Genomic DNA, 56,585 nt, shown 5'->3' on the forward strand with positions numbered 1-56,585 from the left:
CAGGTTGACTCTTCCGTGGGTGGAAAAACGGCGGTTAATCACCCCCAGGGCAAAAACCTGATTGGCGCTTTTTATCAGCCTAAGTCGGTGGTTATCGACATTGACTGCCTGCAAACGCTCACTGAGCGGGACTACCGCAGCGGTTTAGCCGAAATAGTAAAATACGGCGTTATCTACGACGCCGACTTTTTCCAATGGCTGGAACAACATGCCAAAGAATTAAATCAGCAAGACCCGGCCGCACTAACCTACGCTATTCAACGCAGCTGCGAAATTAAAGCCGAAGTTGTGGCGTTAGACGAGCGCGAAAAAGGCCTGCGGGCACTGCTGAATTTAGGCCACACCTTTGGTCATGCCATTGAAGCCGCCACCGAATACGGCGCATGGACACACGGCGAGGCTGTGGCTGCTGGCATTATAATTGCATCTAAGCTGTCAGAAGTGACACAGCGGCTCAATTCGTCAGATTTTCGACGCATTAAAGATTTACTGCTGGCACTTAGCTTGCCAACAAAGGGTCCGCAAATGCCCTGGCAGGACTGGTTAGACTACATGCAGCGCGATAAGAAAGTAAAAGACGGTCAGCTGCATTTTGTTCTTCCGGTTGCTATTGGTCAGGCTGAAGTTGTCAGTACTGTAGAACACAATACCGTTACTGCTGTGATCACTGAATGTTGCTAACGCCAACGCGTTATCTCTATTCGGCTGACAGACAGGAACAGACAGATGCAAGCACTTGCAAGCCCACAACATATTGTTGCCGCGCCGGTAAAAACCAAACCGAGCCAACAGCAGGTTATTGACCAGCTACACGAGCAATGCCAGCAGAGCGTGTCGCTTATTATGCTGCACGGTAAAGAAGGCAGCGGCAAAACCACCATTGCTGAAGTCTTTCTTGAACAAGCGTCAGAATACGCTGAAGTCGCGTTTATCAGCGCCAACGAGCGCTCTACCAATGACCGCCTCCGCGCACAAATTCTGAACCAACTGTTCGGTACTATCAGCATTAACGACGAGTCGTTAAGTCGTCAGATTCAGCGCCAGCGTCCGCTAAAGCACGCCATTGTTGTTATTGATAACGGCGAACAGCTATCCGAAAGCTTTATGGCCGAATGTATTTCTACCGTTACCCAACTGAGTGCCATTGGTCAGCGCACCAGTATTATCATTACCGGAGATAGTCGCTGGGCTCAACAGCAGCGTCCTGCACCGCACTTGCGGGTGCAGGGGCCAACCATGATAGAAGTCCAGCCACTGAACCACGACGAACAAATACGTTTTGTGCAGGCGTTATTACCAGAAAAACAACGCAGCTTCTGGAACCTGGAACGCATTCAGCAATTTTTAAATTCCATTCATGGGTTTCCCGGAGAAATTCAGCAACGTCTGCAATTTACTCTGACCACTCAGGCTGCCCGTTATCGCGATACCACGACAGACGAGAATGCCGACGGTAAAGACGCCAGCGAGCAGAGCACAGCAAAACATAGCCCGGAACAAAACAACCGTCGGAAAATGCGCCTTTGGCCCATTATTTTAGTTACAGTTGTTATTAGTCTGGCTTTTGCCGGCTTTTTGAATAAAGAACAGTTAACCGCCTATTGGCAGCAAGTGAACCCTGAATCAGCGGCACCGGCAGAAACGACCGCCGAAGAAACCACTAATACCGCCACCGAAGCCGCGCCGGAAGCAACAGAGCAAGCCGCCAGCCTGCCAAGTTTTGAGCCTTTAACCGAGCGTTCTTTAGAACTGGTTCCTGCAGAATTAGCGGCGTCTTACCGCAATGCGTTAGGTACATTAAACACCGTCGCGGCCTCTGAAATTACAGAGGGTGAAATTTCGCTGGGCTTCATTAAGCAACAACAGCCACAGGAAGCCGAGCCTGTCGGACAGTCTAACGAGCAGTCGGCGGCTGAGGCAGGCATTGATACCGTTGTAGCCCAACCGGAACCAGAAGTTAAAGCAGAACAACCTGAGCCACAACCGCAGCGCGCACTTCCATTCCAGACCCAATGGGCACTGGATCAGAACGCTGGCAGCTATACGCTGCAAATCAGCATTATCAGCGACCCGCAGCTACTGCGCGATTTCCGTAACGACTACGGCATAACCGGTAATACCCAAGTTTACCAACGTGCCGACCAACGTTATGTGGTTATTTTTGGCAGCTACCCCAGCATTGAGCAAGCACGTGCAGCCGCCACGCAGTTGCCAGCTGAAGTGCAGCAAATGGAGCCCTGGGCTAAGTCATTTGCCAGTGTACAAAGCGACATTAATAGCCAGTAGCCTGACGAATCACGCAGTCAGCAATTTTCATCCCCCGGCCTTTGGGTTACAATCCGCAAAGGATAAACCAACGGCCGGCGCATGAAGAAGAATCGGGCATTTTTAAAATGGGCAGGCGGTAAGTACTCACTTATCGAGCCGATAACAGCACGCTTGCCGCAAGGTAAAAAGCTCATCGAGCCTTTTGTGGGCGCCGGTTCAGTCTTTCTGAATACCGACTACGACAGCTACCTGCTGAACGACATTAATCAGGACCTCATTACCCTGTATCAGTTTGTGAAGCGCCGTCCGAAAACTTTTATTCAGGACGCCCGCAAACTCTTCGTTGATCGTAACAACCAGGCCGACGCTTATTACGCCCTGCGCGCCGCCTTTAATGCCAGCAGCGACCCTTACTTTCGCTCTCTGCTTTTTTTATATATGAACCGCCACGGCTACAACGGCCTGTGTCGTTATAACAGCAAAGGCATTTTTAACGTGCCCTTTGGTGATTACCGCAAACCTTACTTCCCGGAAAAAGAACTCGAGCACTTTGCCGAGAAAGCGCGCAAGGCCAAGTTTATTTGCCGTCCATTTGAACAGGTTTTTCGACGTGCACGACAAGGCGATGTGATTTACTGCGACCCACCCTATGCACCGCTGGACCAGACCTCTAACTTTACCAGCTACGCCACCGGTGGCTTTGGCCTGACCGATCAGGACGAGTTAGCTCGCCGCGCGGTACAGGTTGCGAAGAAACGCCATATTCCGGTACTGATCAGTAACCACGACACCGACCTCACCCGCGCCTTGTACAAGCACGCCGATATCAGTAGCTTGTCGGTTTCGCGCAGCATCAGTCAAAAAGGCGACGGTCGCAAACCCGTAGCCGAGCTGCTCGCCTTATATGATAGCGAAGTCAATAAAAGTAACGTGGTTTCTCTTAGCAACTCATTGAAGAAAGTAGGCACATGAACTGGAATTTAAAAGCATTTAACGACCTTTCACTGCATGATCTCTACGACTTACTGAAACTTCGGCAGGAAGTTTTTGTGGTAGAGCAAACCTGTCCTTACCTGGACGCTGACGGCGCCGATGAGCAGGCCTTACATTTGTACGCCCGCAACAATGCCGATGAGATGATCGCCTACGCCCGGCTATACCTGGCAACCGCCGATACCGGCTATTCTCGTATTGGCCGGGTAATAACGCACGAAAAAGTGCGAGGTCAGAAGCTGGGTGTTGACGTTATGCAACGCAGCATCGACTATCTTGAAGAGTATGCCCCCAAAGCCCCGATTCGGGTCGGCGCTCAGGTTTATCTGTTAAAGTTCTACCAGAGCTTTGGCTTTGAGGCCATTAGCGAAGAGTATCTGGAAGACGATATTCCGCACATTGATATGCAACGTAAGGCCGCGCAGTGACAACTACGGCTCGGGTTCCCATTCTTGCAGACAGCGATGCTGAAACCGTTGCGGTAAAAGCCATTGCCGAGCGCTGGGGACTGCCGTTTGAAACCACGGATAATGACGTTTTTCAGCTGTGGCTGACCGAAGGGGTATTGGCGCTGCACTGGCTGCAAAGCCCACAGAAAATGTCGCCTTTAGTGGTGGACTTTCATCAGGGTAAAGCCGCCTATCGAGCTCAGAACACACAGTTAAAGAATGAAGCCATCGCCAAAGCGGTCGGCGTAACCGGGCAATTCAAACCCTCGGTTGTCGATGGAACCGCCGGCCTGGGGCGGGACGCTTTTGTACTGGCGGGCTTAGGTTGTAATGTGCAGCTTATTGAACGGCATCCGGTTGTCGCAGCGCTGCTCGATAATGGCCTACACAGAGCCCAGAAGGAACACGACTTTATTGGTGACACCTGCCTGCGTATGCAGTTAATTGGCACCGACAACCTTTTTACCGGTAGTGGTTATACTCAAGAGCCCGACGTGGTCTACTTAGACCCCATGTACCCGAAAACCGGCAAGCAAAAGGCCCAGGTAAAAAAAGACATGCAAATGTTCCAGCAACTGGTGGGCAGTGACGAAGACGCCGATACCCTGCTGGAACCCGCCATCGCCCTGGCCAAATACCGAGTCGTAGTTAAGCGCCCTAACAGCGCACCTTTTCTGGCCGGGCGTGAACCAAACAGTCAAATTAAGAGTAAAAAACATCGCTTTGATGTTTATATAAAACGAGGTTTTCATGAGTCAGCAAATTAAAGAAGGCGATAAAGTTCCATCAGGTTCACTGACCAGCAAAGGTGATCTTGGCATTCAGAACTACGACCCGGCAGAGATATTCGCCAAAGGCACACACGTACTGTTTTCAGTGCCTGGCGCATTTACTCCGACCTGTTCGGAGAAACACCTGCCCGGCTACGTAGAACACGCCGAAGCATTAAAAGAAGCGGGTGTTCTGAGCATTAATTGTGTGGCCGTAAACGACGCCTTTGTTATGAAGGCCTGGGGCGAGTCTTTAGGGATCGGAGAAAAGGTTCGGTTATTGTCTGACGGCAACGGCGCATACAACCAGATAATGGGCCTTAGCATGGATACCGGCAACTTCGGCGGCATACGTTCCAAGCGCTACGCCATGATTATTACCGACGGCCAGGTAAAGGGCCTGTTTGTTGAAGAGGACAAGTCCTTTGAAGTGAGCAAAGCCGAATACATACTGGAGCAGTTGCAGAAATAATGTCGAACTGGGATGTGATTATTATTGGTGCCGGCGCGGCGGGGTTGCACTGCGCCGCTCATGCCGCACAGCGCGGTAAGTCGGTACTGGTATTGGATCACGCCAAGCAGGCAGGCAAAAAGATACTGATTTCCGGCGGCGGCCGCTGCAACTTCACCAATATGTACGCCGGCCCCGAGAACTTTCTGTCTTCCAACCCGCATTTCTGCAAGTCGGCACTCAGCCGCTACACCCAATGGGACTTCATTGGCCTGGTGGGCGAATACGGCATTGCCTACCACGAAAAAACCTTAGGCCAGTTGTTTTGCGACGACTCCGCCAAAGACATTGTGCGCATGCTAATGAGCGAATGCGACCGGCACGGCGCCAAAGTTCAGTTACGCACCGAGATTGTGTCAGTAGACTATGACAGCAACTACCGCATTGAAACCAGCCGTGGCGACTATAGCTGCGAGAAGCTGGTTGTTGCCTGTGGTGGGTTGTCTATGCCCAAACTGGGAGCGACTCCGCTGGGGTATCAAATTGCCGAACAGTTTGGGCATTCCATTGTGCCGGTACGCGCCGGTTTAGTGCCTTTTACTCTCCAGGACGACGAAAAGGCCCGCTTTGCCGAGCTTTCAGGTGTGGCCGTACCCGTAAGCGCAGAAGCCCACGACGGCTATTTCCGAGAAGCCATGCTGTTTACCCACCGTGGCGTCAGCGGACCGGCCATTTTGCAGATTTCCTCCTACTGGCAGCCCGGCGAAGCCGTTACCATTAACTTGTTGCCCGACTTAGACGCCTTTGAGTGGCTGAAAACACAACAACAGCAGCAACCCAAAACCCAGCTTAATACCGTATTGCAGCAACACTTCCCCAAACGCGTAGTAACCGCACTAGCAGAGCACCACCAATGGCCGCTGAACAACAAACTGGCCGACACCTCTAACGCACAATTTCAGGCCATAGCCGACAACCTTAACCGCTGGCAGCTAAAACCCAACGGCACCGAAGGCTACCGCACCGCCGAAGTCACCTTGGGTGGCGTTAACGTCGACGAAGTCAGCTCCAAAACCATGGAAAGCCAGAAACAACCCAGCCTGTACTTTATTGGCGAAGTGCTGGACGTAACCGGCTGGTTGGGAGGATTCAACTTTCAGTGGGCCTGGAGTAGTGGTTATGCTTGTGGGTCTGAGTTGTAGGTAACTTTCAGGGAGAGCGTTTATACGGGTTAGTTCCGCTTTGTGCCAAGAACGTACATCGACGCTTTAACCACGCACGATTTAATCGTCACTGAGGCTTTCTCTATTGTTTCCGAGAAATCATTAACTGTTTTTTCGACAATCTCGGAAGATGGATCTGCGGCAAAATGAGCAAATATGAGCAGTAAATCATCTCTGTATATAAATCATGAAGGCCGCAGAACATTAAACCAGCATCGGCAAAGTAGAGCCGACCAAGATCAACGCCATACTCCAGTTAAAAAGGCGCATGTGCAATTCCTGCTTTAACACTCGACTGATTTTCTTGCCTGCGTACGCCCAAATAGAGGCGGAAGGCATATTCACAAATATAAACGCCAGTGTGACCAAAGTCAGTCCAAACAAACTTGCTGTCGGGTTATAAAGGCTCACCGCCGATAAAGCCATCGTCCAACCTTTTGGATTTATCCATTGAAATAAAACAGCGGCCGAGAACGTCATCGGCTGATATGAAGCGCTCTCCACTTGCGGACGACTACGCGCAATTTTTAATGCAATGTAAACTAGAAACACGCCACAAATCACGCGCAGCGCATCATGAATTTTAGGGAAAGTCTTAAAAACCTCGGCTAAACCCAGTCCCACTAAAAAAATCATAAGGCCAAAGCCAAAGATGACGCCCAACATATGGGGAATAGTCCGTCTAAAGCCTACGTTGGCACCCGAGGCCATCAACATCATGTTATTAGGGCCGGGTGTAAAGGTAGAAACGAAAGCGAATAGCAAAAGCGCTAGTAATGACTGATCCATGACAGCAACCTTTCTCAGTAAAATATGGCGCATAGAATAACTGGAATACTATGAAATTTTGTGCTTTTATTGCCACTAAGGTAGAAAATTAAGAAATAATATTCTCACATGGATAAATTTGACGAAAAGATATTGCAAGAACTGAAAAGCGATGGGCGAATTTCCAATATCAAACTGTCAGAGCGTATTGGATTATCGCCGTCGGCAACATTTCGGCGAGTACAGGAACTTGAACGCAAGCGCGTTATCAAAGGCTATCGCGTAATTTTAGACCCTGAGCAGCTCCAAATCGGTTTTGTCGCATTCGTCACCATTGGCTTAAGTGACCACCGCAGAAGCTCGCAGCTAGCTTTTGAGCAACACGTTGCAGATGTACCCGAAGTTGTTGAGTGCCACAACGTAACAGGAACCCACGAATATCTGTTACGCGTTGAGGCAACTGACCTCAAACATTTTCAACGCATACACTCCAACGTGCTGGGTGAGTGCCCACATGTCAATGCCATAACCACAATGGTTGTGATGGAGTCATCAAAAGATCAGCGCAGTTGAATTAGGTAGAAACCGAAGGTCCTTTCCTCGCTCAAAGCTGACAGAAAAATTTCTCACTGTTCGGTACTATTGCTTTCTAAAGGCTCGCCTTCCTCATCCTGCAGCTGATTATCAAATGCTGCTTGAAGACCCGTTTCCTCTTCAGGTATGTCACCTTCATGTTCAGTATGCCCGGGATAAAATGGTGATATTAGTGCGATAAGAACGCCCACCGCTGCAAAGATAGAAAAGCTCTCGGCATAACCAAATTCACCGACTAGTAAGCCAATAATAGGCGACCCTGCTGCCTGGCCTAAGGCACAAGCTACAAAGGGCAGCACAGGTCCTATTGAAAGGCGACCAGGCAATAAGCGAATACCTGTCATCAAGTACAGACCGGTCAGACTCATGTAGGCCAAGCCGAAGATCAAAGCTGAAAACACGGCAAGATAGATTTGACTTGGGCTGGCGGCTAATAGAGTTAAACTGGTTGTTAGCATCATCAGCATTAGTGCATGCGTGATAGCCGGGTTATTTCTATCGGCCAAATCACTAATAATAGCGCCCCCCAAACCTGCAATACCTAAGGCCAACCATAACCAACCGCTTTGTTGAGATGATAATGAGCCCAAATTAGTGACTAAATCCGGCCCAAACGTCCAATAAGCTGAAGCGATAAAGCCCATGGCGAAAGCAAATAAAGATAGCTTTAATAAACGCCACCATTGTCTAGCTTTGATTTTCGGTGGTGGCGCTGCATTTGATGGGGTTAGCCTGGAAACCGAAGGAATTAAATACCAGGCAAGAAGGACCCCAATAACGGCTATTACCGTGAATGATAAATAGGCGTAGCGCCACGCCCCAACTAAAAATAATACAGCTGGAACAGAGAGCGCGACGCCAATGCTTGTACCCGCATTCATTACTGAACTGACCCGTCCGTGGATTGAGCGATCGACCAAAGCCTGCATGGCTGAAGTTAAAGCGGGCATCATTAAACCAGTGCATATACCGCAAGCAAATACTCCTAAACCGAGACTTATGGGGCCAGTGGCCTGACTTACTGTAGCCAGACCGAAAACACTAAATAAAGCAGATAACACTGTCGTGTTACGGGCACCAAAATATTTAGTAACTAAAGGAGCCGCTGAACTGATAAAAACGAAACTTATAAGGGGAAGTGCGGCGATAACACCGATTGTATTCGCGCTGATTTCTAGGTCAGCGCGTATTTGCGGGACAAACAAACCGAAGGCGAAACGAGCTAAACCAAAGCTTATGGCAATAAGTGTGGCGCCTGTAAGCGCAAAGCGGGTGCCTGAGACTTGTCCCATAAAAGCACCTTAAACCGATGATTCATGCTATCAGTTTAAGACGCTTTTATGGGTTACGAAACCCTTGGGTATGGTTACTGTCAATTCACATTAACTACGTCGTTTGCGTCCCGAACCGCTTTTAACATAGCTTGCGTGTCCTCAGATGAATACCAACGTCCGTTAGACATAACGCCCGAAATTGCTCTCGTATTGTGAATATCCGCCAGCGGGTTACTGTCCAGTACCACAAGGTCTGCCTGGTAGCCTGAGGCAATTACCCCAGTTTGCAGTCCCATCCACTGTGCGGTTTCAACCGTCGCGCTTCTCAATGCATCGGCCGGGGTATAGCCGGTACGAACCAGCGCGGCAAGCTCATCATGCATGGAAAACCCGGGAACCATTACAGGCACATTTGCATCAGTACCCGCCAGAACCTTGACCCGATTATCGCGCATAGCCTGCAAAAGTATCTGGTTGGCTTTTGCGTAAGCTTTCCAATAACGCTGATTACCGGGAACACGCTCTTCAGGATAGTCTTCCGGTAAACGATAAATGTTTACTTCGGGCAGCCACCCCATGACTTTAATACTTGGGTGTAGAGCCTCCGCAATTCCGCGGTTTACATGCTCTACGTGAACATGACTCAGTGCACTTTCTACGCTCATTTTCTGTGCAGGAAAGCTTTCGACAAGCGCCAGAGTAGAAACCACCGCCATATTATTCTCTGCCAGACGGCTTGCTATGTCGGTACTACGCTTTTCTACAAACTCCAGAAAGACCTCAGTATTATCGCGGCCATAGCCACCAAACTCCCGATCCAGGGCTTTAACAAACTCTTCAACATGGGCTATTTCTTTCAGGTTCGATGGCCAAAGCTCTGAAAGTGGCAGGTTATATGGAATATGCCCTAAAATTTGTATATCGCTATTACCCGCCTCCTCGTTAAAAGCAAAGAAGTGGTCATTGCTTAAAAGCGTGTAAATTTTTATGGCATCGTAGCCTGCGTCTTTAATCTCGTTTACCCGCTCAGGTATATCGTCGATATCGGCTACCGGGTTTATTTTTGCAGCCCAACGGTCGAACAAGCCAGCAATACCACTTGAGCTATTATGACGCCGGGTTGCCACAAATAAGTCCGGCCCCGGCCGTCCTGATGCAATTTCAGCACGCCATTGCAGGTGTTCTTCACTACCATTGAGCTCACGTACATGAGTAACGCCATTAGCCAGATACAACAACAAATCATTCGCGCTTTGCCATAAGTGTACATGCGCATCAATAAGGCCGGGAATTATAAACTTGCCTGTGCCATCAATGACTTGCGCATCCTCAGGTAATAAGAGGTCGCTCCCCACTTTTGTTATTTTGCCTTCTTGAATCAACACCGTCTGATTAGGACGCATGTACTGTCCATTATCAGACAACACGTTTGCGTTGGTAATGGCGTAAGCTCCCTGAGTTTTTGCATAAAGCGCAGGGCCTACAACAGGAACATATTCTCCCCAGGCTTTATTCACCTGGTAGTACATAACACCGAAACTGGTCGCGCTGAGAGCAAGCAATAAAACAACTAACCACAAACCGAGTTTCTTTAAGTTTAAAGCTTTCATAACTAATTACCTTTGGTTCTGATAAGTGCATTCAGAATAGAAAGGCAACCCAACAAAAGCTGGTCGATTATGAAAAAAATCACGTCAATTTTGAAAATTCTGCAGGTTTTTTCGGAATTGAGACGGCGTCATTCCGGTTTCTTTTTTGAAGGCACGATTAAAAGGCGGTAAGGAGTTAAACCCGTTATTCAGTGCAATGGTTAAAATGGGCAGGTGGTCGTTCTCCCGTTCTGAGAAGCAGTCCATCACGCCTTTAAGCCTGAAAGAGTTAATGTAATGGCTGAAGTTAGTGAAGCCCGTTTGGGTGTTTATCAAGGTTCTCAATTTATGCTCTGCTACCCCCAGCTTTTTGGCCAAATCAGCAATGGTCAGAGCTTCTTCTAAATACATCTTGTCTTGTGTCATTAGCTTGTCGAGTTCGGCCAGTATTCTTTTATCCACTGCTGACAATTGCTTTTTCTGAGACGCGTTCCGATAAAAAGTCAGCGCAGACGTGTCGCCCTTTAATACCCATAGGCTCATGGAAAAAATGGGAAGCCAGACGCTCAGCGCGTTAATTGTAGACTGGGCGCTTTGCAACCAAACAGAGCCCACCAAAACCGCGACCAAAACAGACGCTGAAATAATAAACAAAAAATAAAGTCGATAGGTACGCCGGGCTTCAATTAAGTCATCATTCCGGCCTATTAGCGTAACGAACACCATATGTGCCACCAGAAAAAGTGACAGCGTAATGACAACAATGGGCCACCACGCAGGCAGCTCATTCAACCAACCCAGCCAAACAGCCCGTTCAGCCAGCATAGAGGCGCTTACTGCAATTAAAGCAAGCCAATGGAGTTTTCCTGGCCTGAAATCTCGATGAAAAAGGGTTAACACAAATACCCAGGTAACCGGCAAAAGCAAAGTATCCAGTAACCGAAAGGGAACTTGCCACACCATAGGAAGCGCAAATTCAGCGGGCATAGAACCAAGCAGAAAGCTTGCCAGGCAGAGGTTTGTAGCCACCATTAAAGTACAGCGTCTGGAACGGGGCAGATCTTTAATTACCAGCACCGTCATAAGCAACAACAAGCCCAGTGCGGAAAACCGGATGAATGCGTCAATCAATAACATAAGCCTGTGCCTTGGGCTGTCCTGAGAATCAGTATCTTTAGTTAAATTATAACCAGCCTTGAGATAAAATCTGAAAATTAATCTAACCCGGCTTTGTCTTCCAAAATCAGCTCACCGTTAAGACTATGTAAAGCTATTCGGTAATTGCCAGCAGTCGCTGTCTACTTGGGCTATTTGTTCCAATCGGTTATTATTTATTCACATACACTTCGAAGGTTGCCTGCATGTCACACAACAAATTTGACATTATACCTGCTGCCAGCTTTTCTAATATTGGGTTAGAAATGATTCCGCCGTTTCCAGGCCTCTCCAGCTGGGTTCAGTGCTTGTGGGTTAATAATGACTTAAAAAACAGTTCGCGCCATGTTGAAGAAAAACTCTACCCCGATGCGGGGTCCAGTTTAACTTTTGAAATACGTAATACTCGGATCAATGCTCGTTATTTTCACCATACTCGAGTCGTTACTCATCGTTGGGATACATCAACAAGACACATTAGCGTACGATTCCGCCCGGGAGGCGCGAAAGCACTGCTGGGGCTGGATATCGATGATTCGCAGAACATCGAAATAGATTTATTCGACACACCCGTTTCTCAACAACTCAGTTTACAGCCATTAATGGACATGCTGCCTGCTCTCTCGGCAGACCAGCAAGTACAAGCGGTACAAAACTGGTTACTAACGCTGAGTTATCGCGCTCAAGAACCGAGTCGTAAGTGGTCGACTTTATTGGCTCATGCGTCTGCTGATTTAATACCGCCTCAGCAACTGGCGTTACAGAACGGGTTTAGTCGACGCACACTGGAAAGGCAATTGCGCAAATACTTAGGTTTTACACCAAATCAGCTACACGGCTTTGCTCAAATTCGAGCCGCCCGACAATATTTGATTTTGACACCAGACAGTCTCAGCGACATTGCTCTTGCCTGTGGCTACTTCGATCAAGCGCACTTTACAAATGCTTTCCGTGAGCAAACCTTGGAAACGCCACTGCAATACCGCCAAAGAAAAATGTCGCAAATCTCCAATCGATAGCTAGCGAATGTTCCTAAAGTATCCGGAGTTAATCTTTGGAGGACATTATGCAACACCGAATTTCACAATCTTCACTTTATAAACAATGCCCGCGCCTGGTGACTCATTTAACCGCGTTAGGCGATGTACCGGAATCAGTAAATCTGTCTCCGCAACTTCTGCATCTCGTCAGACTGCGCGCATCACAACTAAACCACTGTGGCTTTTGTCAGAAAATGCATACCGATGAAGCCCGAGCTGATGGTGAACTCCAGTCAAGGCTAGATGTGCTTCCGGCCTGGAAAGAATTATCGTGTTTTACCGCAGAAGAACGGGCTGCTTTGGCCTGGACGGAAGCACTAACGCTAATCAACCATGTAGAAATCACAGATGCTGTCTTTCAGTCGGCACTGGATGCTTTTGGAGAAAGTGGGTTAATTGAATTGACTACGGTCATAGTACAGATAAATAGCTGGAATCGTATTGCAGTGAGCTTCCGTTTCCAACCCGACATAAAATAATGGGCCGTAGTATGAAAGCAACTTTCTTACAGCGCCTTCAAAAAAACACATTAGGGATATTGGCTAGCTTGTCGTTCTTCTTTGGGAGCATGCTATTTCTACCCACTTTCGCAAGCTATGCAACGGTCGGTGTGTGGCTCTTCATGACAGGATCAGCGTTGATGTTTATCGATATTATTCGCTCACTAAATGATTAGTGGGCGAATAGACCAGCGAGTCAATTACTGGACCAAGACACTCTATTTCTTCCATCTCTTTTACTTTTATAAAGAGCTAAATCGGCCTTTTTGTAGGCGCTGTTAAATTCATCTTCAGCCTTTAACTCTGTCGCACCAATCGAGACCGTGACCTTAATAGACTGATTTTTATCAATAGTAATAGCGTTGCCCTCAATCGCTGTGCGCACTTTTTCCAAAACTCTTTCGGCTTTCTCTCGGGGAAGATCAGTCAAAAGCAGGGCAAATTCTTCTCCGCCAACCCGCGATACGCAATCACTAATACGTACAAGTCCAGCTATTTTACGAGCCGTTTGCTGCAAAACCTCATCACCTGCGTCATGACCGTAGTTATCATTTACTTTTTTAAAATGATCAACATCGATGATGGCAAAGCAAGTAACATTTGCGAACTTATTATCGTTGGGCTCCAGCTCTTCAAATCTCTCAGTAATAAACAACCGATTCGACAGTCCGGTTAAAAAATCGGTATAAGCAAGTTTCTCTAACCTCTTAGTCTTAGACGAGTTAATAATAATAGTCTCAATAGCAGAGCAAATTAAACTCATTAACTCAATATCGAGCTCGGTAAACGGTGTAAGCCGTGTCTCAGGACTAGTGAAGTTTAACGTTCCCCAGGTTATCCCATTAACTCTTATAGGCAGCCCCAGGTAGGTTTGCAGTTGAAATTTTTCATAGCAGGGGTGGCCTGAATATTCGTCGCTTTCAGAAGCATGCGTAGTTGTAATGACCTCATTAGCCGTCAACGTCACCGAGCAATAAGTATCGCCTAACGGAAAAGTTGTTTCAGCAGGGATATCTGCTGTTTCCGAGTACGAATATTTAACCGTGTAAGTATCATTCTCAACATGGCTTACAAGCCCTGTTTGAACATTTAAATAATGACAACCCAGTTTAAGCAAGTTATTGATACGTTCGGTTGATAATACCTGTGACTGGCAATTTACTACATCGTGAACCGCTCGCAGCACTTCGGCTGCACTCGCATATTCGGTCACATCGTTTATAACCGCGAAAAATCCATTAACTTTTTTACTCAAGCCTTCAAAGTTAGGAACATACTTGATATCCAGTAGAATAGTGCGCCCGTCTCTCAGGTTCACTTTATCAGTAAAGCCTATTTCCTCGCCTTTCAGTACTCGATCATGAAGCTCCGAAATTTTTCCATAAGACTCTTCCCCAACAACCTCGGCAATACTCTTACCTTTAATGTTTTTGAGTTTTACACCGAAAAAGCCCTCATAGGCAGTGTTGACGAATTTGTAACGACGCTCATTATCCACAAAGGCAAGCAGGTAGGGCAGCACGTTTGATAACTTCTTAAAGGAGCGATCTACTTTCATGATTTGGCTCGAATTTCTGCTGAGTCATTCTAATTTTAGCATACACAGGTGTTTTGACTGTGTACACCTAGTTACTACTAGAGAAAGTTCCTCCCAAATTGCAATTTCCCCTTTACCTCCACCACTCATCTCGCTTATGCTAAATAGCCGTTTAGACGTCTAAACGGCTTATTAATTCATTTTGTGAGGTATTTAATGAAATCAAAGTTCTTTACGTTATCAACTATTGCCGCTGGGCTTATCGCTGCATCGGCATCCCCAGCTCTGTTAGCCAATGATGCTAGCTCCGAGCTGGAACGCATTAGTGTTACGGGTTCCTACATTAAACGGGCCCAGAATGAAGACGCCACGCCGTTGCAAATTATTGATGCCAGCGACATATCGGCCAGTGGTGAAATTACGCTCACAGACTTGCTGCGTGACTTAACGGTGAATACCGGTAACAGTTACGACGAGCAATACACCAGCAGCTTTTCGGCGGGTTCGGCTTCGGTTGGCTTACGCGGCTTAAGCCCCAAAAACACGCTTATTCTGGTGAATGGTCAGCGGGTGTCTAACTACGGTTTTGCGTTGGGGACTCAGGATACCTTCGTTGACTTAAACGCGTTACCTTTAGGCGCGGTGGAGCGCATAGAGGTACTGAAAGACGGCGCTTCCGCAGTATATGGCTCGGACGCTATTGCCGGGGTTATCAACATTATTCTACGCAACAACGTACAAAGCACTCAGTTCCGCGCGGGTGTCGGCGGTGCCAGCGAAGGTTCATTAACGCAATACAGTGCGGGCGTTATCAGCGGGTTTGGCGACATAGCAGGCGACGGCTATAACCTGACATTCAGCTACGACTACCTGACCCGCGAGCGTTTAAACGCCGATGACCGCGACTTTACTCGCTCGGGTGACTTTCGCGACAAGCCCGGCGGGCGTTTGTCTGGCTGGTCGTCGCAGGGCGGTAATTATTTAAGTGATCCGCAAAACCCTCAGGCTTTTGAGAACTGCCCGGGCATTTCTGAGAAAAGAGACCGAAGCGATTTTACCCCTGGCGCAGACGGCCAGGTGTGCGCCTTTAACGCTCAGCCATACAACACGCTGCAGCCGGAAGTTGAGCGACACCAGTTCTCACTACAGGGCACTTTGCAGCTTACCGAGGACATACAGGCGTACAGTGACTTTCTGTACAGCAATAACCGTTCAAGCCACGTGTTTGGCGCGCCGTTAAGTGTCGGTGCCGGACTGCGGGCTTACAATGAGGAAACCGGCAGTTTAGTCGATATTCCGGTGGAATTACCGGTCGGGCATCCGGATAACCCGGGTTCAGAGGCCTTACCTTTTGAATACACCTTTTTTGATGTAGGCGAGCGCGTAAAAGCCAATAAACAAGACTTTCACCGCTTTCTGGCCGGTGTTAATTACCGGGGCTTAGACTGGGACTGGTCAGTTAACGTGCTGAATTCACAAAGCCGCCAGCGCGAGTACGTTGATAACTTTATTAACCGCTACACTTTTGAAGATATGCTGGCCAGCGGCGAATATGACTTTTTTAACGGCAACAATGACCCGGCAACCATTGAAGCGTTGCGCATTGATACGCGTCGTCCGGGCTTTTACGAGCTAAACAGCATTAACGCTAATGCCAGCACCATTTTAAAAGAGCTAGATAACGGCCCGCTAAGCGTTGCCTTTGGGGTCGACTGGCGTGAAGAAGAAATGGATGCGGGAACTTCACCGGAAGTGTTATCGGGCACCGAGCTGCGCCCGGCTATCAACCTGGTTAAAGGGAAGCGACAAGTTGCGGCAGGCTTTGTTGAGCTGGACGTTCCTGTTGTCGAGAACCTGAACGTAAACCTGGCCGGCCGTTATGACCATTATGATGATTTTGGCTCAGCCTGGTCACCTAAAGTGGCGTTTCACTATGTATTAGGCGACGATTGGCTTCTGCGCGGCTCGTGGTCACGCGGCTTCCGTGCACCATCGCTACCGGAAATTGCAGAAAGCAACACCATCAGTTATGGCTCGGTTATAGACCCTAACGACCCTATTAATCCGGGCGCGAGTCGTGGTTTCACGCAAGTGCGTACAGGTAACTCTGAACTCGATGCCGAACGCTCAACCAACCTCAATGCCGGTATTATCTGGTCTCCGCAAAAAGGTGCCAGCATTGCTGTCGATGTATTCGAAATTGAGCAGGACGATATTATTGCCCCCGACAACGCGCAGTTTATTGTCAATAATGAAGGCCTGTACGCAGACCGCATTCAGCGCGACGACGCCGGGCGACTGCAAATTATCAGCAACCAATACCGCAACCAGGGCACCCGTTCCACCCGCGGCTTCGATATTGATGCGAATTACCAAGTGCAGTTAAACAACTCGACGCTTCAGTTTCAGAGTACCTGGTCACGGCTTTTAGAATACAAGCAGGCCTTAGTTGCCGGTCAGGAACCTACTGACGGCGCTGGCAGTAATATATTAGGCGCATTGCCTAAGTGGAAAGGTAACAACCAACTGCGCTGGCTTATTAGCGACTGGCAATGGGGCGTCAGCCTCAACTACACCAGTAGCTATGAGCAGCAGGTGGCCACGCAAAGCAGTAACCCGGGTTTAGATGAAAAGGTCGACAGCTACTGGCAGGTTGACTCGCAGCTGGTTTATCAGGGTTTTGGTGACACTCAGCTAACCCTGAATATCAGCAACCTGTTCGACGAGCAGCCGCCGTTTGATCCGGCTGGCGGAGCCTACGGATACGATATGACCCAGTACAATCTGCGCGGTCGTACAGCTAACCTATCTATTGTTCACAATTTTTAGCGGAAAATATCAGCAGGGTCAGAAAAATTTCTTCTGACCCTATTTTGTAAACGTGTGATCTAAACACCCTTCTTACGCTATAGTACAAGGAGTCTTAATAAAGGAAGCTTGCGCTTATGAAAAAATGGATCTGGATAATTGCATCGGGAGTTACCGCACTAGCGGCGGTTAATGTCCAGGCGCAAGAACTGTCTGATATGCAGCAATGTCTGCTGGATGAAATGAACAACACTAAGGCTGACGCCACCATTGCGGATATTCGCTCTACCTGCGAAGAACAACTGCGGTCAGCTGAGAATGACGAAGATATAGTGGAAGTCGATGCGGTTGAAGACCCCGGTGCTTTAACCAGCCGCATGAAAAGCGAACAAGTTACCCAGTTTGACCCTTATGTATTAACACCGCACCGTCGTAACTATTTATTACCCGTTATTACCACGAACAACATTAACCGCCTGCAATATGCCGATGTTGAAGGTTACGAGCAGAACCTGGAAGACTATGAAGCAAAGTTCCAATTAAGTTTCAAAGTGCCTTTTAACAAAGAAAGTTTGCTGTTTGAAGACGACCAGTTGTTTTTTGGCTTAACCGTGCAGTCCTGGTGGCAGGTGTATTCCAGTAATATTTCTAAACCATTCCGCGAAACCAACTACATGCCCGAGGTTTTTTATGCCACTTCAACCGGCTGGCACCCTTTTGGTACCAATACCGCGTTAGTTTTCGGTTTAGAGCATTTGTCTAATGGGCGTAGCCAGCCATTGTCACGCAGCTGGAACCGCGGTTACATGCAATTTGTGGTAGAAAAAGGCCGCTTCGTTTTCTCGCTGAAACCCTGGTTACGTTTTCAGGAAGACGCCAAAACAGACCCCATGCAATCGAGTGGTGACGACAACCCGGATATTACCGATTACGTGGGTGACTATGAATTCACCACCGCCTATAACGATGGTGACTTCGAGTACATTCTCAGGCTCCGCCATGCCGTGGATACCGGCAGAGGGTCGGCAGAGCTTAACTGGACATTCCCTATTGGCGGGAAGTTTATTGGCTATACCTCAATTTTCACCGGTTACGGAGAGAGCCTGATTGACTACAATCACAAGCAGACTCGCTTTGGTATCGGTATAGCCTTAAACAACATTCTATAAGGGTTTAGAAACTATAGGCGGCTGACAACCATAAGCGTCGGCCGTCTTCAACATAGCCGTACTCTTCTACACCAATTTCCTTGTCGAATAAGTTGTAAACACCCGCAGCCAGCTTTAAGTCACGCGTAACAAAGTAGTTCACACCAAAATCCGCCAGTGTATAAGACGGCGCGACCAGAGAGCCCTGTGAAGGCCCGGTTGTCGGCTGGCTCTCTTCACCACGATAATGCACACGCAACCAACTGTTCCAGCGCTTACCTGGCTTCCAGTTCAGTGAGGTTTGTACTAAGTGCTTAGGTAGCTGGTTTAATGGCTCACCTTTATATTCACCCGATTTTTGCTCAGAGTCGGTGTAGGTATAGTTACCTTTCAGTGACCACTCCCGGCTGAAATGCGTACTTAAAGTCATTTCAATACCGCGAGTAACGGCTTCATCAATGTTAATTCGGGTGGTTGGCATAGAGCCAAATTGATTAGGCCCTGCATCGCAAATGCTTTCAGGACAGTCTACCCGGGTGATTTTGTCGTCAAACTCATTGTAGAACACGGTAATTGAGGTTGAGCTACGACGTCCCCAGTCTGTGTATAACCCTAACTCGTAGTTGGTCGACGTTTCAGCTTCTAAATCCGGGTTACCGTAAACGTTACCGCCGCGGCTGACTTGTCCCCAGTCAGCGGTTGTTTCACGCAGGCTTGGCGCACGGAACCCGGTAGAAACACCACCTTTAATGGTTGTGGCATCGCTTAGAGTATAAACACCGTACACTCGCGGGCTCCAGTGTCCACCAAAAATGTCGTCATCGTCGTAACGAACACCAGTCGTCAGGTTAAAGTCATTGAATATTGGCCAGGCGGTTTCTGCAAAGGCGGACCATTGCGAGCCTTCAATGCGGTTACGATCACTTATCTGGTTACTGGTTAAATCTTCCAGCTCTTCCTTTTGGTACGCCACGCCAAGATTCATAGAGCTCTCTTCAAGCAGTGGTACGTTCCAGTGACTCTGAAAATCGGTGTTTTTAATGGTCATAATACGCGCTTTGTTTTCATATTCATCGCGCTTTAAATAACTGCGGGCGCCCACCATACCCCACTGACCATTATGGGCAATGGACACGCTGGTATTATCATATTCAGTGGTTGATGACTCCGGGCAGCCACGACGACCGCATTCCTCGCCCGGCGCCAGCGGCTCAATGGTTTTGCCGACAGAAGCGTCAATGCTTTGCTGAGCTGTACCCACTTCAAACAAAATTTCATGGTCGCGGTTTGGTGTGTAAGCCAGTTTTAAGTCGGCGTCTTCTGCGGTTTTATCCCGGTAGCCAGAAACAATTTCATCTTCCAGACGACGCGTATAACCGGCCGACAATTGAATGCCCAAAGTATCTTTAATTAGCGAGCCGGAGGTAAACAAGTTGGTCTGGTAACTGTTGCCTGACTCCGAACGTTCCTGCAAGGTGCCATCAACGCGAATTTCCGAGCGCCATTCTTCCGGTGTTTTACGGGTAATGATATTGATAACGCCGCCTATTGCGTCCGACCCGTAAAGTGATGACATAGGCCCCCGTATAACCTCTATCCGGTCAATTGCCGCCAGCGGCGGTGTCCAGGCACCTTCAACGCCGGGGCCATCACTGTTTGGACGGGTTTCACGCGAGCTCTGGCGCTGGCCGTCGACCAAAATCAATGTGTAGTCGGCACCCATACCACGCAGGCTAATATCCTGGCGATCACCTCCGCCGGTCACGATAACGCCCGGGGCGTCAGTCATGGCGTCGGTTAAGTCTTTATAAAAACGCTGAGAAAGGTCTCTTCTGTCAATAACGGAGATTGAAGCGGGCGCTTCTTTCAAATGCTGAGCAACACCTGACGCCGTTACCACCATAACTTCCATATCTTTATGTTTATGATGTTTTCTTTTAGGCTTTTCTTGTTCCTGAGCCTGAGCCACGCCTACTGCTGATGCTACAGTTAATGCTAAAATGCTCAATTTTAAGCCGCTGATACTGCAATTCATGTTCATCCCCTAATGAATTATAAATGCGAATTATTTTCATTAGCGATTTTAACTGGTACTATGGAATCAGCAATTTCAAAAATATTGAAAGCTTCTTTAGCAGGACTTAAAACATGAATCCGAAAATGATTCGATCATTAAAAGCTTTTACCCGTACGGTAGAACTCAACAGCATGAGTGCCGCTGCAAATGAACTGCATATGACAGTGTCCGCTATTAGCCAGCAGTTGCAGCGACTGGAAAACGACAACGGAATTTCGCTTTTTCACCGCAATACGCGCTCGCTTTCACTTACCGAAGCTGGTCAGGTTTTTTACCAATCGTGCCTCGATATGCTCGCTATTGCAGCGAAAAACCAGGAACGTTGGGATCAATTAACGAATCAGCCGCAAGGGCAAATAAAAATTATTGCGCCCGTGGGTTTTGGCGGCGGTTTACTAAGCGAACCCTTAAAACAACTACAACACGAGTTTGCTAACGTAAGCTTTCAGCTGCATATGACCGACGAGCCTATTGACCTCATTACCGCCGGGGCAGATCTGGCTATTCGCATTGGTCCGCTGGCCGATTCAACCTTATACGCCAGACATTTAGCAGACTGGCACATGGTTCCTTGCATTGCTGCTGAGCATCCTGCGGCTGAGAACTCGATAAAAAGCTTTGATGATTTACCCGAAGGTTGTTTTATTGGGCACATACCCAGCTTACCCAATAAGGATTTCCCCAAGCCAAAAGTGCTGCTGAACAACATGCAGACGGTCGTCCAGTTAACGCTTGATGGTGTTGGCTATGCGCTACTTCCGCAGCCGGAAATTAAGCATTATATTGAGAGTGGACGTTTACTGCGTTTGTTGCCTGAATGGGAAGGCAGCCCGTACAGTGTTCACGCGGTACTGCCAATTAAAGACAACATACCGGCGAAGACTGAACGGACGATTGAAGTGCTAAGCCATTTCTTTCATCGACTGTAATGAATGTTCTACTTCACTTTCGCCTGCCATTAGGTCAAAAGCTCTCATCTCAGTGCCGCTTTCATCCAGGCAGCGGCGCAGCACACTGGCAACATCCTCACGCGGAATAGAACCCGGTGCCAGCGATTCGCCAACAACCACTTTACCGGTTGCTTCTTCGTCGGTTAGCGCTCCCGGACGCACAATGGTCCAGTTAAGTTTGGTGCGCATTAACTCGCGGTCGGCGTAATGTTTGGCGGCATAATAAGGAAGCAGAGCTTCAGCCCAGTTCTCACGGTTATTCGACTGCCAGGCACTGACCATGACAAAACGTTTTACGCCCACAGATTCCGCTGCTTCCATGGTTTTAACTGCGCCGTCTAAGTCGACTAACAAGGTTTTATCGTCACCAGAGCTTCCACCGGAGCCTGCGGTAAATACCACAGCGTCAACGCCCTGAAGCAGTTCTTCCAGTTGTGAAACGGGGTCTTCTAAATCACCTAATTTGGTCGTAACGCCTCGGTCTTCCCAGGCTTTTTGCTGTTCTTCCTTGCGCACCACCGCAATCACTTCATGCGTTTTTGCGTGCTGCATCTGTTCAACTAAATGCTGACCAATTTTTCCATTTGCGCCTATAACTGCTACTTTCATTAACGACCTCCTTAAATATTTCGTTGTTTGAGCTTACGTAACAAAAGCTTAGTTTAGATCGCTCATTTACACCGATTTACAGGCACAAAAAAAGGCAACCCGAGGGTTGCCCTTTTAGACTTCGAGGCGCGTAATTACAGCGCTACGATGTTCTCAGCCTGAGGACCTTTAGGGCCTTGAGTTACTGCGAACTCAACGCGCTGGCCTTCAGTTAAGGTTTTGAAACCGTCGCTAGAAATAGCGCTGAAATGTGCGAAAACGTCTGCGCCGTTTTCACGTTCGATGAAACCGAAGCCTTTTGCTTCGTTAAACCATTTTACTGAACCAGTAATTTTCTCTGACATAATATATCTTCCTGTAACTTTTAAGTATGTGGCCATTTAGGCCGATGATGCGGGTAAAAATAAGAACTTAGAACTACAGGACGATGGTATTAATAATAATAGGTCAACGAAGTGGAGTCTTTTAACTAACTGTCTTTCTATCCGACACCGTGGAGTCTACGCTTATTCCACTGCGAGTCAAACTATTTACCAAGTTATTTTCATAATAAGTTTAAACATCGCTTTCACTGGCCCAGACAACACGGTTGCGACCTTCTCGCTTAGCCTTGTACAGCGCCTGATCCGCTCTTCTGTAGATACTGGAAACATCGTCATCGGGGTGGCTTTCTGACGCACCGACACTTACCGTCGGATTAATGACTTCACCCGAATCTAAGGTAACGACCGTTTCCTCAACCGCCGCCCGTACCCTCTCCAGTACTTGCGAGGCACTTTCATGGTCGGCATAAGCAAGCACCACCATAAACTCTTCGCCACCGACTCTAACCACACTGTCACTGCTACGAACTGCGGCTGACATAGCTTCAGAGCCTGCAATTAATACTTTGTCACCAATATCGTGGCCATAGGTGTCGTTAATGGTTTTAAAGTGGTCAAAGTCGATAACCGAAACGACAAAACCTCGCCCGCCATTTTGCCGGACCAGGCTCTGCTCCAGTATTTCCATACCCGCTGAGCGATTTTTTAACCCGGTTAGTGCATCGGTGTAGGCAATTAGTGCCATATCATCACGCTGGCGAATTAAATCGGAGCGAATCTTTTGCTCAGCAATAACCGTTTCCAGTGCGGTACCCATCATTCGCACCATTTCAATTTCCAGCTCAGTAAAAGGCTCTGCTCTTTTGCTTTTACGAGCAAAACCCAGAACTCCCCACACCTGGTCATTAATAATAAGTGGTGTACCTATATAAGTCTCCAGGCCATAGGTTTGATAACTCGCGTGCTCTTTAAAGCGCGAATCTTTTGACGCGTCATTGGTATAAATTAGATGGTTAGCCTTAAGCACAACAGAACAGTAGGTGGTTGCCAGCGGCAGCTGCGTTCCTGCGGAAAAGTCCATTTTCGCCGTTTGCACCCACTCAATCGTATAAGTGCCGTTCTGAATGGAGCTGGCCGTTCCTATATCAACACCTAAGTATTCAACACCCACTTTTAACAGCTCATCAATAGAAGCCGGGTCAATGCGCCGTCCACGTTTATGGATAACTTCATGAATCGTGCGCATAACATCAACCGACGCATAATAGTCGCTGACATCTTCAATAAGCACATAAATACCAATGACGTTGTCTTGCTCATCAATTTCAGGAAGGTAGCGAATATCTAAGAAGCTTTTGCGTCCATTGCGAAAAGTGACCGAATCTGAAAACTCCATCTTCTCGCCGGTGGCAAAAATATGGTCATGATTGGGCTTTATGCGTTGATAAGACTCTTCGCTAAGTACATCGGTTAACGGTTTGCCCAGCATTTCCTGCGGGGTCAGGTCAAAGAACCCCGCATACGACGTATTTACATAGCGAAACAGCCGGTCTCTGTCGACATAAGCCACCATAGTTGGTAGCTGTTCAATAATTCTATGAGTAATATGATGTTTTGTCATGACGCCTCATCATTTTATGGTTCGACAGAGCAAGCAACGCTAATTAATGTGATATTACTAATAGTGTAGCAACAACCCACACTCTAGACTGGCAAGATTGCTTTAAAAAATCCAGCACCTTTACGTCGGGCAAATTCGATATTGCGCTCAGGAATCGACTCAGGGTCGTCATAATCTCTCAGAGCCCCTTCAATACTGGCCTCACGCAATAAATGTAAAGTTGGATACGGGGCACGGTTGGTATAATTTGCCGGGTCGTCCTGGGGCTCGCCCTCAAAGCAGTAATCGGGGTGAAAATGCGCCAGCTGGTACACGCCTTCGTAGCCTTCCTCAATAAGCAAAGCATCGGCAACATCAACCAAATTCAGAAATTCGTAAAACCCTTCAAACCCCGACGGCAGAATAAGCAGCGTGGTTTCGGTTTCAGGTGTGGTATCCAGGTGTTTAGCTTCATCCAGCAACTGCTGTAAAACAACTTGTGGCTTGCGATTTTCGGCTACACTATAGCGAATACTCTTGCGCTCAACTTCGCGGCGTGCAAAAGGGCAGATGTTGTACTTTACAATAAGCTGTTGCACCCAGTGCCGGGTTTGCTCAATAATCTGATGGGTATCGGTCGTCATATTTCTTGTCTTCGCTAAAAGGGGCGCCACTTTGCCATGAAATCACTTGAACTCAAAATACCACCTTTGCTGGTTGTTGCCATAGTCGCCGGTTTAATGTGGTTAACGGCTCACTATACGCAGGCCTTTAACCAATTTTATGTCGGCCAGCGCGCCGCAGCTATTTTTCTATTGGCATTAGGAGTCTTGCTGCCCTTGCTGGGCGTAATCGGTTTTCGCAAAGCACAAACTACGGTAGACCCCCGCGCTCCCAACAAAAGCACCGAACTTGTCACTACCGGAATATACCAACGAACACGTAACCCCATGTATTTAGGCTTTTTCTTTTTGCTTATGGCCTGGGGCGTTTTTCTGGGAAGTATCTTTTCTTTATGGGGGCTGGCATTGTATGTCGCCTATATGCACCGCTTTCAAATTCTGCCGGAAGAACGTATGTTAACCGAAACTTTTGGCGAAGCTTACAAAAACTATTGTCGTAGAACCGGGCGCTGGTGGTAACCGACAGCTTCAGAACAACTGTCGGTGTTTTAAGCTGCGACCGAGTAAAATTAGGCCTGACAAACTAAACCATAACGCGATGGTAGCGGCAATAATGTTCAGTAAGCTGTTAAAATCGCGTTCGCCACTGTAGTCCATAAAGTGTAAACGAAACATCCAGTCACTTAGCCACCAATTGTTATTGCGGTGATCGACCACTTCACCGGAGGCAGCGTCAACATACACTCGCGTATGAATGTCATCGGTAAAAGTGACTCTATAACCGGGCTTGTTCCAGTCAATAATTTCATCACTGCCCGTTACAGCCTGTACTTCTTTGACCGAGCCTGGTCCGTTATAGCTTTGTCGTGCCAGTTTTGCGGCCAGCGGCGCGGAGGTTTGCCAGCGCTCGCCGGTCTGGGCATTCACATAATGTCTGGAGCCATCAACTGTCAGAACCAGGTACTGAGCCGTTTCCGAAATTGAGCGTATTTCCACACTTTTAATGTTATCGAAGCGCTCAATTAGGGCGTTTTCAGGGTAAAAAACAGACCCGACCGGCGCTTTAGGAGCGCTTTGAAAGTAGTCATGAGCGACCAGACTCTGGTGGCCCACCCAGCCGAAGTACAAGCCACTGACCAGCCAGATAAGCACTTGTATAAAAATAACCAGACTCAGCCAGCGATGCAGTTTACGCACATACCTCATGCAGCTCGCCTGCTTTTTCTACGCGGCCGGAAATGGAAGTAAAGCAGAGCCGTGCCAGTTATCACAAAAAGTATATTCGCTATGCTAAACGCCTTTAACCACCAGGTTTCAATATCCACTCGGTCTTGGTAATCCATTATGTGAAGCATCCAGAAAAAGTCGAACAGTCGCCAGAAGTTATGCCGTTTGGTCACCAGCTCCCCGGTTGTCGCCGAGAAGTACAAGGTAGCACCGGCCAAATCATTAAAGTCTACTCGCCATACGGGTAACAAAGCGGGGTTAAGTTCACCCGGCGGCCGGTCTTCGATATAGCTAACCTGGGCTTTTGTCTCTTCGTTACCGGTGTAGTGTTGACGAGCAATATAGCCAATATCCATGCGATCAAGTGTGACCGGCTCCAAAGATTCGGCGTTCAGTAATTGCGTACCGGTTTGGCTTTCAACGCGATAAACCGTCTGCAAAGAGCCCTTTACCCACTGGCGCATAAGACGCACCGAGGTGGCTTGCGGATGTTGCTCTAATACCCAGCTTACCGGCGAAGTTAACGCGTTATCAGCTATAGGTTGTTCAAGCTTTTTCACCAGATGGTCGCCGTGAATGAAGCTTAAATCAAAGAACACCATATAGGCGCCACTAATGCTCCATACCACTAACTGCAGGCCAAAAAGAAGAGATAACCAGCGGTGCCAGATGCGCCATTGTCGTAATTTCATCAGGGTTATCCGTGCCCGCCGCGTTTAAGTTAAGCCCCTAAAATTATCGACTTGCCCTGTAAAAGTCAAAGCAGTTCTTTCACTCTTTGTCTTAATTCCGGAATAACCTCAGTTTCAAACCATGGGTTACGCTTCATCCAGATATTGTTGCGGGGGCTCGGATGAGGTAATGGTAATAACTGCGGCCAGTAACTTCGCCAGTCTCTGACACGTTCGGTCAGGCTTCGCTTAGGTTCCTGCAAATGCCACTGTTGCGCGTATTGACCAATAGCCAGTATTAATTCTAAATTGGGTAGCTGTTGCAGTATTTGCTCGCGCCAGGTGGGCGCGCATTCGGGGCGGGGCGGCAAGTCACCGGACTTACCAGTGCCCGGATAACAAAAGCCCATAGGAATAATAGCCAGTTCTTCGGCATTGTAAAAAGTGTCTTTATCAATGCCCATCCACTGACGAAGCCTGTCGCCACTGGGGTCATCGAAAGGCTTACCGGAGGCATGAACGCGCTTTCCGGGGGCTTGTCCGGCAACTAGAATTCTGGCTTTAGGGTGCAACTGTACAACGGGGCGGGCACCAAGCGGCAGCTCTGGTTCACATAAGGTACAGGCACGGACATCACGCAGAATTTGTTGCCAATGCGGCGGCTCTTCCCATTTCATAACCTTGCTCCAGCAGCTTTTTATCCTGAGTGAAACGTCCTACCGGAAAGTCCTCCGGCGGAGCCAGAACGGTCATTTTACAGTCCGCGGGAGGGTTATCAATAAAGTTAATAGCGTCATTGTAAACTGCCGAGCGGCGGGCTACTGCGTCAAATAAGGCAGGATGGTGTTTAAAAAAACGCTTAGTAAACTTAGGCAGGGGTCTTATCTTCTTTCGGAAACCTCGCGGCCGGGACAAAATAACCGTTATATCCAGCGCACCCATTTCATAGGCTTTAATCACCGGAATAGAATCACCCAGTCCGCCATCCGTCATAGGCGCTCCACCAACGGCGGGAAACTCGCGGTAGGCCAGCGGAATAGCACAGGAAGCAGGAAATAGTTCGTGTAAGTTGTCGACTGTCACCCTGGTATACACCGGAAACCCTGTATCGACATTGGTCGTTACAACGTATAAAGGCCGGTTCTGCTCCAGGTAATGACGGGTATTCAGTGGTACTTGTTCAAACGAAGCGTGCCAAAGCCAGCTCACATCGCAAAAATGTCCGCCTTTTAAAAAGCGTCGCCAGTTCAAAAACTCGGGCTGTAGCGCATGCTGCAAGAGAATTTTACGGTTACGTCCGTGGTCGCCGGCAAGAAAACCAATCAGGTTGGTTGAACCTGCCGACACCCCAATTGCAAAATCAAAGTTGGTTTGTCCGGTTTCAAGAAAGCCGTCCAGCACACCAGCGGCGAAGATACCGCGCATGGCGCCACCTTCTACCACTAGTGCTTTTTTACTTTGCTCCTGGGTCATACACCTGCTTATTTTTTACTTCTCAATACTCTTTATTTTTCAATAAAGGCCTGCTCAATCACGTAGCTGCCTTGCTTACGCGATGTTGCTTTACTAAAGCCCCGTTCATTGAGAATAACCATCAGATCTTGAAGCATAGCGTCATTACCGCACAACATAAAGCGATCGTGTTCAGGGTTCAGATCTGGCATACCAATGGTTTTGGTTAAGGTGCCAGACTCCAGCAAATCGGTAATACGTTGCTGATGCGCTTCATCACGGAATGGCTCGCGGGTCACTGTCGGGTAATAAATGAGCTTTTCCCGCACCCAGTCACCAAAGTATTCGTTATTTGGCAGAATCTCAGAGATTTCTTTTTGATACGCCAACTCAGACACCCAGCGCACACCGTGAACCAAAACGACTTTATCGTACTGTTCGTATATGTCGGGGTCTTTAATAACGCTCATAAAAGGCGCTAAACCGGTGCCGGTACTGAGCAAGTACAAGTTTTTGCCTGGCAGTAAGTGCCCGGGTACTAACGTGCCTGTAGGGCGTGTCGACAACACCACTTCGTCACCCACCTTGATATGTTGCAGGCGCGACGTTAAAGCGCCGTCCGGCACTTTAATACTGAAGAACTCAAGCTCTTCTTCATGGTTTGCACTGGCAATGCTGTAAGCTCTGAGCAGAGGCTTGTCTTCCAGCTGCAGTCCCATCATTACAAACTGACCGTTTTCGAAGGTAAAGCTTGGTTGGCGTGTGGTTCTAAAGCTAAACAGGGTGTCGTTCCAGTGGCGTACCTGAGTCACTTTTTCCGCAATGATACTTCTCATAACAATTCCTCATTGGCGATTTTGTGCGCATAATAACATAAAAAAACTAAATCTAAATGAGAATTTTTATCATTAACTATTGAAAATGAGAACGGTTTTTATATAAGATACATGCACTGTTGTTTGTAAAGGAAGAAAAGTGAATGGCTCGACGCTCGGGTGGCCGCAGAGGGTGGTCTTTAAAAGACTGGCATTGGATAAGCTCTGCCGTTTGCCTCATTGGCATGTTGTTGTTTTCAGTCACCGGTATAACGCTAAACCATGCTGGCTGGATAGAATCCGCACCCAGCGTCGAAAGCCATGAAAGCTCTCTCCCACAAACGGAATTGGACCGGTTGGCGAATGCTTCAGGGAATGACGCTCTACCAACTTTTTTCCACCGCTGGTACGAAGATAAGACGCAAAACAGCATCAGTTCAAATGCCGAAATCGAATGGAGTGACTACGAATTGTACGTCGCCATGCCCCGCCCTGGCGGGGACAGCTGGTTCAGCGTCGATTTAACCAGTGGTGCTTTTTACTCTGAAACCACCGATCGCGGCTGGATTGCCTATTTCAATGACCTCCACAAAGCCCGCAACACGGGTTTTCTCTGGAGCCTTTTCATTGACGTATTTGCCATTGCCAGCATTTTATTCACAATTACGGGGTTATTACTTTTGAAAAAATACAGTAAAGGGCGCAAGTCCACCTGGCCGCTGGTTCTGGCCGGTTTCATCATTCCTTTGTTCGCCGTTATGGGGTCAGCACATGCTGCTGAAAACGAGCTCAATGTCGAAATTCCCCGCCTGTCAGTCGCCGAATATCACGCACCTTACCTGGCGATATGGCTGGCCAATGAACGCAACCAACGGGTTGCTGACATTGCAGTCTGGTACGACGTTAACCTAAAAGATAGCGAAGGCGAAAAATGGCTTAAAGACATACGCCAGTGGTGGCGTCGAAGCGGCCGCATGGCTGACATGCCTATAGACGGTGTATCGGGCGCAACCCGACGCCCCGGCACTCACAAGGTGGATTTAACACCGTTATTAACCAAATTACCGGAACTTGAGCCCGGCCAGTACTACTTGTATGTAGAAGCCGCGCGCGAAGTCGGCGGTCGCGAAATGCTGCGCCTGCCATTGTCTTTACCTATCGATAGCCCAATATCCATCTCAGAGACCGGCGAGCACGAGCTTGGCCGAGTGTCATTAAAACTGGAGCCTTAATCATGAAATTATCTTCTGTACTTACTACCAGCCTGGCTGTGCTGACCTTATTTGCCAGCACCAGCAGTGAAGCTCACCGCGTCTGGATTAAACCCAGCGCCACCGTTGTTTCCGGCGATTCCGAATGGGTGACTTTTGATGCCGCTATCGCCAATGGCATTTTTTATCCAGATCACTACCCGCTTAGCCTGGATTACGTAAAAGCCATGGCACCAGATGGCTCCGATGTGACTCTGGAGAATGGTCATAAAGGCAAATACCGCTCGGTATTTGATATTGAACTGGAAAAAGAAGGCACTTATACCATTTATTCAGCCAGTTCAGGGTTATCTGCACGCTGGGTAGATGACGAAGGTGAACGCCAATACTGGCCGCCACGTGGTGCGCAAAAAACCAATGAAGACTTCTACAAAGAAGTTCCTCAGGACGCTAAAGAATTAGAAGTTAGTGAGCGCTCACGTCGTGTTGAAACCTTTGTTACCTCTGGTGCACCAACTTATGACACTCTGGGTCCAACAGGTAAAGGTCTGGAACTTGAACCAGTGACCCACCCGAACGATTTATACACTGGTGAAAACATTACCTTTAAGTTCAATATTGATGGTGCCGCAGCAGCGAGAACTGAAATTTTCTTGGTAAAAGGCGGTGAGCGTTATCGTGACCAGGCACAACCAACCAAGTTAACAACCGATGAGAAAGGCGAAGTCACCTTCACTCTGGATGAACCAGGCATGTACTGGTTAGAAGCAGAATACGCTGACGACAACGGCGAAGCCCCGGCTACCAAACGCCAGGGCTCTTACGTTGCCGTATTAGAAGTGTTGCCTATGTAGCCTGGCTACTGAAAACGAACCACTCCCAGAGTGTTGGCGTCAGTACCGAACCAAATGGAATCGGTCGCTTCATCATAGAACATATGACGAACAGTACCGCCGCCACTCTCCAGCTCAATTGGCTCTGAAAACTCGTGGGTTTCGGTATCGAAGCCCACCAGCCGGTTTGGCTGCACACCAGTTTCTACAAACCAGACGTCATTACGTTTATCCACCGCCATACCATAAGGCCGTGAATTTTCTTCAGCTGGTGCCCGCCAGTCTTTATTCTCACCGCTAGCCGGGTCGTAGCTACCCACGTAACCTTTATTATAATCGACATACCAGATGGTACCGTCGTCAGTCATACCAAGCCTGCGTGGCCTATTGTCTTTCCGTTCAAGCTCAATTCCCCGCAGCTTTCCGCTTTCAACAGTCGCCAGCTTATTGGTACCAAAGAGCGTCGCCCAGGGTTTGTCGTTCTCGACAATTAAACCGTAAGGCCGGGCCGAATCCGTGGGCACATCCCAAAGTTCTATTTCACCGTCATCTGTTTCCAGAAAGCCTATTTGGTTACCGCCCTGCACCGTAAACCAAATATTGCCATCGCTAGTGAAGTCCATGGTGTGGCTGTCGCGCGTTCCATCTCCGGGTAATTCAAACTTTTTAATGTCGCCTGAAACCGGATCAATTAAGCCAATATGGTTCATAAGATTGCCGGTGTACCAAGCGCCACGATCATCGACAATAACAGTATGCGGACCCGATCCATCGGGTAGATCGTAGCGTTTAAACTCTTCGGTTTCGGGGTTAAATGTTGCCGCGTAATCACTTCCCTGACCCACGAACCAGACCGTATTATTGTGCACCCAGGGGTCACGAGGCCGGGAATCCTCCCAGGGAACCTGCCACTCCTGAATTTCCGCTTTAGCCAGTCCACTGTCTTTGTGGTCATCGCTGTTAGCCGGCGCACTGCTTATTCCCGCCAGACCAATAATTACCGCACTTGTTAAGCTTAAGTATTTCATTTTATGGCCTCCGTAAATAATCTTTTAGCCTGACATATCCAACTGATTTATCAGTATAGACGCTATTGCTTCAAACCCAACACTGTGCAATCTTCAACCTTTAAACACTAAACGGTACCTGTTACATGCTAGATCAATGGCTTATTGGAATAATCTTAGTCGCCATGTTGGTGCTTTTCGTCATAGATAAATGGCGTTACGACCTGGTTGCCATGATGGCGCTATTGTCCGCGGCTATTCTTGGTCTGGTTCCAACTGCCGAGGTGTTCAGTGGTTTTGGTAACGCTGCTGTCATCACTGTTGCGGCGGTATTGATTATTAGCCAGGCACTTTGGCGCTCTGGCGTTGTCGATGCACTGGCATCGGCTATGAAAAACATAGGCGATAAACGCTGGTTACAGATGATAGCCCTGACCTCAGTCACTACGATCTGCTCAGCTTTTATCAGCAATACAGGCACCATGGCGATAATGATACCAGTCGCCCTTCAACTCGCCCGCAGCAGTGGAAATAACCCCTCCAAAGTGTTAATGCCTATGGCCTTTGGCTCCTTACTGGGGGGCACTATTACTATGGTGGGTACGCCGCCGAACATTATTATTGCCGATATTCGTCGCGAGGCTATGGGTGAGTCTTTCGGTATTTTTGAATTTACTCCGGTTGGTCTCAGCATCGCCATCGCGGGCTTACTCTTTATGTGGCTGCTAAGTCACTGGTTGGTGCCAGAAAAAGCTGGGAAATCCAAATCGCAGTCACTTTACGATGTCAGTAGCTACCTGACCGAACTCTATGTACCTGAAGGCTCTAACTTTGTTGGTGAAACTCTCTATGAGCTGGAAAACCGTAGCGAAGAGGACTTTGTAATTGTTGCACTACAACGTGGCGAAAAGCGCTGGTCTGCACCGGCCCGATACTTGCGATTGAAACCTGAGGATGTATTAATAGTTGAAGCCAACGCGGAGACCATTCAGCAAGTTATTGACGGAACAGGGCTTGAGCTTAACGCCGAGGAAGAAATTGACGAGCGCTTTTTAAAATCCGACGACATTACCGTTATTGAAGGGATTGTCGGGCACGATTCACGCCTTATCGGCCGCTCGGCTGGCGACATAAAATTACGCAGCCGCTACGGTATTAATGTACTGGGCGTAGCCCGGGAAGGTCAGAAGTTGGGAACAAAACTGGCGAATATTCGCTTTAAGCCGGGTGATGTTTTATTACTGCAGGGCGACGCTGAAGTGCTTAATGACGTATTTCAGCGCTTTGGCTGCTTCCCTCTCGCTCAACGCAGCTTGCGACTGGGCTCACCAAAACAACTGATTCAGCCACTGGGGATATTCTCGGCAGCGATTCTGGCAGCAGCACTCGGCTTTATCTCAGTGCCGGTTGCGTTCTCTCTTGCGGCCGGCCTTATGGTTATTACCAATATTCTGCCTCTTCGGGAACTCTATGACGCCATAGACTGGCCTATTATTGTCTTGCTGGGAGCGACAATTCCACTGGGGTCTGCGCTGGAGCGCAGCGGTGCTGCCGATACCATTGCCAACGCGGTGCTTTATGTGAGTCAGGGGTCACCCGATTTTGTTGCCGTGGGCTTACTGCTAATAGTTACGATGCTGCTGTCGAACATAGTTAACAACGCCGCCGCGGCCGTATTGATGGCGCCTATTGGCATCAGTATGGCCAGCAGCTTCGGCGCCAGTATGGATCCGTTTTTAATGGCGGTTGCTATTGGTGCCGCTGTGCCTTTCTTAACCCCTATAGGCCACCAGTCGAATATATTGGTTATGGGCCCGGGGGGTTACAATTTTAGCGACTACTGGCGGCTTGGCCTACCGTTGTCCCTGCTGGTTTCGGCGGTTGCGCTGGTTATGATACTGCTGGTATGGCCGTTGTATTAATCGCTGATTTTATAAGGCAAATAGGTTTGCAGTGTTTTCAGGTGTTCGCGTAACGCACTGCGTTCATCCTGACAATACTGCTCAATGGCGTCGCTAAGAGGCGCCTCCATAAAACGGTAAAAGCCTTCGCGCAGAACAGGCTCAAAACCACGATGCAATTTGTGCTCACCCTGAGCGCCCGCGTCAAAATACTGTAGCCCGTGGTTTATGCAAAACTCAATTCCCTGATAATAACAGGCTTCAAAGTGCAGAAATTCAAGCTCTTCCCGGCAGCCCCAGTAGCGTCCGTACAGTGTGTCTTCTCCTTTAAAACACAAAGAAGCAGCCAGCATGTTGCCGTCTCTGTAGGCAGCAAAAACAACAATATAATCGGATAAATACTCAGCCCAGAGCTTAAAGGTAGCAGGGGTTAAATAGCCGCCATGCCCAGAACGTTTTAAATAAGTACGCTGGTAGAACAAAGTAAATTGCTGCCAAAACTCCGTAGTCAGCTCCTTACCTTGCAAGGTTCGCATCTGCACATTTTGTTCTGATATTTTCTGCCGCTCTTTACGAATCGTCTTACGCTTACGCGACACCAGAGCCTCTAAAAAGTCATCAAAACTGCCGTAGTTGCGGTTTTGCCAGAGAAACTGAATATCAAAACGCTGCCACCAGCCTTCGTCGGCTAAAGCACGGCTTAAGTCAGGTTCAACATACAAACTCTGCAAGTTACTGACGTCATGCTGCTTTAATAACTCAGACTCAATAATAGGCAGCATCTCGCCACGGTTAACGCCCTCGCTAATAGCCAGACGCGGTCCCTGACATGGTGTAAAAGGTATTGCGTTAATCAGCTTAGGGTAATATTGAAAACCATAGCGTTCAAAAGCTTCGGCGAATGCCCAGTCGAACAGATACTCACCATAGGAATGCGTTTTCTTAAACCACGGCATAGCCGCAACCATGGTGCCATTATCATCAAAAACGACAACATATTGCGGCAACCAGCCGCGCTGCAGCCCAAGACTGCCACCCTGCTCAAGCGCCAGCAGAAAGTCATAGCGAGTAAAGGGGTAATGGCGCCCGAACAGGCGATCCCAGTCGTTTTTAGCTACAGTGGTGATTGTTGCGTGAATAACTGCTCGCATGCGTTAGGCGCTTAAGAGCCCAAGCACACTGATGTCTTCATCCAACTGTGGCCAGTGAATACCCTGACCGTTACCCAACAATTGCCAATCCTTACGCTGCTCCTCGGTGGCACTTTCCAAGCGAGGGAACCAAACAATGGGCGCAGAAATTTTACGGCCATCAGCAAGCTCGACCTCAAGAGTTGCCTCGGTAACAGATACATTCACTGCAACAGGATGGCGATCAATTTCTAAAGTATTCATACCACGCCTCCAGTAGTTCTTCTCTATGCTGCACTACAATTTTATTGATGCGCCTAAGCTCAAACGATGAAAAACTGACAGAGCTACTCATTAAAACAGGTTTAAGCCAAAATTTGGCCAGCTTGTTGTCTCGCTGCACATGAATGTGAGGAGGTTCACCGCTTTCGTTACTATAAAAGAAAAAACGATAAGCACCAATCCTTAGTATTGTCGGCATGCTTTAGTTTCCGTACTTTAAAAGAAACTAAGCTTAGAAAAAAACCGACGATAGCGCGTTATGAAATAACCTAAAAGTGCGTAATCATCTGCCTACTCATTGTACCCACCACTAACTTTCGAAGCTAAAAGCCCGCACCCAGACATCGACTGTCAGCTGTAAAGAGCTGTGAGCCTCGGCACGTTCACGGCCCTCGGCACTGCTACGGTAGAGGTGTGGTGTCATGGTAAGTAGGTTTTGAACAGCCTGGTTATTATTCAGTTCAAATTGGAAAGTCACACGCTGCTCTGATGCTAAAGACCAGTATTCTGAGTTTACAGGCAGGTTATCTGACTTTGTTTTTATCTCAGAATAAATAATAGCTTTTAGCTCTTTTAGGTGATCACCTGCAGGGTCTACCATAATCAGCCGCCCGCCGGGCTTTAGAACCCGCTTAAATTCAGCTTCAACAGGAAAGCCAAACACGCACAAAATGGTATCGACACTGTTATCGTCCAGTGGAATAGAATTATTGGAAGCGACCATCCAGCTGAGGCGTTTATCGCGTTTTGCCGCAGCCTGCACTGCCCATTTTGAAATATCCAGAGCGGCCACGCTTAAATCAGTACCGTTTTGTACCGCCTGCTCAACCAGGTAACGTAGGTAGTAGCCTTCGCCGCAACCGGCATCGAGCACAGCCTGCTCACCCTGTGCTAACACAGTATCTGCCAGAACCTGCGCCAGTGGTTCATAATAACCCTGTTCCAGAAACTCCCTCCGTGCCTGCACCATAGCTTTGCTGTCGCCGGGGTCTTTAGAGCGCTTATTCTGCACCGGCAACAAATTCACGTAGCCCTGTTTAGCCACATCATAGCTATGACCATTTTCACAACGCCAGCTGCCATCCACCAACTGCAAAGGTGACTGCTCTATTGGGCAACGTAAGGCGGACATTTTTGTTATTGGCATACCATCTACTTTTACAACGCTATTTTGCGACCATCTTATTCTTCCTGGTCGCCTTCTGCCAGTACAACAAAAAACCACCACCGCTAAAAATTAACGATGGTGGTTTTGCTATAGCTAATACGTTAAATAATAACTACTGGCTTGTACTGACACCTAACTCACGCAATACGTTATCTGCGTGATCAACATACTGCATTTGCCACAGCATATAGCGAGTATCCACCTGAATAGAACGGGTGTTCTCCAGGTTGAAATCCCAATCGGAAATAATGGAATCCAGCGTGCCGTCAAAAGCTAGGCCGACGAACTCGCCTTTATGGTTCAGAACCGCAGAACCTGAATTACCACCGGTAATATCCAAAGTCGCCAGGTAGTTCACAGGTACAGAATTTAAATCCACTTTCTCATAAGGACCGAAGTCACCCGCTTCAATCGCCTTCAGTTGTTCTTCCGGCGCATTAAACTCCCCTTCACCAGTGGCTTTTTCTGTTACACCACGCAAGGTAGTAAAAGGTGCCCAGGCATTACCGTCTTCGGTACCATGGTCGCGGCCTGCAACGTTACCGTAAGTAATTCTCAGCGTGCTGTTCGCATCAGGGTACACCGCCTCTCCTTTACTTTGCATAAAGGCAATTTTTGCGCGCATGTAGTCAGCGTAGGCTTGCTGAATTTTACCGGAAAGCTCTTCGCTCTTTTTCTCATCTTCTAAATCGGAAGGATAAAGTGCGACAGCGGCTTTAACGAACGGATCTTCGCTTTGCTCAAACTGTTCCGGGTCAAATTCCAACAACGCCATACGGTTATCTCGGTCAAGTAAACTAGTGCTTTCATACCAACCATCAATTAACGCGCTTAACTCGTCGTTGCTCATGCCATCACGCAGACCCATAGCTTTATCGAAAGCGGCATCGCGCTCTGACTTAGGCTGTGCCATGTAGCTGCTCAGATTGTGCAGATCTAATGCCTTCTCAACCTTAGCGTCAAAATTTCTGTCCATACCGGCCAGGTATGACTGGAAGCGCGGAACATCACGCTCCTGATAACCAGCTTTGCGTTCGGCGTCTGGTTTGGTGCCTTCCTGAGCCAAACGGTGCACAGCGCGCGCAACAGAAAGCAAACGCGGCGTTGCATTATTTAGCTGGTAATCAGCACGACTTTTCTTATGGCGCTGCTGTAGCAACGTATCAATGGTATTAAGCCCATCGGCATACAACGCTTTTTTCGTGCGGTCGCTGTTTACCCACTCAGTCAGCTCTTTATGTTCCTGTTGCTTACGTTCCAGCAAGTCGCTGTTCGCAAAGCTGTCCAGCATACCCTGACGGTTTTTCAGGTAATTGTTCAGGCCGGCAACACGGCTGGCGTATTTGAGCTCCGCATCTTTATCGTCGGCTGTTTCCCGGGCAATAATGTCCAGTGAATCCTGAAACTGTTCAACTGTTTTAGGATAGCTCCATTCAAAGGTTTCTTTTACTTCAGACGGCAGCCGGTGGCGGTTCGTGCGGCCCGGATAACCCAGGGCCATAACAAAGTCACCTTCTTCCAGGCCTTCACTGGCTATCGTTAAGTGGTAATCCGGTTTATAAGGTACGTTGTCTTCACTGTAATCCGCTGATTCACCTTCCGGGCTGACATAAGCGCGTAAAAAGCTGTAGTCGCCAGTGTGACGTGGCCACATCCAGTTATCGGTGTCGCCGCCAAATTTGCCCACACCGCTTGCCGGTGCGTGGACTAAGCGAACATCCTTAATTTCCAGTTGCTTAATAAGGTAATACTCGAGGCTGCCGTAGTATGCAGCTACCGTGCAACGATGCCCTTCGTCCTCTTCACACTCTGCTACCAAAGCTTTCTGATTATCTTCTATTGCGTCCAGACGCGCTTTGCCCGTTAACTCGGTTACCTTGGCATCAATCACCTTATTAGTGACGTCATCGACCGCTTTGGTCACAAAAATGCGGCTGCCCGGTGCCGCAGGCACTTCTGCATCTAAACCCTTGGCTAAAAAGCCATTAGCGAGCAAGTCGTTCTCTGGTGTAGAGTTATGAGCAATGCTGTTGTAAGCGCAATGATGGTTCGTTGCTACTAAGCCTTCTGGTGACACAAACGAGGCCGAACATCCGCCCAGGCTAACAATGGCAGCAGCGGGGAACTCAGTTAATTTAGAAATATCATTAGGGTCAATAGTCAGACCTGCCGCCTTCAGCTTATCGGCAATTTCCGGTAACTGTTTGGGCATCCACATACCTTCGTCGGCTGCCGCAAAACAGCTGACTACAGACAAAGCAATCAATAACTTTTTCATAGTATCTCTTCTGTTAATTGTTAGGGAGGGAACAATAAACTCTGATAAAAGCTATAGTTATAGTCTTGCCGAAACTTGTCAATAATCAGACAAGTAATGTTACAAAATAACAGTGTCAAAATTTAGGCACAAAAAAGGCCGTGCAAAAGCACAGCCTCTTACAAGTAAAGCTTGCTGTTTTTACCAAGCGTATTTAACACTCAGTTCCACATTGCGCGGAGCACCGAAAAAGCCCTGATTATAAAAGTCGATGCTGGAATAGTACTTTTTATCAAACAGGTTGTTGACGTTAAAGCTCAGATCCCAGTTTTGGCTTAACTTATAGTTAGCCATGGCATTCACAACGGTATAGCTGTCCTGAATAAAGGTTTCGCCATTTGGGCCTATATTCGGGTTAGACGATATTTTGCTCTGCCAGTTGGCGTTCACACCGACTTTCAATGCATCTGTGGCAGTATAAAGTACGCTGGCTTTCACCATGTCTTCGGGTAAATAAGGCGCATAGTCTGAACCATCACGATCTTCCGACTCGTTGTGCGTATAACTGAAGAAAATATTCAGTGAATCGGTTGGCTTACCATTTAACTCAAACTCATAACCTTCACTCTCGGCACCATCGACTCCAATAGAAGGGCGAATAGTCGTACCTGGCAGGAAGTCCGCATTATTGGGGTCACTAATTGCAAGGTTATCTTCTTTCACTTTAAAGACGGCAACACTGGCTGTTAAAGCTTCATTAAAGAAGTCGCCTTTAACGCCCAATTCTGCGTTTGAACCTTCCACCGGACCGATGAGTTCATTGTCTGCATTTCGCGCGCTTTGAGGTTTAAAAATTTCCGTGTAGCTGGCATAGGTTGAAATAACGTCTGTGACATCATAAACCAGCCCGAAATAAGGGGTGTTAACGCCTGAGTTTTTATAATCGCTTGGCGACCACGGTGATTGTACAAAGGTATCGTAGGTTGTAATTCTATTGCCTAGAATAGCAGTTAAGTCATCCGTTAAACTCAATTGAGCTGCAGCGTATACCCCTTTTTGTTTATATGATTCATAAGTTCCATAAGCGGGAGTGTCGCTAAAGTTAATGGGATCGACTCCATTCCCCCAGTCAAACAAACTAGGAACGTCTATGGCGTCAGCACTGCTATAAGAAACGGAATCAACATTTTGTTCAGAACTCAAAGCACCAGCGGTTAATTGGTGCTCACGACCAAATAGCTCGAAAGGACCTGACGCCAAAAAGCGATATGACGTTTGCTCACGTTCAGCAACATAATGATTTGGTGAGGGTTGAAAGTCGGAATTTGGAGTCTTACCTGTCGTCTTATCGGGGAAGAATTCAAAGTACAGCAAATACCCGTCCATATCATCTTTACGACGCTCAACATCCAGTTGAATATCCCAGCCGTTATCAAAAGCATGCTCTAACTGAACGAATACACTAGTACTTTCTCTATCCCATCGATTCCAAGTCGATGCTGTCGTTGTACTAACTGGCAAATCATCAGCCTGCGTACCATCGTCATAAAACAGAGGCAGTGCGCCCCACATACTTCCTTTGGGGTTACGCTCGCTATAATCAGCACCCATGGTTAAACGCGTTTGTGTCGTTAAATCAGCAGTTACAACGGCATAGATTTGCGCGTTTTCTTTTTCGGACAAATTGACGTAACTGTCACCTTCTTCATAGGCAAGCGCAACACGTCCTTTTACGTTTCCATCCTCAGACAAAGTTTGAGAGTGATCAGCTTCTAATCTGTAATTACTCCACGAGCCAATCCCCAGGCTCGCATAACCACCATCTTCCGCTTTAGGGCGCTTACGAATAAGGTTAATGGCAGCAGAAGGTTCGCCGACACCGGTTAACAAACCCGTAGCGCCACGCACAATTTCAACGCGTTCAAAAATAACGGAGTCCGCCAATGCTTCACTAAAGAAGCTGTTGTACGCAATAGGCACACCGTCAAACTGGAAGTTGGTCACATCGCGGCCACGGGCACGGAAGAAAAATCGGTCAGTTTCGGCCTGTTGCGCCTGAATACCCGGTGCAAACTGCATCACATCGGCAACCGTATCGAGTGAGAAGCTGTCTATAAAGGTGCGGTCAATAATTGAAATCGACTGTGGAGTCTGACGCAGTGTTAGCGGCAGCCCTGTTGCAGTAGTCGCCTGATCTAAAGAACTGCCGGTAACCTTAATGTGTTCAAAAATCTTTTCCTGCGTTCCCGCTTTTTCTTTGTTTTCTTCAGCAGAAGCTTCGTTTTGTGCGGCTACAGCAGCGGAGCTTAACAGCGCGGATGCTACCGCTGTGGCTATGAAATTTCTGGCAAATGCCTTCATGAATCGCCTCCCTACCAAATCATTGTAAATGAGAATTGTTCGCAACACATTGTATTTGATAATTGTTCGTATTTACAATATCATTTCGGAAAATTTCTCGGGGGAGTTCGAATGACACAAAGGCAATGGTTTAAATTACATGGGTGGTGCTCGCTGCCAATATGGATCCTGTTTTGCTTTATCTGCATTACCGGTACCATCGCCGTATTCAGTCACGAGCTAACCTGGTTGTTCAACGAAAATGCGCGCGCGGTTAATCCCGAGAATTTGCCAGCTCAGCCAATTTCCGAGCTAGTTGCTACCGTTAAAGACCAGTTTCCAACGGCCAACGTTACGACGGTAATGACTTTTGAGCCTTATATTATTAACGCTGTCGTTTTCTCTGATGAAAACATCCCGATGGGCATTGCCTATGTAAACCAGTACACCGGCGAAATTCAGGAAGTTAATCAGGGCATCACTTTTATTAACTTTATGCGCTCACTGCATAGCTGGTTGCTATTCCCCTGGCAAGACGGCTACAGCGTTGGTTATTACCTGGTTTCGGCCATGTCCTTTGTCATGATTGGCGCTCTGGTTACCGGCCTGGTCATTTATAAAAGGTTCTGGCGCGCTTACTCGCAACCTAAAATTCGTGCCAAGCAAGGCAAAAAAACCCTTTTAACCGACTTACACAAGCACGGCGGCGCCTGGTCCATCTGGTTCCTCATTGTTATGAGTTTAACTGGCCTCTGGTACTTTACTCAGCAAGTGCTCTGGCACGCAGACATTGATATTGAAGAACACGCTCCGCTGGTTGAAGTATCTGACATTCCTATGGGAGAAAAAGCACAGGCTCCGGTGTCTTTTGAAGACGCTTTGCTTATAGCGGAGCAGCGCTTCCCTGATATCCGCCCCAGCTTCATTATGATGCCTGAGCATAACCGTGACATGTTCAAAATTATGGGCGGCGGCAACTTCATTTTCTACGACCAATACTCTTACCGGCTGGATATTAACCCGTGGAATGGTGAGATAGCGCGAGCCGTTTCGCCCGACAATATGAATACCGTGCAAACCATTCAGCATATTGTTGATCCGCTGCACTACGGCACTATTGGCGGTATCTGGACTAAAGCTATCTGGTTTATTTTTGGACTTATTTTGTCGGCCATGTCCATTACCGGATTTTTGATTTGGGGTTCTCGCACAGTGAAAGCGGCAAAAGCCAAACGCACACCGCTGCAAGAGTCGTTACAGAATGAAGGAGCTAACTAATGGCACGCCGTAAAAATACCTTCTGGAACCGAAATAAATTTAAGCTCAGTGGCTTAATTCTTATTCTGCCCTTTTACTTTTTATATGAGCAGTTGCAGCCACCTGAATTCCCTCCTGTCTGGGATGAAAAGGCCGCAGGCCCATTTAAAGTGGCCTTGCAACCAGCCAATAATGACGCGCCTTACGCACATCATGAAGACTGGGTAAAAGACTTTTCAGCGTACGTTAACGAAGGAAAAGTCAGAGATATTCGTCAGGGTTACGTGAACATTGGCGAGGAGCCAATTGCTATTGAAGAACTGCAACAAGATGATGTCGGCATTTTGCACGGCAGTGAGTTATTGCAGCACGTACATGCTATAGCGCCACAAAAACTCAATTCACAACAGCGCGTTTGGGTCACTTTGCAAACCTGGAATGGTGACGTTCATCAAGCTCATTGGGAACTTCCCGAAACTTGGGTGAAATAACACTTTAAACGCGAATCGTTTTCATTTAGAATTCCCGTCAATTTAGATCGCATCTAATATTCGAGGGGAATCATGAACATTCAAAAGACTGTATTGGCGGCTAGCATCCTGGCCGCTTTAGCTTCCACCAGCAGCTACGCACAAGAAGAAAAACAAGAGAAAACTCAAGAAGAGATGATGGAAACCATCAATGTCAGCTCTCGCGGACTTATCTCTTACGTTAGTGCCACCGGTTCCAAATCTGATACACCCATTATTGAAACGCCTTTATCGGTTTCGGTTCTTACCGAAGCTCGTATCCAGGACTTAGGCGCCGTTACTGTGCAGGACGCTATTGGTTATGTAGCGGGCTTATACAACGGTCCATTTGGTGTTGATACTCGCGGCGATTGGGCAAAAATTCGAGGTGTTAGTCCAGTTCAATACCTTGATGGCCTTAAATCTCTGTTTGGTAACTACAACAACGTTCGCGTTAATCCTTATTCCCTCGGTCAAATTGAAGTTCTGAAAGGACCTAGCTCTGTTCTTTACGGACAAGGTTCTACCGGCGGCATTATTAACTTAGTGAGTAAACGTCCGAAGGCAGAAACTGAAGGTCAGTTCTGGGCTCAATTGGGTAACTACTCCCGTAAGCAAGTTGCCGGCGATATTACTGGTGCATTGAACGATGATGCTTCATTAACCGGCCGCTTTGTTGGCTTATACCGCGACAGCGATACGCAAACCGATTACGTTCCGGATAACAGCCTGGTACTAAACCCGTCATTGAGCTGGCATGCCTCTGAAGACACAAAAATTACCTTAATTGGCAACATTCAGCGCAATGAGTCCGGCTCGAGCACGCAATTTTTCCCGTGGCAGGGAACCTTATTGCCGAACGAATTTGGCCAAATTGACAGCTCCACTTTTGTGTCAGAACCAGGTTTTGATAAATACGATACGGAACAAGACGCGCTAACAGCCATTGTTGAGCATGATATTAACTTGGACTGGCGCATAAAGTTTGCTGGCCGCTATAGCGACAGCAGCGCCGATTACAATACCATGTATGGATGGCCACCTGTTTTTGGTCCAGATGACCGCTCGGTTAGCCGAATATCGTCGTTATATCGTGCCAATGCCAGAACCTGGACCGGCGATGTTCAAATTCATGGAAACATTGTCAGCGGTGCAATTGAGCACGACGTGGTTTTTGGAGTCGACTATCAAGATGCGTACACGGATAACGATGCCGATAGAGATACTGTTACACGAACAAATCAACGAAACGCTCTAGATTTATATGATCCCATATACGGTCAGGCGACCGATCTACCGACAGAAGCAGATCTCGTTGACCTTCCTTCTCTCACCACTCATCAAATCGGAATTTACGTTCAGGACAACTTACGCATACATGATAAGTGGCTTATTTCTGCAGCGTTACGTCGTGACCGTGCAACTAATAACCCGGAAGATAGCCTGGCAACAGACCAATACGCAACAACCGGTCGCTTAGGTTTTATGTATCTGATGGACGGTGGTTTATCACCTTACCTCAGCTATAGCGAGTCATTTTCTCCGGTCATTGGCCGAAACGCCTACGACAACCCGTTCGTGCCTTTGGAAGGCAGGCAGTGGGAGGCCGGTATGAAGTTTCAGCCCCAGGGTACAGAACATTTATTTACGGCTTCAGCCTATCGCATTACCGAGAAAAACCGTAAAAACCCGAATAACGACGGCAGTGCACCATTTCCAGATCGCCAAATTCAGGTTGGAGAAGTTGAAATCGAAGGGGTAGAGCTGGAGGCTCAGCTGGCTTGGGACTCTCTTGATGTTTATGCCAGCTACGCGCACACCGATGCAGCTATAAGCGAAAGCAGCGAGCCAACTGAAGTCGGTAAGCCTTTATCCGCAACACCGGACCATCAAGCATCTATCTGGACCACGTACCGGCCAGATAATTGGAACGGCTTTAAGATTGGTGCCGGTGCGCGTTATGTCGGTAATACTTCCGACGGTTATGTAACCTTTAGTGGCAATCAGCTGCACTTAGAAACTCCGAGCTACACTGTCTTTGACGCTATGATCGGATACGACTGGGATAACTACAGTTTGAGCCTGGATGTGGACAACCTGACCGACAAAACCGTATTAACCTCGTGCTTGTCTCGTGGCGATTGTTTTTACGGACAGCAACGCACGATTATGGCGAACTTCCGTTATAACTTTTAAAGCTTACTGAGTGTAGGTTTCACGTGTAGCCCCGGGCGTCTCTCTTCCCAGCGTCCGGGGCTTTTTTTTAGGTGTCATTTATTCGTTGGTATAGTACTGAACGCCTATCTCTATGCGGTCACGGCCATTCTTCAGGCGCCAGCGGTTCATGTCTCGTAATGAGTAAACGCAGCCGCAATATTCCTGTTGGTAAAAACGTTCACGCTTGGAGATTTCTATCATACGCGCAGCGCCACCCTGCTTACGCCAGTTAAAGGTCCAGTAATGCAGACCCGGGTATGGTGCTACCGCACGCTTACCACAGTCGTTAATCTGGTCCATGTTTTTCCAGCGTGAAATACCTAAGCAACTGGTAATGGTGTCAAAACCGTTTTCGTGGGCATACAACGCTGTACGCTCAAAGCGCATATCAAAACATTCAGTGCAACGTTCACCGCGCTCCGGCTCCCACTCCAGGCCTTTAACCCGTTCGAACCAGTTTTTAGAGTCGTAATCGCAGTCAATAAAGTCCACACCCAGCTTCTCAGCAAAACGAATGTTCTCTTCTTTACGCAGTAGATACTCTTTTTCCGGATGAATATTCGGGTTATAGAAGAAAATGGTAAATTTAATGCCAGCTTCCGCCATGCGCTCCATAACCTCGCCTGAACACGGCGCGCAGCACGAATGCAGCAGCACGTGATCGGACCCCGTCGGAGTTTCCAAAACAATGGATTCTTTCTTGTTTCTAGCCATAACTCTCTCTTCGCGGCTGAAATTTGTGCGAATTATAACTCAAACAGGCGGGGGTGATCACGGTTTTGACAAGATTAAAATTTAGACTAAAATAGGTATATCCATTTTGGATATACAGGAAGACCAATGACTAAAACAAGCTTATTTAAAAGTAACAAAACTCAAGCTGTCCGATTACCCAAAGACGTTGCCTTTTCCGAAGACGTTAAAGAGGTGGAAGTTTTAGTCGTTGGTGAAAGCCGAATTATTACCCCGGCCAAAACAAGCTGGGCATCCTGGTTTACTGGTGAATCCGCAAGTGATGACTTTATGATTGAACGCGAGCAGCCCGAGGAGCAGGAGCGTGACCCGCTATGAACTTGCGTTATATGCTCGATACGAATATCTGCATCTATATTATGAAAAATAGGCCAACATATTTAGCCCCTATTTTTGATGAGCACTCGCGCGAGCTCTGCATCAGTTCAGTTACAGTAATGGAACTGCAATATGGTGTCGAAAACTCGCAGCAACGTACAACTAATGCCGACAAACTCGACAGCTTTTTGGCTCGTTTAAAAATATTAAATTACGATACTGACGCGGCTTATCACACAGCACTTATTCGTCACAAACTGAAACAGGAAGGCACACCAATTGGTTCCTATGATCAGATGATAGCTGGCCATGCCCGATGCCATGGACTCACGGTTGTTACCAATAACACCAAAGAATTTGAACGAGTTCCCGGACTTATTACCGAAAACTGGCTGCAACAACCACCGCAATCATCAATCAATGAGCCAACTCCGGCCTATCGTTGACTTAAGCAGGACGACTAACCCAGCAACTGCTTACTCAGCATGCCAATAATAAAGCCCAATACAGCTCCGAGTGAAGGCGTCCAGTGACGTCGCATTTTTGCTTGCGGGGCAATATCCTGAAATACTAAGTAAAGGATACCGCCGGCGGCGAAACTCATTATCATAGCCGTAATTGCCGGGGTGTCGCTCAACCATAAATAGCCCGAAATTGCTGCAAGAGGGCCGAAAAATGAGGCTGCAAACAGCCCGCCCAGTGCCATTTTTTTGGTGAGCCCTGCCGCCTTCAGTTCACGGTAGGCATTAAAGCCCTCGGGAAAGTTTTGGGCGCCAATAAACACGGCGAGTAAAATCCCAGTCTGCGGACTGACCGCAAAAACGGCCCCCAATGACAAAGCCTCGGGAACAAAGTCCATTAGCATGGCAAGAAATTGAGAGGCATTTCCGCCCTGTTTAGCCAACCACGCATCAATACAGCAAAAGACTATACCACCGCCCGCAAACAACAGGGTCAGCGACCAGGCATTCAGTTCTTTCATTCCCTCCGGAACCAGAGCAAAGGCGACCGCGGACACTAAAATGCCCCCACCAAAGGCGGTAATGCCATGAATAAACTCACGTTTCGTGGTAGTTCTTGGCGTGCCTTCGTAACGGGCAAATACACCACCTAAAAAGGCAGAAAGCCCCGCTCCCCAGGCCAGTAACAGCATCATGTAAACATTCATAACTAAACCTTATCAAATACAGAGCCGGTGTCTGGGCTGAACAGTTTACTGTAAAGCTTGGTCGCGTAGTTGTCCGTCATGCCCGAAATATAGTCGCAAATAACGCGCTTGGGGTTTTCTGCGTTTTTATACTTTTGCAAAGTAGAGCCAGGCAGCAGTTGCTCAGGGTTTTCGCTCAGTACCTGAAACAGCTTCAAGATCATCATCTGGCCTTTGTACTCCAAAACCTGCACCGAAGAGCTCCGAATAACATGCTTAAACACAAAGTCCTTCAACACTTGCAGAGTATGTTCAATATGCTCCGGAAGGCTCGCCTGCAGATCCAGCCAGGGAGATTCAAACAGGTTCTGTTCTGCAACTTCGATGGCATCGACAAAATGCCCGACAAGCTTACTAATTGCGTGCTTACGCGCACGGCTTTGGCCTGAAAAAAGCGCCTCGGTATAAAACCGCTCTTCCAGCATAATAACGCTGTTGTCGTCCAAAACAGCGAGTACGTCTTCGCGCCACTGCTTTTCAGTTACCAGGTTCAGTGCCAGCGAGTCTTCCAAATCGTGCACGCCGTACGATATGTCGTCGGCCAGCTCCATAATGGAGGTATCAAAAGCTTTGTACTGTGCTTTGGTTTTACCCTCTTTCATTTTAGTGGAGCGAAAGGTCGCTTTGTCGTTGGGAATCAGCGGTTCCAGTATCCAATCCAGCACATCCTGTTCGTCGTCATGAATGGATTTAGGCGGTTTAAAAGCACTTAAGTGGTCTTCGGCAGATAGTGAGCAAGTACTAACTTCGCTATGCAAAACCGGATATTTAAGCACACCGAGTAAAGTGCGTCGGGTTAAATCCAAACCATCGTGGTCGGAATACTCACCCAGCTTTGAAATAATACGCAGCGTCTGACCGTTACCTTCAAAACCACCGTTGCTGTGCATGTGGTAGTTCAGTGCCACTTCGCCACCATGCCCGAACGGAGGGTGACCAATATCATGCGCCAGACAAATAGCTTCAATTTGAAAGTAAGACGGAATATGCGTCGAAATAGCATCGTTCTCTGCATACTTTTGCTTTAACTTCTCACAAATGCCCGAACCAATCTGTGCCACTTCCATAGAGTGGGTTAAGCGCGTACGGTAAAAGTCACTCTCGCCCACACCCAACACCTGAGTTTTTGCCTGCAAGCGGCGAAACGCCGACGAATGAATAATACGCGCCCTGTCACGCTGGGCATCGCTGTCCGGCGTAGCGGCATTAAAGGTCGTGGTTTTTCCTGAGCGGCGTTTAAGCATAGCAAAATGTCTTCGTTTGTTTTTTCAGTTACTCACAGCAAAACAAATTTTTGCGGGTTTGCCCAGTTTTAATACCGCCAATGTAAGACATTTATATCAATGCCCTACCAATTGATAGTTTAAGAACTCAAATTTAGTATAAATACACCAACTTGACGCACAACACTGTTGTGCATAGAATAAATGCAAAGTGATCAGTAAACCATGGCCGTTACATTCAGGGACGATTGGCTAGAACGATTCTACGAAGATGATATCAGCCACAAGAAAATACCGAAGATCATCAAAGGAGCGCTCTTCAGGAAGCTCGAAATTTTGGATGCTGCAACGCAGGAGTCAGATTTAAGGGTTCCCCCAGGTAATCGCTTCGAATATTTAAAAGGAAAACTTTCGGGGTATTGTTCTATCCGGGTTAACAAACAGTATCGACTTATTTTCCACTGGGAAGACGGTATCGCCCAAGATACATACCTGGATCCACACGTTTACCAAAGTTAAAAAGGATAATTATGAGAGATACAAAACGTCGCCCGGTATCCGTTGGCCAGATGCTAATAACCGAGTTTCTTGAACCGATGAACATTGAAATAAAAGAGCTCGCTGATGCTATGAGAGTACACAGAAACACGCTCAGCCGAATTGTTCATGACAAAGGAGCCTTGACCGCACCTATGGCTATTAAATTAGCTGCCGCTTTGGGTAACACCCCGGAGTTCTGGTTGAACATTCAGCACGCCGTCGAAATCTGGGACGTACGCCACCGGGCATACGAACAAGAAGCTGAAAACGTAAAGCGCTTGAAACCTCACGCTAAGCCTTATCAGCAGGCTTGAGGGATCGGCGGCTTTAAAACCTCAATAAACCCGCTGCTTCTGTTGTTCGTAATTAAGTGTCATAGCGGCTTTCGCTAGTTCAATTTTACATTCTGGAATATCGCGTAGCTTTTCCTGACGGAAATATTCAAGCAGGTGGCATAAATGCCAAAGTGACGGGTTGCCCTCATGCACCGGTAGAGGAAACGTTTCCAATTCCTGATCCCGTACTTTTCTCAGATATTGCCGGCTCATATTGAGTTGCTCGCCAGCGTCTGACAAGCCAACCAAATCCGGACCTATTTCAACCAGCTTAGCCTGAGGGATTACTTTTCGAATATCAGATAACGCAGAGCGAATTGCCTCTGTTGCATTACTTGATTCACGTACAAAATTTAACGCCAATCGACCCGCAACTCCCACGCCAATAATTGCATCATCACATCCGCCGGCAAAAATCTGGCTGCTAAGATCATCGGTTTTCAAGTCTTTAGGGATGACAAACTTCAACGTAAAGTCATATTCATTCATTGTCGTCATCTCCTTTAATCATCTCAGTAACAGAAGAATAGAGCTCAACCCTATGGTTGTCAATTGACAACCATAAGTTTAATGGCACACCTCTTGCTGTTTCTTATCCAAAAGCACCGTTAACGCATAAATAATGCGCTAAACAGGCAAGCTTTTGCCACCCGGCAGGCAACTTTTGGTATGGAGGAATCATGAACATTAACTCATTAATCAACAGCGTAAGCCAGTCAACACCTGCAATGACTAAGAGTGAAACGAATCAAGAACCACTTGATAACAAGGCTGAACAGAAAAAAACACAAGAAGAGAAAGAGACATTAATAGACAAAGCTTATCGCAGCATGCTGCTGAACCGCATGGGTGTTGATACCGAAAAGCTCGAAGAAATTGAGCAGAAAATAGAAGAGCTGGAAAGTAAAGAAAACCTGAACAAAGAAGAAAAGGACAAACTTGAAAGCTTAATGTCAGCCCGAGACCAGCTTTTTGAAGATGCTATGCGCCGCCAGGCTGAAGGCGGCAATGACGGTAAACAACCCGTTAGTCCTGGCGATATTCAAAAAATTATAACCGAGGACTTTAACCCACGGGACATATCACCTAACGACATGAGTAAGCTTGCAAATCAGTTGTTTGAGGCCGGTGCAATTAGCTCGCAGCAACGCAATCGCATAGATTTTCACACGGCTAAAACCGATCAGCAAAACACCTTAATGTCAGAACCAGAGCAAATTGACCCGGATGAACCCATGAACTTTGTGAAGCATTGGCAGGATCGCGTCAAAGCCAACGAACACTTCGACGCGTCACCACAGGAAAAGGCGTTAGCCCAGGGTGTATTGGACGTTTTGCGGCAAGTCTAATACCGATTACGGAATTTTTCTGCCATTATTCCTAGGGGTAGCATAACCGCACTGCTCCATGCTTTGTTGTGAGCAGGAGGATCAAGAATTATCATAAGCAAATAGCAGTTGGGCGTCATAGCTGCCGGACAATAGACTAAGTGCGTATCACTTTTCTTAGCAAACTGAATGCAATGCAAAGGCCAAGGCTCATCGGGATCTTGTAGATGCAAATGCATTACTTCATTGTCACGAAGAACCGGGAAGGTATCTGGATGATCATAGCGTTCATCGCGCCCGAACAGGTCAGGCACGCCCTCGCCACTTTTATAGCGCTTAAAGTCTTTTACTAATGCATCCAGTTCAATATCAGTTAATTGCTGACGAATCTGTTTGCTCTTAAAAACCCGAATCACTCTTCAAAGTCATCCAGATCAGACTTTTTCGCTTCAGCTAAAAGCTTCTCTGCTTCGGCACTAATAGCCTTTAGCCGCGCTGTCGTCGGCCTAAAAAGGGACTCTACTTTAGGGTTACAGGCTTCCAACTGGCGTACCATAGCTTCAAATAACTCAGCACCTACCATGTAACCAGCGGTTTTATTGTGGGAAAGTACCGCCACAGGCTCAGCTTCAAAATACTGGCAGGGGTGTTTGCGCACGTCACTGGCAGATACCGTTTTTTCAGCCAATATAGTTTGTGTGTTCATACTCTACCTCACCACTTTTACATCTATTGACTAAATTATAGCCATAAAACATACGCAATTACAAACAAAATAATATACATAAATATGTACAATTTAATTTTCTGTCTGTTTTTTCAAATCACTATTCTGCACTTCAATTTCACTGATGTACTTTGACTGATGCTCGCGTGCGAACTGCACAGCTTTATTCGAGGCCTTTAGCGCACTCTCGTTGTTGTCATTCATTGCATAAACCGTTGCCAGGCTGTCCCATAAAACTTCGGACTTGTCGAATACCTCAACGCCTTTCTCCAGAATAGTCTGCCCCCAGTCAACTTGGCCTTCATAGGCAGCCTTTAAGCCATACACGTTGTATTGCTGCACCGACATAGGAAAGTCGTAACCCACCGTCTTTTCGTAATCAGCATAAAACGCCTGCAACTGCTCCAGCGACTTAATTTCGATGTTTGGCACCGCGTTAAACCCACGAAAAACGGATTTAAGCCCTTCGACATTACCAATTAGTGCCGTGCTGTCATGGGTTTCGTTGGGGAACTGCTTTAACTCCCAGTTAAAAGCCGATTCCGGCTTCGCTTCCAGCACCTTCAATAAACGCTCATAGCTCTCGGCCATTTCATTAGGCTCATTCGCCATACTGACAAACCAACGTACCGCCGGCTTTTCTGCCTCTTGCTCTGCCGCTTTTATGTCATTGATAAGCGCAAAGTCATCCCACCAAAGGCTTGGGCTGACCGATATTGCGGCATTGATAAAATCCGAATGGTGAGTCGCCAGATAACTGGTGTAGAGCCCCGACAGCGAGTGCCCAGTAACCACCGTATAAGGCGACACTCTGTACTTTTTCTGCAACGCTGGCATAAGCTCATCTTGCAAAAACTGGGTGTACTGCTCAGCACCGCCAGAACGGTCAGCGTAGGCTTCCATTTTTGTGTGAGTAAAACGCTTTAAGCGGTTCTTCGCACTGACCCCGACAACAATCATTTCCGGCACAATAGAAAACGTACTTAAAAAATTAACGTTACCCGCTATGTGCTCAAACTGCGTTGAGCCGTCCATAACCAGCAGCACCGGATACTGAAAGCTGTCTGAATGCTCATAGCTTTCCGGCAACGCAACCCGCGCCGTTATCCCTTCATCAAGGAGCTTAGACTTCATAGTGAAGATTTCGGACGCGTGCGCGATTGTTGCAAAAATACAGGACAAAAACAGAGCTACAACTTTTAAATACAGGTGCATGGAGCCTTTAAGTTATTGGTTTGCAGTTACATGATAAAACTATTCAGAGGCCACTACAATTGAAGATAATGCTCTACGGCGTTAGGTTAACTATGCTTAATCATTAAACATAACACAGAGCTACTATTAAATGGCAGATGTTCATAATACCGAACAACGGCGTAAAAATATGCGAGCCATAAAGTCCAGGGATACGTCGATTGAAATTCAGGTTCGAAGAATACTTTGGCACGCGGGTTATCGATACCGCCTGAATGTGAAAGCTCTCCCCGGAAAGCCCGATATCTACCTACCTAAATACCGCGCCGTAATTCAAATCAACGGGTGCCTTTGGCATGGGCATAACTGTCCACAATTCGTGCTTCCAAAAACGCGAACAGAGTTTTGGAGAAATAAGATTAAAGATAACGTGAGACGCGACTTGAAAAGTGTCGCTGCTTTACATGATAAAGGGCTGCGGCTGCTTGTAATTTGGGAGTGCGCTCTTCAGGGTAAAGCACGTTTAGATAACCGCTACACTTATAACCTTTTGAATAGGTGGCTTTCATCGACAGAACTGTTGGCTAATATTGATAAACAAGGCCTTTCTTCGACGACACTATACGAGTTTAAGTCTCAAATAAATCCGTCTTTAACAGAATCCTAGTTAGCTGTTTATATTACTTTTTTAGCAGCCGAGCAGGCAACTCTTAATGCAGTGGCGTTCCAATGATCTTATCAATTAGCCCTAAGAAGAAGTTTATCCGAGAATTCGAAAAATAATTTTAGAAAATGGCTAAAAGGGAGGAGACATCCCCATGATATATACTCAACGAAACTGTGAATAGTTCTCCTCAATGTATAAGAACCTCCTTTGACCTAAAAGCTAATTTTTAAAGCTAAAATACGGTTGACTAACGCACTCAATGAGTGCATTATTCCGGTAGATCAAACTGGAAATCACATGTCAAATATAGAACTTAAACAGCTTCGCGAACGACTTTGTCTGACTCAGTCGCAAGCAGCGTCGTTGGTTCACTCCAGCGTTCGTGCTTGGCAACAATGGGAGTCAGGCGAGAGACAAATGCACCCAGCGATTCGGGAACTGTTCACTATCAAAACCAAAACATATCAGCGAGAGAGTCGAACTATGTCATTTGCCAAGCCAAGTGTTACTTTTAGGGATTTGAAAAAAAATTATCAAGAACTAGCCGAGTCGACTCATAGATCTGAACAGGCGAATGCAAAAGACTCCAGTATAAAGTTTATCGATTTGTTTGCCGGTGTGGGCGGGATCAGGTTGGCTTTTGAAAAAGCTGGCGCAGCTTGTGTGTTTTCATCGGAAATAGATACGCATGCACAGCTTACTTATTTTACTAATCATGGAACGGTTCCTTATGGTGATATTACCAAGATTGACGCTGACTCAATTCCTTCACATGATATCCTGTGTGCTGGCTTTCCATGCCAACCTTTTAGCCATATCGGCAGAAGGGAGGGATTTAAGCACCCTACTCAAGGAACTATGTTCCATGAAATTGTTAGGATTGCTGAGAAAAAGCGGCCAAGAGTTTTATTTCTAGAAAACGTGCCGGGAATTGTGAATCATGACAATGGGAATACTCTAAAAGTAATCCTCGACACGCTCACAGAGCTTGGGTATGAATGCAACCACACCATTCTGAATGCCAGTGATTTTGGAGTACCTCAGAATCGTAAACGATTTTACCTTGTGGCATTTGACGGTAAGGACTGCGGCTTTTCCTTCCCCCAACCACCAATGATAAAGGCAGATATCGGAACACTTTTGGAAAAAGGAGCTGAAGGCTATTCAATTTCTGAACACCTGCAGAAAACTTACTTATTCAAAAAGGATGATGGCCGTCCGATTTTGATTGACAGAAATACGAAAGGCCCTATGAGGACATTGGTATCTAGTTACCATAAAATTCAGCGCCTAACGGGTACATTCGTTAAAGATGGTGAAACAGGTATTCGTCTACTCACAGCGTACGAATGTAAAAAAGCCATGGGCTTTCCTGATGACTTCAAGTTCCCTGTCTCGCGTACTCAAATGTACAGACAGATGGGCAACTCCGTAGTTATTACAGTGATTGATGCTATTGCTGAAAAGATACTTGAGACCCTTTCTCATAAAAAGAGCCCTACGGAGAAAAAATCTGAACGCGACATGCCCGAATCTAATCTTGAGGTAGCGATATAGGCATTTTGAGCTGAATTCTCTGGCCTCGACGCTTTGAGGGGTATGTCCAAGAAAAAGGCGCCCCTCTTCCTTTTCCTATAGCTGCTTTGAGCTCTTCAATGTAACTTTTAGCTGACTGCATTTTACACGCGCCAGAGTCAGCATTTCTCGTCAAAATAAAGTTGGCAAGTTGTATTTTCTCATCTATTAAATAATCAGCGTCATGTTGTCCCGTAACAGCCCACTGAATGATTTTTTCCATATAGGGGTTGAGTACTTCATCCGTATCTAAAACAAGCCCCTTTTCCGAGGTTAGAGAGTTAAACTCTTTCCACGAGCCCGCCTCCTGAAATATTTCTACTAGATTCCGAAAGTCACTATCATCGGGGGCAATTACCCTTACAAAGTCTTTAGCTTGATAATCGTGGCAGCTAACACGAGTTGCGATTGTATTCTTAACGCTAATATTCGCTATGTGAAATTCTTTAGGTGATAAATAGACTCTTAAGTGAATATCAGTTTTCGGGCTGCCACCATTCTTTAGTTTAGTAATTGTATCTGTGGCTTCCAGTAGCTGAATGTGCTGCTTTTCTATTGGCAACTCAGAGACAACTGAATCTAAAACAGTATCATATTCAAAACATGCTTTCTCATTCGCCTGGTAAGCTGACAGATTATTTGGCTCATTAAGCTCTTCAACGAGGAATCGCTCGAATTTATTACCCGATTTACCATAATAACTGCCAGTTTTTTCCTCTACTTGAGCTAGTTCATCAGAAAAAGAACGTTGGTATAATGCTAGCGGCGGATGGAGTTCACTTTCGCCAGTTTCTTCAGCCTCATCCATGAGATCCTCGACTTCAGAACAATAATTAGCGAAAAACTCATTCAGCTCTGAAAATGTTAACCAGTGAGTAGCTGGTGAGAAAAAGTAGCCATCCTGGACTTTTTTGCGTGTTGATATGAAAGTTGTATTTTCTTCTTCTCCATCTGGAAACAACAGGATTGAAGCTACGATATCGCCAGAAAATGAGGAGAACTGTTGAATTCCAAGAAAGTCGTAGAATGGGATTTTTGCTCGATCTGAGCGATAAGAATTACTGGCACGAATCAATATAAATTTGCTGTCTACTGTTTTAACAACAAAGTCACATTTAAACTGCTTATCGTAGCCATAGCCTTGATGTGAATGACTTACTTCAACCTCAAAACCGAGAATTAACTCATCCTTTTGTAAAGCTTCTAATAGCTCTCCAACCTTATCCTTTACTTCTTTACCAGTCCGAGCTTTTTCGCCATTGCTTATTATTTGTGCGCTATCCATAATTCAATATCTCCTGATAAGTCGGCTAGCTAATTTAATGCAGCTACCAGATACTCTAAAGTTACTCTTTCTATTGTGCTTCTTGGTATAAATAACTTGTCTCTTTTCAAGACTATCAGAGTTCTAAAGAAAGTATATCATCGACCATAAGATGCGATAGATTCGCCATACTTTCATCATTGCTTCTGACTTTTAAAATAAAAACGACTTAAAGCTTTTACCTTTCGAGCGTTAATTCGTTAGATAAGGTCGCGGGTATCTCCCATAGATAACGTGATGAGAAATACTGGCTAGCCAAACTAAATCAACCTCAGTTTTTACCCGATCAGCTTACCGGCTTTGACTATGAGCACCTTCAGGTTCGTTATCTGAGCTGCCTTAAAGACTAAATAACCTTTAATCCACTC

General features: G+C 47.2%; 59 protein-coding genes (2 of these 59 running past the window's edge). 28 read left to right on the plus strand and 31 right to left on the minus strand.

What is annotated here, in order from left to right:
• The 7 genes from aroB to IL_RS12710 all read left to right on the plus strand — a co-directional run.
• Positions 1-681: the 3' portion of a 3-dehydroquinate synthase gene (gene aroB, locus IL_RS12680; protein ID WP_011235697.1), read on the plus strand. 393 nt of this gene lie to the left of the window's left edge; 681 of the gene's 1,074 nt are visible here — the last part of the coding sequence; the start codon falls outside the window, past its left edge; its stop codon occupies positions 679-681.
• Positions 682-726: 45 nt separating this feature from the next.
• The gene (locus IL_RS12685) at positions 727-2,286 is read left to right on the plus strand and encodes an AAA family ATPase (protein ID WP_011235698.1); all 1,560 of its coding nucleotides are present in this window, start codon (positions 727-729) and stop codon (positions 2,284-2,286) included.
• A gap of 81 nt (positions 2,287-2,367) precedes the next feature.
• Positions 2,368-3,240 carry a Dam family site-specific DNA-(adenine-N6)-methyltransferase gene (locus tag IL_RS12690; RefSeq protein ID WP_011235699.1) on the plus strand — a complete coding sequence of 291 codons (873 nt, stop codon included), beginning with the start codon at positions 2,368-2,370 and terminating at the stop codon, positions 3,238-3,240.
• Positions 3,237-3,689, plus strand: a complete 453-nt coding sequence (locus IL_RS12695; RefSeq protein ID WP_011235700.1) for a GNAT family N-acetyltransferase — start codon at positions 3,237-3,239, stop codon at positions 3,687-3,689. The genes IL_RS12690 and IL_RS12695 overlap by 4 nt, the downstream gene beginning before the upstream one ends.
• Entirely contained in the window at positions 3,686-4,477 is a 792-nt protein-coding gene (locus tag IL_RS12700; protein ID WP_011235701.1) for a class I SAM-dependent methyltransferase, read from the plus strand. The genes IL_RS12695 and IL_RS12700 overlap by 4 nt, the downstream gene beginning before the upstream one ends.
• The gene (locus IL_RS12705) at positions 4,461-4,952 is read left to right on the plus strand and encodes a peroxiredoxin (protein WP_011235702.1); all 492 of its coding nucleotides are present in this window, start codon (positions 4,461-4,463) and stop codon (positions 4,950-4,952) included. The genes IL_RS12700 and IL_RS12705 overlap by 17 nt, the downstream gene beginning before the upstream one ends.
• Positions 4,952-6,133 carry an NAD(P)/FAD-dependent oxidoreductase gene (locus tag IL_RS12710; protein ID WP_011235703.1) on the plus strand — a complete coding sequence of 394 codons (1,182 nt, stop codon included), beginning with the start codon at positions 4,952-4,954 and terminating at the stop codon, positions 6,131-6,133. Before IL_RS12705 ends, IL_RS12710 begins: the two co-directional genes overlap by 1 nt.
• Before the next feature lie 225 nt (positions 6,134-6,358).
• Here IL_RS12710 and IL_RS12715 read toward each other — a convergent pair whose 3' ends face one another.
• Complete coding sequence (locus tag IL_RS12715; RefSeq protein ID WP_011235704.1) at positions 6,359-6,943, minus strand: LysE family translocator; 585 nt, start codon at positions 6,941-6,943, stop codon at positions 6,359-6,361.
• Positions 6,944-7,051: 108 nt separating this feature from the next.
• Here IL_RS12715 and IL_RS12720 point away from each other — a divergent pair, with 108 nt between their 5' ends.
• Positions 7,052-7,495 (plus strand): Lrp/AsnC family transcriptional regulator, encoded by a 444-nt coding sequence (locus IL_RS12720; protein ID WP_011235705.1) that lies wholly within the window; start codon positions 7,052-7,054, stop codon positions 7,493-7,495.
• Between the two features lie 53 nt (positions 7,496-7,548).
• Here the strand turns inward: IL_RS12720 and IL_RS12725 are convergent, their stop codons facing one another.
• From IL_RS12725 to IL_RS12735, 3 genes are all read right to left on the minus strand, one after another.
• Positions 7,549-8,808 (minus strand): MFS transporter, encoded by a 1,260-nt coding sequence (locus IL_RS12725; protein WP_011235706.1) that lies wholly within the window; start codon positions 8,806-8,808, stop codon positions 7,549-7,551.
• Between the two features lie 80 nt (positions 8,809-8,888).
• Positions 8,889-10,400 (minus strand): amidohydrolase family protein, encoded by a 1,512-nt coding sequence (locus tag IL_RS12730; protein WP_011235707.1) that lies wholly within the window; start codon positions 10,398-10,400, stop codon positions 8,889-8,891.
• An 84-nt stretch (positions 10,401-10,484) separates the two neighbouring features.
• On the minus strand, positions 10,485-11,516 hold the full coding sequence (locus IL_RS12735; protein ID WP_011235708.1) for a helix-turn-helix domain-containing protein: 1,032 nt from the start codon (positions 11,514-11,516) through the stop codon (positions 10,485-10,487).
• Between the two features lie 224 nt (positions 11,517-11,740).
• Between IL_RS12735 and IL_RS12740 the strand changes: the two genes are divergently transcribed.
• From IL_RS12740 to IL_RS13845, 3 genes are read left to right on the plus strand one after another with little or no spacing between them, the layout of a single operon-like run.
• Complete coding sequence (locus IL_RS12740; protein ID WP_011235709.1) at positions 11,741-12,553, plus strand: helix-turn-helix domain-containing protein; 813 nt, start codon at positions 11,741-11,743, stop codon at positions 12,551-12,553.
• 47 nt (positions 12,554-12,600) lie between these two features.
• Positions 12,601-13,053 (plus strand): carboxymuconolactone decarboxylase family protein, encoded by a 453-nt coding sequence (locus IL_RS12745; protein ID WP_016341409.1) that lies wholly within the window; start codon positions 12,601-12,603, stop codon positions 13,051-13,053.
• An 11-nt stretch (positions 13,054-13,064) separates the two neighbouring features.
• Positions 13,065-13,250: a YrhK family protein gene (locus tag IL_RS13845; protein WP_081423233.1), complete on the plus strand. Its 186-nt coding sequence runs from the start codon at positions 13,065-13,067 to the stop codon at positions 13,248-13,250.
• 20 nt (positions 13,251-13,270) lie between these two features.
• Here the strand turns inward: IL_RS13845 and IL_RS12750 are convergent, their stop codons facing one another.
• A complete protein-coding gene (locus IL_RS12750; RefSeq protein WP_011235711.1) occupies positions 13,271-14,632 on the minus strand; it encodes a bifunctional diguanylate cyclase/phosphodiesterase in 1,362 nt (453 codons plus the stop codon).
• Between the two features lie 195 nt (positions 14,633-14,827).
• On the opposite strand from IL_RS12750, the gene IL_RS12755 reads away from it, so the two are divergent.
• Positions 14,828-17,440 carry a TonB-dependent receptor plug domain-containing protein gene (locus tag IL_RS12755; protein ID WP_011235712.1) on the plus strand — a complete coding sequence of 871 codons (2,613 nt, stop codon included), beginning with the start codon at positions 14,828-14,830 and terminating at the stop codon, positions 17,438-17,440.
• A gap of 116 nt (positions 17,441-17,556) precedes the next feature.
• Positions 17,557-18,588 (plus strand): phospholipase A, encoded by a 1,032-nt coding sequence (locus IL_RS12760; RefSeq protein WP_011235713.1) that lies wholly within the window; start codon positions 17,557-17,559, stop codon positions 18,586-18,588.
• A gap of 4 nt (positions 18,589-18,592) precedes the next feature.
• On the opposite strand, the gene IL_RS12765 is transcribed toward IL_RS12760, so the two are convergent.
• Complete coding sequence (locus IL_RS12765; RefSeq protein ID WP_011235714.1) at positions 18,593-20,602, minus strand: ligand-gated channel protein; 2,010 nt, start codon at positions 20,600-20,602, stop codon at positions 18,593-18,595.
• Between the two features lie 113 nt (positions 20,603-20,715).
• Between IL_RS12765 and IL_RS12770 the strand changes: the two genes are divergently transcribed.
• A complete protein-coding gene (locus IL_RS12770; protein WP_011235715.1) occupies positions 20,716-21,573 on the plus strand; it encodes a LysR family transcriptional regulator in 858 nt (285 codons plus the stop codon).
• On the opposite strand, the gene IL_RS12775 is transcribed toward IL_RS12770, so the two are convergent.
• The 4 genes from IL_RS12775 to IL_RS12790 form a co-directional block, all read right to left on the minus strand.
• Positions 21,547-22,203, minus strand: coding sequence for an SDR family oxidoreductase (locus IL_RS12775; RefSeq protein WP_011235716.1), 657 nt, complete (start codon positions 22,201-22,203; stop codon positions 21,547-21,549). The genes IL_RS12770 and IL_RS12775 overlap by 27 nt on opposite strands.
• Before the next feature lie 134 nt (positions 22,204-22,337).
• Positions 22,338-22,547, minus strand: a complete 210-nt coding sequence (locus tag IL_RS12780; protein ID WP_011235717.1) for a cold-shock protein — start codon at positions 22,545-22,547, stop codon at positions 22,338-22,340.
• Between the two features lie 211 nt (positions 22,548-22,758).
• The gene (locus IL_RS12785; RefSeq protein ID WP_011235718.1) at positions 22,759-24,147 is read right to left on the minus strand and encodes a sensor domain-containing diguanylate cyclase; all 1,389 of its coding nucleotides are present in this window, start codon (positions 24,145-24,147) and stop codon (positions 22,759-22,761) included.
• 83 nt (positions 24,148-24,230) lie between these two features.
• Positions 24,231-24,770, minus strand: a complete 540-nt coding sequence (locus IL_RS12790) for a DUF1415 domain-containing protein (protein WP_011235719.1) — start codon at positions 24,768-24,770, stop codon at positions 24,231-24,233.
• A 36-nt stretch (positions 24,771-24,806) separates the two neighbouring features.
• Here IL_RS12790 and IL_RS12795 point away from each other — a divergent pair, with 36 nt between their 5' ends.
• Entirely contained in the window at positions 24,807-25,268 is a 462-nt protein-coding gene (locus IL_RS12795) for a methyltransferase family protein (RefSeq protein WP_011235720.1), read from the plus strand.
• A 9-nt stretch (positions 25,269-25,277) separates the two neighbouring features.
• On the opposite strand, the gene IL_RS12800 is transcribed toward IL_RS12795, so the two are convergent.
• The 5 genes from IL_RS12800 to IL_RS12820 form a co-directional block, all read right to left on the minus strand.
• Complete coding sequence (locus IL_RS12800) at positions 25,278-25,955, minus strand: PepSY domain-containing protein (RefSeq protein WP_011235721.1); 678 nt, start codon at positions 25,953-25,955, stop codon at positions 25,278-25,280.
• The gene (locus IL_RS12805; RefSeq protein ID WP_011235722.1) at positions 25,952-26,668 is read right to left on the minus strand and encodes a PepSY domain-containing protein; all 717 of its coding nucleotides are present in this window, start codon (positions 26,666-26,668) and stop codon (positions 25,952-25,954) included. Before IL_RS12805 ends, IL_RS12800 begins: the two co-directional genes overlap by 4 nt.
• 65 nt (positions 26,669-26,733) lie before the next feature.
• A complete protein-coding gene (locus tag IL_RS12810) occupies positions 26,734-27,324 on the minus strand; it encodes a uracil-DNA glycosylase family protein (RefSeq protein ID WP_011235723.1) in 591 nt (196 codons plus the stop codon).
• Positions 27,281-28,120: a patatin-like phospholipase family protein gene (locus IL_RS12815; RefSeq protein WP_011235724.1), complete on the minus strand. Its 840-nt coding sequence runs from the start codon at positions 28,118-28,120 to the stop codon at positions 27,281-27,283. The genes IL_RS12810 and IL_RS12815 overlap by 44 nt, the downstream gene beginning before the upstream one ends.
• A gap of 32 nt (positions 28,121-28,152) precedes the next feature.
• Complete coding sequence (locus IL_RS12820) at positions 28,153-28,935, minus strand: ferredoxin--NADP reductase (protein ID WP_011235725.1); 783 nt, start codon at positions 28,933-28,935, stop codon at positions 28,153-28,155.
• A 143-nt stretch (positions 28,936-29,078) separates the two neighbouring features.
• On the opposite strand from IL_RS12820, the gene IL_RS12825 reads away from it, so the two are divergent.
• Positions 29,079-30,146 (plus strand): PepSY-associated TM helix domain-containing protein, encoded by a 1,068-nt coding sequence (locus tag IL_RS12825; RefSeq protein WP_011235726.1) that lies wholly within the window; start codon positions 29,079-29,081, stop codon positions 30,144-30,146.
• A gap of 2 nt (positions 30,147-30,148) precedes the next feature.
• The gene (locus IL_RS12830) at positions 30,149-30,979 is read left to right on the plus strand and encodes a DUF4198 domain-containing protein (RefSeq protein ID WP_011235727.1); all 831 of its coding nucleotides are present in this window, start codon (positions 30,149-30,151) and stop codon (positions 30,977-30,979) included.
• Positions 30,980-30,984: 5 nt separating this feature from the next.
• Here the strand turns inward: IL_RS12830 and IL_RS12835 are convergent, their stop codons facing one another.
• Entirely contained in the window at positions 30,985-31,986 is a 1,002-nt protein-coding gene (locus tag IL_RS12835) for a Vgb family protein (RefSeq protein ID WP_011235728.1), read from the minus strand.
• 125 nt (positions 31,987-32,111) lie between these two features.
• Between IL_RS12835 and IL_RS12840 the strand changes: the two genes are divergently transcribed.
• Positions 32,112-33,887: an SLC13 family permease gene (locus IL_RS12840; RefSeq protein WP_011235729.1), complete on the plus strand. Its 1,776-nt coding sequence runs from the start codon at positions 32,112-32,114 to the stop codon at positions 33,885-33,887.
• Here the strand turns inward: IL_RS12840 and IL_RS12845 are convergent.
• From IL_RS12845 to IL_RS12870, 6 genes are all read right to left on the minus strand, one after another.
• The gene (locus IL_RS12845; RefSeq protein WP_011235730.1) at positions 33,884-35,017 is read right to left on the minus strand and encodes a GNAT family N-acetyltransferase; all 1,134 of its coding nucleotides are present in this window, start codon (positions 35,015-35,017) and stop codon (positions 33,884-33,886) included. The genes IL_RS12840 and IL_RS12845 overlap by 4 nt on opposite strands.
• Positions 35,018-35,020: 3 nt before the next feature.
• The gene (locus tag IL_RS12850) at positions 35,021-35,260 is read right to left on the minus strand and encodes a DUF2442 domain-containing protein (RefSeq protein WP_011235731.1); all 240 of its coding nucleotides are present in this window, start codon (positions 35,258-35,260) and stop codon (positions 35,021-35,023) included.
• Positions 35,241-35,477 carry a DUF4160 domain-containing protein gene (locus tag IL_RS12855; RefSeq protein WP_011235732.1) on the minus strand — a complete coding sequence of 79 codons (237 nt, stop codon included), beginning with the start codon at positions 35,475-35,477 and terminating at the stop codon, positions 35,241-35,243. Before IL_RS12855 ends, IL_RS12850 begins: the two co-directional genes overlap by 20 nt.
• 111 nt (positions 35,478-35,588) lie before the next feature.
• Positions 35,589-36,425, minus strand: coding sequence for a putative RNA methyltransferase (locus tag IL_RS12860; protein WP_011235733.1), 837 nt, complete (start codon positions 36,423-36,425; stop codon positions 35,589-35,591).
• A gap of 133 nt (positions 36,426-36,558) precedes the next feature.
• Positions 36,559-38,724: a S46 family peptidase gene (locus IL_RS12865; protein WP_011235734.1), complete on the minus strand. Its 2,166-nt coding sequence runs from the start codon at positions 38,722-38,724 to the stop codon at positions 36,559-36,561.
• A 180-nt stretch (positions 38,725-38,904) separates the two neighbouring features.
• On the minus strand, positions 38,905-41,064 hold the full coding sequence (locus tag IL_RS12870) for a TonB-dependent siderophore receptor (protein WP_011235735.1): 2,160 nt from the start codon (positions 41,062-41,064) through the stop codon (positions 38,905-38,907).
• A 111-nt stretch (positions 41,065-41,175) separates the two neighbouring features.
• Here IL_RS12870 and IL_RS12875 point away from each other — a divergent pair, with 111 nt between their 5' ends.
• The 3 genes from IL_RS12875 (at position 41,176) to IL_RS12885 (ending at position 45,005) form a co-directional block, all read left to right on the plus strand.
• Entirely contained in the window at positions 41,176-42,321 is a 1,146-nt protein-coding gene (locus tag IL_RS12875) for a PepSY-associated TM helix domain-containing protein (protein ID WP_011235736.1), read from the plus strand.
• Positions 42,321-42,791: a hypothetical protein gene (locus IL_RS12880; protein ID WP_011235737.1), complete on the plus strand. Its 471-nt coding sequence runs from the start codon at positions 42,321-42,323 to the stop codon at positions 42,789-42,791. Before IL_RS12875 ends, IL_RS12880 begins: the two co-directional genes overlap by 1 nt.
• A 72-nt stretch (positions 42,792-42,863) precedes the next feature.
• Positions 42,864-45,005, plus strand: coding sequence for a TonB-dependent siderophore receptor (locus IL_RS12885; protein WP_011235738.1), 2,142 nt, complete (start codon positions 42,864-42,866; stop codon positions 45,003-45,005).
• A 78-nt stretch (positions 45,006-45,083) separates the two neighbouring features.
• Here the strand turns inward: IL_RS12885 and IL_RS12890 are convergent, their stop codons facing one another.
• Positions 45,084-45,740 (minus strand): epoxyqueuosine reductase QueH, encoded by a 657-nt coding sequence (locus tag IL_RS12890; RefSeq protein WP_011235739.1) that lies wholly within the window; start codon positions 45,738-45,740, stop codon positions 45,084-45,086.
• A 126-nt stretch (positions 45,741-45,866) separates the two neighbouring features.
• Between IL_RS12890 and vapB the strand changes: the two genes are divergently transcribed.
• Both vapB and vapC read left to right on the plus strand, forming a co-directional pair.
• Complete coding sequence (gene vapB / locus IL_RS12895; RefSeq protein WP_011235740.1) at positions 45,867-46,097, plus strand: type II toxin-antitoxin system VapB family antitoxin; 231 nt, start codon at positions 45,867-45,869, stop codon at positions 46,095-46,097.
• The gene (gene vapC, locus IL_RS12900; RefSeq protein WP_011235741.1) at positions 46,094-46,543 is read left to right on the plus strand and encodes a type II toxin-antitoxin system tRNA(fMet)-specific endonuclease VapC; all 450 of its coding nucleotides are present in this window, start codon (positions 46,094-46,096) and stop codon (positions 46,541-46,543) included. The genes vapB and vapC overlap by 4 nt, the downstream gene beginning before the upstream one ends.
• A gap of 14 nt (positions 46,544-46,557) precedes the next feature.
• Here vapC and IL_RS12905 read toward each other — a convergent pair whose 3' ends face one another.
• Both IL_RS12905 and IL_RS12910 read right to left on the minus strand, forming a co-directional pair.
• On the minus strand, positions 46,558-47,265 hold the full coding sequence (locus tag IL_RS12905) for a ZIP family metal transporter (protein ID WP_011235742.1): 708 nt from the start codon (positions 47,263-47,265) through the stop codon (positions 46,558-46,560).
• Between the two features lie 2 nt (positions 47,266-47,267).
• Complete coding sequence (locus IL_RS12910) at positions 47,268-48,548, minus strand: anti-phage deoxyguanosine triphosphatase (RefSeq protein WP_011235743.1); 1,281 nt, start codon at positions 48,546-48,548, stop codon at positions 47,268-47,270.
• A 204-nt stretch (positions 48,549-48,752) separates the two neighbouring features.
• Here IL_RS12910 and IL_RS12915 point away from each other — a divergent pair, with 204 nt between their 5' ends.
• Positions 48,753-49,046 (plus strand): type II toxin-antitoxin system RelE/ParE family toxin, encoded by a 294-nt coding sequence (locus tag IL_RS12915; protein ID WP_011235744.1) that lies wholly within the window; start codon positions 48,753-48,755, stop codon positions 49,044-49,046.
• A gap of 11 nt (positions 49,047-49,057) precedes the next feature.
• Entirely contained in the window at positions 49,058-49,381 is a 324-nt protein-coding gene (locus IL_RS12920) for a HigA family addiction module antitoxin (RefSeq protein ID WP_011235745.1), read from the plus strand.
• Positions 49,382-49,402: 21 nt separating this feature from the next.
• Here the strand turns inward: IL_RS12920 and IL_RS12925 are convergent, their stop codons facing one another.
• Entirely contained in the window at positions 49,403-49,891 is a 489-nt protein-coding gene (locus tag IL_RS12925; protein WP_011235746.1) for a hypothetical protein, read from the minus strand.
• Positions 49,892-50,082: 191 nt separating this feature from the next.
• Here IL_RS12925 and IL_RS12930 point away from each other — a divergent pair, with 191 nt between their 5' ends.
• A complete protein-coding gene (locus IL_RS12930) occupies positions 50,083-50,751 on the plus strand; it encodes a hypothetical protein (protein WP_011235747.1) in 669 nt (222 codons plus the stop codon).
• Here the strand turns inward: IL_RS12930 and IL_RS12935 are convergent.
• The 3 genes from IL_RS12935 to IL_RS12945 form a co-directional block, all read right to left on the minus strand.
• A complete protein-coding gene (locus IL_RS12935) occupies positions 50,748-51,146 on the minus strand; it encodes a type II toxin-antitoxin system YafO family toxin (RefSeq protein WP_011235748.1) in 399 nt (132 codons plus the stop codon). The genes IL_RS12930 and IL_RS12935 overlap by 4 nt on opposite strands.
• A complete protein-coding gene (gene yafN / locus IL_RS12940) occupies positions 51,143-51,436 on the minus strand; it encodes a type I toxin-antitoxin system antitoxin YafN (protein ID WP_011235749.1) in 294 nt (97 codons plus the stop codon). The genes IL_RS12935 and yafN overlap by 4 nt, the downstream gene beginning before the upstream one ends.
• 93 nt (positions 51,437-51,529) lie before the next feature.
• Positions 51,530-52,591, minus strand: coding sequence for an alpha/beta hydrolase (locus IL_RS12945; RefSeq protein ID WP_231378598.1), 1,062 nt, complete (start codon positions 52,589-52,591; stop codon positions 51,530-51,532).
• Positions 52,592-52,802: 211 nt separating this feature from the next.
• Here IL_RS12945 and IL_RS12950 point away from each other — a divergent pair, with 211 nt between their 5' ends.
• Positions 52,803-53,318, plus strand: a complete 516-nt coding sequence (locus IL_RS12950; RefSeq protein WP_011235751.1) for a very short patch repair endonuclease — start codon at positions 52,803-52,805, stop codon at positions 53,316-53,318.
• Positions 53,319-53,615: 297 nt separating this feature from the next.
• Entirely contained in the window at positions 53,616-54,875 is a 1,260-nt protein-coding gene (dcm, locus tag IL_RS12955) for a DNA (cytosine-5-)-methyltransferase (protein WP_011235752.1), read from the plus strand.
• On the opposite strand, the gene IL_RS12960 is transcribed toward dcm, so the two are convergent.
• Both IL_RS12960 and recD read right to left on the minus strand, forming a co-directional pair.
• Positions 54,853-56,178 (minus strand): MspI family type II restriction endonuclease, encoded by a 1,326-nt coding sequence (locus tag IL_RS12960; protein WP_011235753.1) that lies wholly within the window; start codon positions 56,176-56,178, stop codon positions 54,853-54,855. The genes dcm and IL_RS12960 overlap by 23 nt on opposite strands.
• 385 nt (positions 56,179-56,563) lie before the next feature.
• Positions 56,564-56,585, minus strand: the final stretch of a protein-coding gene (recD, locus tag IL_RS12965) for an exodeoxyribonuclease V subunit alpha (protein ID WP_011235754.1). Its footprint extends 1,922 nt past the window's final position; the window shows 22 of its 1,944 coding nt (coding positions 1,923-1,944); its start codon lies off the right edge, out of view; the stop codon is at positions 56,564-56,566.

Source organism: Idiomarina loihiensis L2TR (genome assembly GCF_000008465.1).
Lineage (GTDB): Bacteria > Pseudomonadota > Gammaproteobacteria > Enterobacterales > Alteromonadaceae > Idiomarina > Idiomarina loihiensis.

What these genes read in the sequence shown, in the direction of transcription:
- IL_RS12685 (WP_011235698.1), top strand. Translation starts at nt 727, where the DNA reads ATGCAAGCACTTGCAAGCCCACAACATATTGTTGCCGCGCCGGTAAAA.
- IL_RS12690 (WP_011235699.1), top strand. Translation starts at nt 2,368, where the DNA reads ATGAAGAAGAATCGGGCATTTTTAAAATGGGCAGGCGGTAAGTACTCA.
- IL_RS12695 (WP_011235700.1), top strand. Translation starts at nt 3,237, where the DNA reads ATGAACTGGAATTTAAAAGCATTTAACGACCTTTCACTGCATGATCTC.
- IL_RS12705 (WP_011235702.1), top strand. Translation starts at nt 4,461, where the DNA reads ATGAGTCAGCAAATTAAAGAAGGCGATAAAGTTCCATCAGGTTCACTG.
- IL_RS12710 (WP_011235703.1), top strand. Translation starts at nt 4,952, where the DNA reads ATGTCGAACTGGGATGTGATTATTATTGGTGCCGGCGCGGCGGGGTTG.
- IL_RS12715 (WP_011235704.1), bottom strand. Translation starts at nt 6,943, where the DNA reads ATGGATCAGTCATTACTAGCGCTTTTGCTATTCGCTTTCGTTTCTACC.
- IL_RS12720 (WP_011235705.1), top strand. Translation starts at nt 7,052, where the DNA reads ATGGATAAATTTGACGAAAAGATATTGCAAGAACTGAAAAGCGATGGG.
- IL_RS12725 (WP_011235706.1), bottom strand. Translation starts at nt 8,808, where the DNA reads ATGGGACAAGTCTCAGGCACCCGCTTTGCGCTTACAGGCGCCACACTT.
- IL_RS12730 (WP_011235707.1), bottom strand. Translation starts at nt 10,400, where the DNA reads ATGAAAGCTTTAAACTTAAAGAAACTCGGTTTGTGGTTAGTTGTTTTA.
- IL_RS12735 (WP_011235708.1), bottom strand. Translation starts at nt 11,516, where the DNA reads ATGTTATTGATTGACGCATTCATCCGGTTTTCCGCACTGGGCTTGTTG.
- IL_RS12740 (WP_011235709.1), top strand. Translation starts at nt 11,741, where the DNA reads ATGTCACACAACAAATTTGACATTATACCTGCTGCCAGCTTTTCTAAT.
- IL_RS12745 (WP_016341409.1), top strand. Translation starts at nt 12,601, where the DNA reads ATGCAACACCGAATTTCACAATCTTCACTTTATAAACAATGCCCGCGC.
- IL_RS13845 (WP_081423233.1), top strand. Translation starts at nt 13,065, where the DNA reads ATGAAAGCAACTTTCTTACAGCGCCTTCAAAAAAACACATTAGGGATA.
- IL_RS12750 (WP_011235711.1), bottom strand. Translation starts at nt 14,632, where the DNA reads ATGAAAGTAGATCGCTCCTTTAAGAAGTTATCAAACGTGCTGCCCTAC.
- IL_RS12755 (WP_011235712.1), top strand. Translation starts at nt 14,828, where the DNA reads ATGAAATCAAAGTTCTTTACGTTATCAACTATTGCCGCTGGGCTTATC.
- IL_RS12760 (WP_011235713.1), top strand. Translation starts at nt 17,557, where the DNA reads ATGAAAAAATGGATCTGGATAATTGCATCGGGAGTTACCGCACTAGCG.
- IL_RS12765 (WP_011235714.1), bottom strand. Translation starts at nt 20,602, where the DNA reads ATGAATTGCAGTATCAGCGGCTTAAAATTGAGCATTTTAGCATTAACT.
- IL_RS12770 (WP_011235715.1), top strand. Translation starts at nt 20,716, where the DNA reads ATGAATCCGAAAATGATTCGATCATTAAAAGCTTTTACCCGTACGGTA.
- IL_RS12775 (WP_011235716.1), bottom strand. Translation starts at nt 22,203, where the DNA reads ATGAAAGTAGCAGTTATAGGCGCAAATGGAAAAATTGGTCAGCATTTA.
- IL_RS12780 (WP_011235717.1), bottom strand. Translation starts at nt 22,547, where the DNA reads ATGTCAGAGAAAATTACTGGTTCAGTAAAATGGTTTAACGAAGCAAAA.
- IL_RS12785 (WP_011235718.1), bottom strand. Translation starts at nt 24,147, where the DNA reads ATGACAAAACATCATATTACTCATAGAATTATTGAACAGCTACCAACT.
- IL_RS12790 (WP_011235719.1), bottom strand. Translation starts at nt 24,770, where the DNA reads ATGACGACCGATACCCATCAGATTATTGAGCAAACCCGGCACTGGGTG.
- IL_RS12795 (WP_011235720.1), top strand. Translation starts at nt 24,807, where the DNA reads ATGAAATCACTTGAACTCAAAATACCACCTTTGCTGGTTGTTGCCATA.
- IL_RS12800 (WP_011235721.1), bottom strand. Translation starts at nt 25,955, where the DNA reads ATGAGGTATGTGCGTAAACTGCATCGCTGGCTGAGTCTGGTTATTTTT.
- IL_RS12805 (WP_011235722.1), bottom strand. Translation starts at nt 26,668, where the DNA reads ATGAAATTACGACAATGGCGCATCTGGCACCGCTGGTTATCTCTTCTT.
- IL_RS12810 (WP_011235723.1), bottom strand. Translation starts at nt 27,324, where the DNA reads ATGAAATGGGAAGAGCCGCCGCATTGGCAACAAATTCTGCGTGATGTC.
- IL_RS12815 (WP_011235724.1), bottom strand. Translation starts at nt 28,120, where the DNA reads ATGACCCAGGAGCAAAGTAAAAAAGCACTAGTGGTAGAAGGTGGCGCC.
- IL_RS12820 (WP_011235725.1), bottom strand. Translation starts at nt 28,935, where the DNA reads ATGAGAAGTATCATTGCGGAAAAAGTGACTCAGGTACGCCACTGGAAC.
- IL_RS12825 (WP_011235726.1), top strand. Translation starts at nt 29,079, where the DNA reads ATGGCTCGACGCTCGGGTGGCCGCAGAGGGTGGTCTTTAAAAGACTGG.
- IL_RS12830 (WP_011235727.1), top strand. Translation starts at nt 30,149, where the DNA reads ATGAAATTATCTTCTGTACTTACTACCAGCCTGGCTGTGCTGACCTTA.
- IL_RS12835 (WP_011235728.1), bottom strand. Translation starts at nt 31,986, where the DNA reads ATGAAATACTTAAGCTTAACAAGTGCGGTAATTATTGGTCTGGCGGGA.
- IL_RS12840 (WP_011235729.1), top strand. Translation starts at nt 32,112, where the DNA reads ATGCTAGATCAATGGCTTATTGGAATAATCTTAGTCGCCATGTTGGTG.
- IL_RS12845 (WP_011235730.1), bottom strand. Translation starts at nt 35,017, where the DNA reads ATGCGAGCAGTTATTCACGCAACAATCACCACTGTAGCTAAAAACGAC.
- IL_RS12850 (WP_011235731.1), bottom strand. Translation starts at nt 35,260, where the DNA reads ATGAATACTTTAGAAATTGATCGCCATCCTGTTGCAGTGAATGTATCT.
- IL_RS12855 (WP_011235732.1), bottom strand. Translation starts at nt 35,477, where the DNA reads ATGCCGACAATACTAAGGATTGGTGCTTATCGTTTTTTCTTTTATAGT.
- IL_RS12860 (WP_011235733.1), bottom strand. Translation starts at nt 36,425, where the DNA reads ATGCCAATAACAAAAATGTCCGCCTTACGTTGCCCAATAGAGCAGTCA.
- IL_RS12865 (WP_011235734.1), bottom strand. Translation starts at nt 38,724, where the DNA reads ATGAAAAAGTTATTGATTGCTTTGTCTGTAGTCAGCTGTTTTGCGGCA.
- IL_RS12870 (WP_011235735.1), bottom strand. Translation starts at nt 41,064, where the DNA reads ATGAAGGCATTTGCCAGAAATTTCATAGCCACAGCGGTAGCATCCGCG.
- IL_RS12875 (WP_011235736.1), top strand. Translation starts at nt 41,176, where the DNA reads ATGACACAAAGGCAATGGTTTAAATTACATGGGTGGTGCTCGCTGCCA.
- IL_RS12880 (WP_011235737.1), top strand. Translation starts at nt 42,321, where the DNA reads ATGGCACGCCGTAAAAATACCTTCTGGAACCGAAATAAATTTAAGCTC.
- IL_RS12885 (WP_011235738.1), top strand. Translation starts at nt 42,864, where the DNA reads ATGAACATTCAAAAGACTGTATTGGCGGCTAGCATCCTGGCCGCTTTA.
- IL_RS12890 (WP_011235739.1), bottom strand. Translation starts at nt 45,740, where the DNA reads ATGGCTAGAAACAAGAAAGAATCCATTGTTTTGGAAACTCCGACGGGG.
- vapB (WP_011235740.1), top strand. Translation starts at nt 45,867, where the DNA reads ATGACTAAAACAAGCTTATTTAAAAGTAACAAAACTCAAGCTGTCCGA.
- vapC (WP_011235741.1), top strand. Translation starts at nt 46,094, where the DNA reads ATGAACTTGCGTTATATGCTCGATACGAATATCTGCATCTATATTATG.
- IL_RS12905 (WP_011235742.1), bottom strand. Translation starts at nt 47,265, where the DNA reads ATGAATGTTTACATGATGCTGTTACTGGCCTGGGGAGCGGGGCTTTCT.
- IL_RS12910 (WP_011235743.1), bottom strand. Translation starts at nt 48,548, where the DNA reads ATGCTTAAACGCCGCTCAGGAAAAACCACGACCTTTAATGCCGCTACG.
- IL_RS12915 (WP_011235744.1), top strand. Translation starts at nt 48,753, where the DNA reads ATGGCCGTTACATTCAGGGACGATTGGCTAGAACGATTCTACGAAGAT.
- IL_RS12920 (WP_011235745.1), top strand. Translation starts at nt 49,058, where the DNA reads ATGAGAGATACAAAACGTCGCCCGGTATCCGTTGGCCAGATGCTAATA.
- IL_RS12925 (WP_011235746.1), bottom strand. Translation starts at nt 49,891, where the DNA reads ATGAATGAATATGACTTTACGTTGAAGTTTGTCATCCCTAAAGACTTG.
- IL_RS12930 (WP_011235747.1), top strand. Translation starts at nt 50,083, where the DNA reads ATGAACATTAACTCATTAATCAACAGCGTAAGCCAGTCAACACCTGCA.
- yafN (WP_011235749.1), bottom strand. Translation starts at nt 51,436, where the DNA reads ATGAACACACAAACTATATTGGCTGAAAAAACGGTATCTGCCAGTGAC.
- IL_RS12945 (WP_231378598.1), bottom strand. Translation starts at nt 52,591, where the DNA reads ATGAAGTCTAAGCTCCTTGATGAAGGGATAACGGCGCGGGTTGCGTTG.
- IL_RS12950 (WP_011235751.1), top strand. Translation starts at nt 52,803, where the DNA reads ATGGCAGATGTTCATAATACCGAACAACGGCGTAAAAATATGCGAGCC.
- dcm (WP_011235752.1), top strand. Translation starts at nt 53,616, where the DNA reads ATGTCAAATATAGAACTTAAACAGCTTCGCGAACGACTTTGTCTGACT.
- IL_RS12960 (WP_011235753.1), bottom strand. Translation starts at nt 56,178, where the DNA reads ATGGATAGCGCACAAATAATAAGCAATGGCGAAAAAGCTCGGACTGGT.